The sequence below is a fragment of the Pseudomonas sp. 15C genome (assembly GCF_055484735.1).
This window is the reverse complement of sequence record NZ_JBUDGD010000023.1, coordinates 1-57671: the sequence shown is the minus strand read 5'-3', so window position 1 is coordinate 57671 and position 57671 is coordinate 1. Positions and strand designations below refer to the sequence as shown.

54 protein-coding genes (1 of these 54 running past the window's edge) are annotated in these 57671 nt (G+C 60.7%); 1 reads left to right on the top strand and 53 read right to left on the bottom strand.

The window, feature by feature from the left end; translation table 11 throughout:
* The 9 genes from ACYYKW_RS14090 to flhA all read right to left on the bottom strand — a co-directional run.
* Window positions 1-427, bottom strand: partial view of a flagellar motor protein gene (locus ACYYKW_RS14090; protein WP_090282377.1) — the 5' portion only. It extends 314 nt beyond the left edge of the window; 427 of the gene's 741 nt are visible here — the first part of the coding sequence; it begins with the start codon at window positions 425-427; the stop codon falls past the left edge of the window.
* Window positions 427-1560, bottom strand: coding sequence for a protein-glutamate methylesterase/protein-glutamine glutaminase (locus ACYYKW_RS14085; protein WP_464990385.1), 1134 nt, complete (start codon window positions 1558-1560; stop codon window positions 427-429). The genes ACYYKW_RS14090 and ACYYKW_RS14085 overlap by 1 nt, the downstream gene beginning before the upstream one ends.
* Window positions 1561-1609: 49 nt before the next feature.
* Window positions 1610-3880 (bottom strand): chemotaxis protein CheA, encoded by a 2271-nt coding sequence (locus ACYYKW_RS14080; RefSeq protein WP_464990384.1) that lies wholly within the window; start codon window positions 3878-3880, stop codon window positions 1610-1612.
* Between the two features lie 54 nt (window positions 3881-3934).
* Window positions 3935-4723 (bottom strand): protein phosphatase CheZ, encoded by a 789-nt coding sequence (locus ACYYKW_RS14075; RefSeq protein WP_042607546.1) that lies wholly within the window; start codon window positions 4721-4723, stop codon window positions 3935-3937.
* 17 nt (window positions 4724-4740) lie between these two features.
* Window positions 4741-5112, bottom strand: a complete 372-nt coding sequence (locus ACYYKW_RS14070; RefSeq protein WP_024012118.1) for a chemotaxis response regulator CheY — start codon at window positions 5110-5112, stop codon at window positions 4741-4743.
* Window positions 5113-5279: 167 nt separating this feature from the next.
* Window positions 5280-6020, bottom strand: coding sequence for an RNA polymerase sigma factor FliA (fliA, locus tag ACYYKW_RS14065; RefSeq protein ID WP_090282374.1), 741 nt, complete (start codon window positions 6018-6020; stop codon window positions 5280-5282).
* Window positions 6017-6847 (bottom strand): flagellar synthesis regulator FleN, encoded by an 831-nt coding sequence (gene fleN / locus ACYYKW_RS14060; RefSeq protein WP_016771060.1) that lies wholly within the window; start codon window positions 6845-6847, stop codon window positions 6017-6019. The genes fliA and fleN overlap by 4 nt, the downstream gene beginning before the upstream one ends.
* Window positions 6848-6963: 116 nt before the next feature.
* Window positions 6964-8304, bottom strand: coding sequence for a flagellar biosynthesis protein FlhF (gene flhF, locus ACYYKW_RS14055; protein ID WP_090282373.1), 1341 nt, complete (start codon window positions 8302-8304; stop codon window positions 6964-6966).
* An 11-nt stretch (window positions 8305-8315) separates the two neighbouring features.
* Window positions 8316-10445, bottom strand: coding sequence for a flagellar biosynthesis protein FlhA (flhA, locus tag ACYYKW_RS14050; RefSeq protein ID WP_336355183.1), 2130 nt, complete (start codon window positions 10443-10445; stop codon window positions 8316-8318).
* 653 nt (window positions 10446-11098) lie between these two features.
* Here flhA and ACYYKW_RS14045 point away from each other — a divergent pair.
* The gene (locus ACYYKW_RS14045) at window positions 11099-11458 is read left to right on the top strand and encodes a DUF6124 family protein (protein WP_464990383.1); all 360 of its coding nucleotides are present in this window, start codon (window positions 11099-11101) and stop codon (window positions 11456-11458) included.
* A gap of 175 nt (window positions 11459-11633) precedes the next feature.
* Here ACYYKW_RS14045 and ACYYKW_RS14040 read toward each other — a convergent pair whose 3' ends face one another.
* The 44 genes from ACYYKW_RS14040 to rfbF all read right to left on the bottom strand — a co-directional run bounded on the left by ACYYKW_RS14040 (window position 11634) and on the right by rfbF (window position 57009).
* Window positions 11634-14759 (bottom strand): Ig-like domain-containing protein, encoded by a 3126-nt coding sequence (locus ACYYKW_RS14040; RefSeq protein ID WP_464990382.1) that lies wholly within the window; start codon window positions 14757-14759, stop codon window positions 11634-11636.
* A 216-nt stretch (window positions 14760-14975) separates the two neighbouring features.
* Window positions 14976-16115 carry a flagellar biosynthesis protein FlhB gene (flhB, locus tag ACYYKW_RS14035; RefSeq protein ID WP_464990381.1) on the bottom strand — a complete coding sequence of 380 codons (1140 nt, stop codon included), beginning with the start codon at window positions 16113-16115 and terminating at the stop codon, window positions 14976-14978.
* Between the two features lie 3 nt (window positions 16116-16118).
* Window positions 16119-16904 (bottom strand): flagellar biosynthetic protein FliR, encoded by a 786-nt coding sequence (gene fliR / locus ACYYKW_RS14030; RefSeq protein ID WP_090282367.1) that lies wholly within the window; start codon window positions 16902-16904, stop codon window positions 16119-16121.
* Between the two features lie 3 nt (window positions 16905-16907).
* Entirely contained in the window at window positions 16908-17177 is a 270-nt protein-coding gene (gene fliQ / locus ACYYKW_RS14025; protein WP_016771067.1) for a flagellar biosynthesis protein FliQ, read from the bottom strand.
* Complete coding sequence (fliP, locus tag ACYYKW_RS14020) at window positions 17174-17932, bottom strand: flagellar type III secretion system pore protein FliP (RefSeq protein WP_093103448.1); 759 nt, start codon at window positions 17930-17932, stop codon at window positions 17174-17176. The genes fliQ and fliP overlap by 4 nt, the downstream gene beginning before the upstream one ends.
* A complete protein-coding gene (gene fliO / locus ACYYKW_RS14015) occupies window positions 17932-18384 on the bottom strand; it encodes a flagellar biosynthetic protein FliO (RefSeq protein ID WP_093103451.1) in 453 nt (150 codons plus the stop codon). The genes fliP and fliO overlap by 1 nt, the downstream gene beginning before the upstream one ends.
* On the bottom strand, window positions 18385-18843 hold the full coding sequence (gene fliN / locus ACYYKW_RS14010; RefSeq protein ID WP_016771070.1) for a flagellar motor switch protein FliN: 459 nt from the start codon (window positions 18841-18843) through the stop codon (window positions 18385-18387).
* A 54-nt stretch (window positions 18844-18897) separates the two neighbouring features.
* Window positions 18898-19866 carry a flagellar motor switch protein FliM gene (gene fliM, locus ACYYKW_RS14005; protein ID WP_003222890.1) on the bottom strand — a complete coding sequence of 323 codons (969 nt, stop codon included), beginning with the start codon at window positions 19864-19866 and terminating at the stop codon, window positions 18898-18900.
* A 9-nt stretch (window positions 19867-19875) separates the two neighbouring features.
* Window positions 19876-20379: a flagellar basal body-associated protein FliL gene (gene fliL / locus ACYYKW_RS14000; RefSeq protein WP_093103454.1), complete on the bottom strand. Its 504-nt coding sequence runs from the start codon at window positions 20377-20379 to the stop codon at window positions 19876-19878.
* 306 nt (window positions 20380-20685) lie between these two features.
* Window positions 20686-22056: a flagellar hook-length control protein FliK gene (locus tag ACYYKW_RS13995; RefSeq protein ID WP_464990380.1), complete on the bottom strand. Its 1371-nt coding sequence runs from the start codon at window positions 22054-22056 to the stop codon at window positions 20686-20688.
* Between the two features lie 105 nt (window positions 22057-22161).
* Entirely contained in the window at window positions 22162-22509 is a 348-nt protein-coding gene (locus ACYYKW_RS13990) for an Hpt domain-containing protein (RefSeq protein WP_464990379.1), read from the bottom strand.
* A gap of 30 nt (window positions 22510-22539) precedes the next feature.
* On the bottom strand, window positions 22540-24243 hold the full coding sequence (locus tag ACYYKW_RS13985; RefSeq protein ID WP_464990378.1) for an ATP-binding SpoIIE family protein phosphatase: 1704 nt from the start codon (window positions 24241-24243) through the stop codon (window positions 22540-22542).
* A gap of 5 nt (window positions 24244-24248) precedes the next feature.
* Window positions 24249-24554: an STAS domain-containing protein gene (locus ACYYKW_RS13980; RefSeq protein ID WP_203421220.1), complete on the bottom strand. Its 306-nt coding sequence runs from the start codon at window positions 24552-24554 to the stop codon at window positions 24249-24251.
* 200 nt (window positions 24555-24754) lie between these two features.
* Window positions 24755-25204: a flagellar export protein FliJ gene (fliJ, locus tag ACYYKW_RS13975; RefSeq protein WP_090282358.1), complete on the bottom strand. Its 450-nt coding sequence runs from the start codon at window positions 25202-25204 to the stop codon at window positions 24755-24757.
* A gap of 6 nt (window positions 25205-25210) precedes the next feature.
* Entirely contained in the window at window positions 25211-26569 is a 1359-nt protein-coding gene (fliI, locus tag ACYYKW_RS13970) for a flagellar protein export ATPase FliI (RefSeq protein ID WP_093103468.1), read from the bottom strand.
* Window positions 26559-27365 (bottom strand): flagellar assembly protein FliH, encoded by an 807-nt coding sequence (fliH, locus tag ACYYKW_RS13965; RefSeq protein ID WP_336355173.1) that lies wholly within the window; start codon window positions 27363-27365, stop codon window positions 26559-26561. Before fliH ends, fliI begins: the two co-directional genes overlap by 11 nt.
* Before the next feature lie 4 nt (window positions 27366-27369).
* Entirely contained in the window at window positions 27370-28389 is a 1020-nt protein-coding gene (gene fliG / locus ACYYKW_RS13960) for a flagellar motor switch protein FliG (RefSeq protein ID WP_016984305.1), read from the bottom strand.
* The gene (gene fliF / locus ACYYKW_RS13955; RefSeq protein WP_090282355.1) at window positions 28382-30169 is read right to left on the bottom strand and encodes a flagellar basal-body MS-ring/collar protein FliF; all 1788 of its coding nucleotides are present in this window, start codon (window positions 30167-30169) and stop codon (window positions 28382-28384) included. Before fliF ends, fliG begins: the two co-directional genes overlap by 8 nt.
* A gap of 15 nt (window positions 30170-30184) precedes the next feature.
* Window positions 30185-30514 (bottom strand): flagellar hook-basal body complex protein FliE, encoded by a 330-nt coding sequence (gene fliE, locus ACYYKW_RS13950; protein WP_090282354.1) that lies wholly within the window; start codon window positions 30512-30514, stop codon window positions 30185-30187.
* 128 nt (window positions 30515-30642) lie between these two features.
* Window positions 30643-32025, bottom strand: coding sequence for a sigma-54-dependent transcriptional regulator (locus ACYYKW_RS13945; RefSeq protein WP_093103477.1), 1383 nt, complete (start codon window positions 32023-32025; stop codon window positions 30643-30645).
* Window positions 32026-32030: 5 nt separating this feature from the next.
* On the bottom strand, window positions 32031-33242 hold the full coding sequence (locus ACYYKW_RS13940; RefSeq protein WP_336355172.1) for a sensor histidine kinase: 1212 nt from the start codon (window positions 33240-33242) through the stop codon (window positions 32031-32033).
* Between the two features lie 110 nt (window positions 33243-33352).
* A complete protein-coding gene (locus ACYYKW_RS13935; RefSeq protein WP_090282351.1) occupies window positions 33353-34828 on the bottom strand; it encodes a sigma-54 dependent transcriptional regulator in 1476 nt (491 codons plus the stop codon).
* A 172-nt stretch (window positions 34829-35000) separates the two neighbouring features.
* Entirely contained in the window at window positions 35001-35297 is a 297-nt protein-coding gene (gene fliT / locus ACYYKW_RS13930; protein ID WP_016771085.1) for a flagellar protein FliT, read from the bottom strand.
* 11 nt (window positions 35298-35308) lie between these two features.
* The gene (fliS, locus tag ACYYKW_RS13925; RefSeq protein WP_090282350.1) at window positions 35309-35707 is read right to left on the bottom strand and encodes a flagellar export chaperone FliS; all 399 of its coding nucleotides are present in this window, start codon (window positions 35705-35707) and stop codon (window positions 35309-35311) included.
* Between the two features lie 130 nt (window positions 35708-35837).
* Window positions 35838-37286, bottom strand: coding sequence for a flagellar filament capping protein FliD (gene fliD, locus ACYYKW_RS13920; RefSeq protein ID WP_093103483.1), 1449 nt, complete (start codon window positions 37284-37286; stop codon window positions 35838-35840).
* Window positions 37287-37368: 82 nt separating this feature from the next.
* Window positions 37369-37725, bottom strand: coding sequence for a flagellar protein FlaG (locus ACYYKW_RS13915; RefSeq protein WP_041479011.1), 357 nt, complete (start codon window positions 37723-37725; stop codon window positions 37369-37371).
* Window positions 37726-37797: 72 nt separating this feature from the next.
* On the bottom strand, window positions 37798-38649 hold the full coding sequence (locus ACYYKW_RS13910) for a flagellin domain-containing protein (protein WP_073472782.1): 852 nt from the start codon (window positions 38647-38649) through the stop codon (window positions 37798-37800).
* Window positions 38650-38891: 242 nt separating this feature from the next.
* Window positions 38892-39158 carry a hypothetical protein gene (locus ACYYKW_RS13905; protein ID WP_464990377.1) on the bottom strand — a complete coding sequence of 89 codons (267 nt, stop codon included), beginning with the start codon at window positions 39156-39158 and terminating at the stop codon, window positions 38892-38894.
* Window positions 39155-40444, bottom strand: a complete 1290-nt coding sequence (locus ACYYKW_RS13900; RefSeq protein ID WP_464990376.1) for a motility associated factor glycosyltransferase family protein — start codon at window positions 40442-40444, stop codon at window positions 39155-39157. Before ACYYKW_RS13900 ends, ACYYKW_RS13905 begins: the two co-directional genes overlap by 4 nt.
* Window positions 40445-40530: 86 nt before the next feature.
* Complete coding sequence (locus ACYYKW_RS13895) at window positions 40531-41457, bottom strand: ketoacyl-ACP synthase III (RefSeq protein ID WP_093103492.1); 927 nt, start codon at window positions 41455-41457, stop codon at window positions 40531-40533.
* A gap of 226 nt (window positions 41458-41683) precedes the next feature.
* Window positions 41684-42736 carry a pseudaminic acid synthase gene (gene pseI / locus ACYYKW_RS13890; protein ID WP_464990375.1) on the bottom strand — a complete coding sequence of 351 codons (1053 nt, stop codon included), beginning with the start codon at window positions 42734-42736 and terminating at the stop codon, window positions 41684-41686.
* On the bottom strand, window positions 42729-44234 hold the full coding sequence (gene pseG, locus ACYYKW_RS13885; protein WP_464990374.1) for a UDP-2,4-diacetamido-2,4,6-trideoxy-beta-L-altropyranose hydrolase: 1506 nt from the start codon (window positions 44232-44234) through the stop codon (window positions 42729-42731). The genes pseI and pseG overlap by 8 nt, the downstream gene beginning before the upstream one ends.
* The gene (pseF, locus tag ACYYKW_RS13880) at window positions 44231-44926 is read right to left on the bottom strand and encodes a pseudaminic acid cytidylyltransferase (protein ID WP_464990373.1); all 696 of its coding nucleotides are present in this window, start codon (window positions 44924-44926) and stop codon (window positions 44231-44233) included. The genes pseG and pseF overlap by 4 nt, the downstream gene beginning before the upstream one ends.
* Entirely contained in the window at window positions 44923-45543 is a 621-nt protein-coding gene (locus tag ACYYKW_RS13875) for a pseudaminic acid biosynthesis-associated methylase (RefSeq protein WP_464990372.1), read from the bottom strand. The genes pseF and ACYYKW_RS13875 overlap by 4 nt, the downstream gene beginning before the upstream one ends.
* A gap of 28 nt (window positions 45544-45571) precedes the next feature.
* Window positions 45572-46732 (bottom strand): UDP-4-amino-4,6-dideoxy-N-acetyl-beta-L-altrosamine transaminase, encoded by a 1161-nt coding sequence (gene pseC / locus ACYYKW_RS13870; protein WP_464990371.1) that lies wholly within the window; start codon window positions 46730-46732, stop codon window positions 45572-45574.
* Window positions 46729-47730, bottom strand: coding sequence for a UDP-N-acetylglucosamine 4,6-dehydratase (inverting) (gene pseB / locus ACYYKW_RS13865; RefSeq protein ID WP_206414922.1), 1002 nt, complete (start codon window positions 47728-47730; stop codon window positions 46729-46731). The genes pseC and pseB overlap by 4 nt, the downstream gene beginning before the upstream one ends.
* A 23-nt stretch (window positions 47731-47753) precedes the next feature.
* Complete coding sequence (locus ACYYKW_RS13860; protein WP_464990370.1) at window positions 47754-50666, bottom strand: glycosyltransferase family 2 protein; 2913 nt, start codon at window positions 50664-50666, stop codon at window positions 47754-47756.
* A 55-nt stretch (window positions 50667-50721) separates the two neighbouring features.
* Window positions 50722-51459, bottom strand: a complete 738-nt coding sequence (locus ACYYKW_RS13855; protein ID WP_464990392.1) for a cephalosporin hydroxylase family protein — start codon at window positions 51457-51459, stop codon at window positions 50722-50724.
* A 17-nt stretch (window positions 51460-51476) separates the two neighbouring features.
* Window positions 51477-52547 (bottom strand): class I SAM-dependent methyltransferase, encoded by a 1071-nt coding sequence (locus ACYYKW_RS13850; RefSeq protein ID WP_093103514.1) that lies wholly within the window; start codon window positions 52545-52547, stop codon window positions 51477-51479.
* Entirely contained in the window at window positions 52544-53395 is an 852-nt protein-coding gene (locus ACYYKW_RS13845; RefSeq protein ID WP_464990369.1) for an NAD-dependent epimerase/dehydratase family protein, read from the bottom strand. Before ACYYKW_RS13845 ends, ACYYKW_RS13850 begins: the two co-directional genes overlap by 4 nt.
* Window positions 53392-54618, bottom strand: coding sequence for a methyltransferase domain-containing protein (locus ACYYKW_RS13840; RefSeq protein WP_464990368.1), 1227 nt, complete (start codon window positions 54616-54618; stop codon window positions 53392-53394). The genes ACYYKW_RS13845 and ACYYKW_RS13840 overlap by 4 nt, the downstream gene beginning before the upstream one ends.
* A complete protein-coding gene (locus ACYYKW_RS13835; protein WP_464990367.1) occupies window positions 54615-55175 on the bottom strand; it encodes a dTDP-4-dehydrorhamnose 3,5-epimerase family protein in 561 nt (186 codons plus the stop codon). Before ACYYKW_RS13835 ends, ACYYKW_RS13840 begins: the two co-directional genes overlap by 4 nt.
* Entirely contained in the window at window positions 55172-56254 is a 1083-nt protein-coding gene (rfbG, locus tag ACYYKW_RS13830) for a CDP-glucose 4,6-dehydratase (protein WP_464990366.1), read from the bottom strand. The genes ACYYKW_RS13835 and rfbG overlap by 4 nt, the downstream gene beginning before the upstream one ends.
* Window positions 56236-57009, bottom strand: a complete 774-nt coding sequence (gene rfbF / locus ACYYKW_RS13825) for a glucose-1-phosphate cytidylyltransferase (protein WP_093103530.1) — start codon at window positions 57007-57009, stop codon at window positions 56236-56238. The genes rfbG and rfbF overlap by 19 nt, the downstream gene beginning before the upstream one ends.
* Window positions 57010-57671 lie beyond the last annotated feature (662 nt).

The following is a 57671-nucleotide window of genomic DNA, read 5'->3' as shown; positions in this document are numbered from 1 at the left end:
CCGCTTCGATATCGCGCGATTCCTGGGTGTAGAAATCCACTTCGAGAATGCTGCGAATGGCTTCCGGCTCGGCACCGTCGACCAGCAATTGCAGGCCTTTGCGCGAGTAGGCGTCAGGTTCGGCATCGGCGACGCCTTCAAGCCCGAGCAAGCCTTCCTTGCGGGCGGTGAGGCTCCAGTTGACCACGCGGTCGATGCCGCCGGCCAGGTCGACCCGCGGCGGGAAGAAGATCCACGCCAGAATCTGCATGGCGCGTTTGAACGCGCTCATGGGCGATTGCAGCAGCGCCGCGCCGACGGTGCCGCCGAGTACGATCAGCGCCGCCGGGCCGTTGGCCAGCGCACCGAGGTGACCACCTTCAAGGTAGTTGCCGCCGATGATGGCGACGAACGCCATGATCAGGCCGATAAGGCTGAGAACATCCATCAGAGACACGCCTCGACGATGTGTTTACCCATGTCATCGAGGCTGTACACCGCGTCGGCCAGATCGGCTTTGACGATGGCCATCGGCATACCGTAAATCACGCAACTGGCCTCGTCCTGCGCCCACACCGCGCTGCCGCCCTGCTTGAGCAGACGCGCGCCTTCGCGGCCGTCGGCGCCCATGCCCGTCAGTACCACCGCCAACACTTTGTCGCCGTAGGATTTCGCCGCCGAGCCGAAAGTGATGTCCACGCAAGGTTTGTAGTTCAGACGCTCGTCGCCCGGGAGGATTTTTACCGCACCACGGCCGTCAATCATCATTTGCTTGCCACCCGGCGCCAGCAACGCCAGGCCTGGACGCAGGATGTCGCCGTCCTCGGCTTCCTTGACGCTGATGCGGCAGAGCTTGTCGAGGCGTTCGGCAAAAGCCTTGGTGAACGCCGCTGGCATGTGCTGGATCAGCACGATCGGCGCCGGGAAATTCGCCGGCAACTGCGTGAGCACGCGTTGCAGGGCTACCGGGCCGCCGGTCGATGTACCGATGGCAAGCAGTTTGTAGGCTTTGCGTTTCGGTACTGCTGACGCAGCGCTTGCAGCGGATGCACGAGCAGGCGCAGGTGCCGGACGCGCCGGAACAGGGCTGCTGTGGCTGCTGTAGCTCGACGCAGTCGAAGGCGCAGGCGTCGGTGCTGGCGCAGCGGCAGGCGCCGGGGCGCTGTAGGCACTGAAACGACGGTTGCTGCGCGAGATGCTGTGGACCTTCTCGCACAGCAGTTGCTTGACCTTCTCGGGATTGCGCGAAATGTCTTCGAAATTCTTCGGCAGGAAATCCACCGCGCCGGCGTCCAGCGCATCGAGGGTCACCCGCGCGCCTTCGTGCGTCAGCGAGGAGAACATCAACACCGGGGTCGGGCAGCGCTGCATGATGTGCCGCACCGCCGTGATGCCGTCCATCATCGGCATCTCGTAGTCCATGGTGATCACGTCCGGCTTGAGCGCCAGCGCCTGATCGATCGCCTCTTTACCGTTGGTTGCGGTGCCGACCACCTGGATGCTCGGGTCCGCTGAAAGAATTTCCGAGACGCGGCGGCGGAAAAACCCCGAATCGTCCACCACCAGGACTTTGACTGCCATAAACACTCCATTAGGTGCAGCGGGACGTCAGCGCCCCGCCGCCCCGGATTCAAATACGCCGTGCGGCGTAACGCTTGAGCATGCTTGGAACATCGAGAATCAGTGCAATGCGGCCGTCACCGGTGATGGTGGCGCCGGACATGCCCGGAGTGCCCTGCAGCATTTTGCCCAATGGCTTGATGACCACTTCTTCCTGGCCGACCAGTTGATCGACGACGAAGCCGATCCGCTGGGTGCCCACCGAAAGGATCACCACGTGGCCTTCACGCTGCTCTTCGTGAGCGGCGGAGCTGACCAGCCAGCGCTTGAGGTAGAACAGTGGCAGCGCCTTGTCTCGCACGATTACCACTTCCTGACCGTCGACGACGTTGGTGGTCGACAGGTCGAGGTGGAAGATCTCGTTGACGTTGACCAACGGGAACGCGAACGCCTGGTTGCCGAGCATGACCATCAGCGTCGGCATGATCGCCAGGGTCAATGGCACCTTGATGACGATCTTCGAGCCCTGGCCCTTGGTCGAGTAGATATTGATCGAACCGTTGAGCTGGGAAATCTTGGTCTTCACCACGTCCATGCCGACACCGCGGCCGGACACGTCGGAAATCTCGGTCTTGGTCGAAAAACCTGGAGCGAAAATCAGGTTGTAGCACTCGGTATCGCTCAGGCGATCGGCCGCGTCCTTGTCCATCACGCCGCGTTTTACCGCGATCGCACGCAGCACGTTCGGGTCCATGCCTTTGCCGTCATCGGAAATCGACAGCAGGATATGGTCGCCTTCCTGCTCGGCCGCCAGCACCACACGACCGCCACGGGCCTTGCCCGAGGCTTCGCGTTCTTCCGGCGACTCGATGCCGTGGTCGACAGCGTTGCGCACCAAGTGGACCAGCGGGTCGGCCAGGGCCTCGACAAGGTTTTTGTCGAGGTCGGTTTCTTCACCCACCAGTTCCAGGTTGATCTCTTTCTTGAGCTGACGCGCGAGGTCGCGGACCAGACGCGGGAAGCGCCCGAAGACCTTCTTGATCGGCTGCATCCGCGTTTTCATCACGGCGGTCTGCAGGTCAGCGGTGACCACGTCGAGGTTCGACACGGCCTTGGACATGGCTTCGTCGCCGCTGTTGAGGCCCAGGCGCACCAGACGGTTACGCACCAGCACCAGCTCGCCGACCATGTTCATGATTTCGTCGAGACGCGCAGTGTCGACGCGCACGGTGGTCTCGGCTTCGCTGGCCGGTTTTTCAGGCGGTGGCGAGGCAGGCGCACGGGCCGGAGCCGGTGCAGCAGCGGCCGGTTTTGGCGCTTCGGCTTTGGGTTCAGGCTTCGGCGCAGCTTTTGGCGCAGCAACGGCAGCAGCCGGAGCCTTGGCGGCCGGCGTGGCAACGCTTGATGCGGAGCCAGCCGTCGCGGCGCTGGCGTCAAACTTGCCTTTGCCGTGCAATTCGTCGAGCAGCGATTCGAATTCGTGGTCGCTGATCAGGTCGCTGCCGGCTGCGGCGGCGGCCGGTGCAGCAGGTGCAGCCGGGGCCGAAGCGATCGCCGATTCCAGCGCATCAACGGCGAAGTTGCCCTTGCCGTGCAGCTGATCAAGCAGAGCTTCGAATTCGTCGTCGGTGATGTCGGAGCTGTCGCCTTTGGCCGGTGCGGCAGGAGCCGCGGCGGTCGGTGCGACTGCGTCAGCCGCAAACTGACCTTTGCCGTGCAACTGATCGAGCAACGACTCGAACTCGGCGTCGGTGATTTCATCGCTGGCCGGCACATCGGCGGCCGGCGCAGGGGCCGCAGCGGCCGGGGCTTCGGCTTCGGCCTTGACGGCGTTCAGCGAGTCCAGCAACTGCTCGAATTCGTTATCGGTGATGTCGCCGGATGCGTCGCCTTGGACGACCAGTTCCTCGATCATCTCGGCCACTGGCGAAGCCGGGGCTTCGTCAGCGGTTTGCGGCTCGGCCAGACGCGCCAGCGCGGCCAGCAGTTCCGGCGTGGCGGCGGTGATCGGTGCACGCTCGCGGACTTCGCTGAACATGCTGTTCACCGCGTCCAGTGCTTCGAGCACGACGTCCATCAGTTCTGCATCAACGCGACGCTCACCCTTACGGAGGATGTCGAACACGTTTTCGGCGATGTGACAGCACTCCACCAGCTCATTGAGCTGAAGGAAGCCGGCGCCCCCTTTTACAGTGTGGAAACCGCGAAAAATTGCGTTGAGCAGGTCTGCGTCATCCGGGCGGCTTTCCAGCTCGACCAGTTGTTCGGACAGTTGCTCAAGAATCTCGCCGGCCTCAACCAGGAAATCCTGAAGGATCTCTTCATCGGCGCCGAAGCTCATTAATGGGGTGCTCCTACAGGTCTAAAAACCCAAAAAACCCGAAATTCCGAAAATCTAGAATCCAAGGCTGGATAACAAATCGTCCACATCGTCCTGACCGGACACAACGTCTTCTCGTTTATCGGCATGAATCTGCGGACCTTCACCCTGCGAGAGATGTTTTTGTGGATCTTTTTCGGCAAGCATCGCGGCACGGTCATGTTCGATGCCCGCAAAGCGGTCGACCTGACTGGCCATGAGGACGAGTTTGAGCAGATTGCTTTCGACTTCGGTGACCAGTTGGGTCACGCGCTTGATCACCTGACCGGTGAGGTCCTGGTAATCCTGGGCCAGCAGGATGTCGTTGAGATTGCTCGACACCGCACGGTTGTCCGTGCTGCTGCGTGACAGAAAACCGTCGACCCGGCGCGCCAGCTCGCGGAACTCTTCAGCCCCGACCTCGCGACGCATGAAGCGACCCCAATCGGCGCTCAACGTCTGGGCTTCATCGGCCAGACTGTTGACCACCGGCGTGGCGCTTTCCACCAGATCCATGGTGCGGTTGGCCGCGGCTTCCGTCAGCTTGACTACATAGCCCAGGCGTTCGGTGGCGTCGGTGATTTGCGACACTTCCTCGGCCTGCGGCATGTGCGGATCGATCTGGAAATTGACGATCGCACTGTGCAGTTCACGCGTGAGCTTGCCCACTTCCTGATACAGGCCACGGTCACGGGTCTGATTGAGCTCATGGATCAGTTGCACCGCGTCGCCGAACCTGCCTTTTTCAAGGCTCTCGACCAGTTCGACCGCGTGTTTTTTCAGGGTCGATTCAAAATCGCCCTGTGAAGATTCGTTATGCTCCATAGCTCCCCCGCGCGTTCTCAGCCGATGCGTTCGAAAATCTTCTCGATTTTGTCTTTCAACGCCTGAGCCGTGAAAGGTTTGACCACGTAGCCATTCACACCGGCCTGAGCGGCTTCGATGATCTGCTCACGCTTGGCTTCAGCGGTCACCATCAACACTGGCAGGTGCTTGAGTTTTTCATCGGCGCGCACATGGCGCAGCAGGTCGATACCGGTCATGCCCGGCATGTTCCAGTCCGTTACCAGAAAGTCGATGCTGCCGCTGTTGAGTACCGGGATGGCGGTGGTGCCATCGTCGGCCTCGACGGTGTTGGTGAACCCAAGATCGCGCAGCAGGTTCTTGATGATCCGCCGCATCGTTGAGAAGTCATCAACGATGAGGATTTTCATGTCTTTGTTCAATTCGACCTCCAAGCAGTCTTAAACGCGCCCAGCACCTGGACGCGCCACTTCAATCAATTGGCGCAGCACTTAAAGTTTGTCTGGAGCACAACGGATCGAGACCGGCGCCGCTCATCACCGCACCAGCCTCGTTTCGCAGTGTCCCCACACTGCCTTCAGCGCGCTCGCCACTCCCCCAAACGCCCCCGCAAACGGGCCGCGCACTGGCTGTGTAACTGGCTGACCCGCGATTCACTGACGCCAAGGACTTCACCGATCTCCTTGAGGTTCAGCTCTTCGTCGTAGTACAGCGCCAACACCAGTCGCTCACGCTCCGGCAAATTGGCAATCGCGTCCGCCAGCGCCGTCTGGAAGCGTTCATCTTCCAGATCGCGTGACGGCTCCATATGAGCACTGGCGCCATCCTCGTGCAGCCCTTCGTGTTCGCCGTCCTGCAAGAGGTCGTCGAAACTGAACAGGCGGCTGCCCAAAGTGTCATTCAGAATCCCGTAATAATCGTCGAGACTCAATTGGAGTTCGGCCGCAACCTCGTGATCTTTAGCGTCACGGCCGGTTTTAGCTTCAATCGAGCGAATTGCGTCGCTGACCATCCGGGTATTGCGGTGGACCGAGCGTGGCGCCCAATCCCCTTTGCGCACTTCATCGAGCATCGCGCCGCGGATTCGAATGCCCGCGTACGTTTCGAAACTGGCGCCCTTGCTGGCGTCGTATTTGGTCGACACTTCGAGCAGGCCGATCATACCGGCCTGGATCAGGTCTTCGACCTGCACACTGGCTGGCAAACGTGCCAGCAAGTGATAGGCAATGCGCTTGACCAGTGGCGCGTAACGCTCGATCAACTCGTACTGCGCGTCACGCGCCGACTTCTTGTAAAGATTCATGCCACTGGCGGTCATATCACAGGCCCTGCGGTTTGCTGCACGAGACGCTCGACGAAAAACTCCAGATGGCCGCGCGGGTTGGCCGGCAACGGCCACGTGTCGACCTTCTGCGCGATGGCCTTGAAGGCCAGGGCGCACTTGGAGCGTGGAAAGGCTTCGTAGACGGCGCGTTGTTTCTGCACGGCCTTGCGCACGCTTTCGTCATACGGGACGGCGCCGACGTATTGTAGGGCGACGTCAAGGAAACGGTCCGTGACCTTGGTCAACTTGGCGAACAGGTTGCGCCCTTCCTGCGGGCTCTGCGCCATGTTGGCGAGGACGCGGAAGCGGTTCATGCCGTAATCGCGGTTGAGCAGTTTGATCAGTGCGTAGGCGTCGGTGATCGAGGTCGGCTCGTCACACACCACCAGCAACACTTCCTGCGCGGCGCGGACGAAACTGACTACCGAGTCACCAATGCCCGCAGCGGTGTCGATCACCAGCACGTCGAGATTGTCGCCGATGTCGCTGAACGCCTGAATCAGGCCGGCGTGCTGCGCCGGGCTCAGGTGGACCATGCTCTGCGTGCCGGACGCCGCCGGCACGATGCGAATCCCGCCCGGGCCCTGCAACAGCACGTCGCGCAGTTCACAGCGGCCTTCGATCACGTCGGCCAGCGTGCGTTTGGGGGTCAGCCCCAGCAGAACGTCGACGTTCGCCAGACCGAGGTCGGCGTCCAGCAGCATGACCCGACGGCCAAGCTCTGCCAGCGCCAGCGACAAGTTCACTGACACGTTAGTCTTGCCGACGCCACCTTTGCCGCCGGTCACCGCGATCACCTGTACGGGATGCATGCTGCCCATGTTATTTCTTTACCTTGTCTTGCATAGACGGAGGCCACATTACTGGCTGCGCGTTCCGGATCGGAACAATGCGTGGCAGACCATCGATGTAGGTACAAAAACTGTTCATGATTACCTCAGCCAACCTGCTTGGTCGGGCTGTGATAGATATCAGCGAACATGTCAGCCATGGCTTCTTCGCTGGGTTCTTCCTGCATTTGCACGCTGACGGCGCGGCTGACCAGTTGATGACGGCGCGGCAGATGCAGATCATCCGGAATCCGTGGGCCATCGGTCAGGTACGCGACCGGCAATTCATGACTGATCGCCAGGCTCAACACTTCACCAAGACTGGCTGTTTCATCCAGTTTAGTCAGAATGCAGCCGGCCAGCCCGCAACGCTTGTAACTATGATAAGCGGCGGTTAGAACCTGTTTCTGGCTGGTGGTTGCCAGGACCAGATAATTTTTTGAGCGAATGCCCCGCCCGGCCAGGCTTTCCAGCTGCATGCGCAGCGCCGGATCGCTGGCCTGCAGGCCGGCGGTATCGATCAGCACCACGCGCTTGCGCAGCAGCGGATCGAGCGCCTGTACCAGCGACTGGCCCGGATCGACGTGGGTCACCGGCACATTGAGAATGCGGCCCAGGGTCTTGAGTTGTTCCTGCGCACCGATGCGGAAGCTGTCCATGCTCACCAGCGCCACATTCTGCGCGCCGTACTTGAGCACATAACGCGCCGCCAGCTTGGCCAGCGTGGTGGTCTTGCCCATGCCGGCAGGGCCGACCATCGCAATCACACCGCCCTCTTCCAGCGGCTCGACTTCCGGCACGGCAATCATCCGCGCCAGATGCGCGAGCAACATGCGCCAGGCCTGACGCGGCTCTTCGATATCGGTGATCATCGACAGCAGATCACGCGACAGCGGGCCGGACAGGCCGATGCGCTGCAGACGGCGATACAGATTGGCTTGCGCCGGGCGGCTGCCCTGCAGCTGATTCCAGGCCAGCGTGCCGAGCTGCACTTCCATCAGTTCGCGCAGGCTGTTCAACTCAAAACGCATCGAATCCAGCGCACGCGGATCGACGCCCGCCGAAGCCTGCGCAGGCGCTGCGGCCGGACGCGCCGGTGCAGCGTAGGTCGGCTCGGTCAACGGTTCGGCAGCGGTCAGCGGCAGGCCGGCCGTCAACGGCAGCCCGGCGAACAACTGCTGATTGGTGTTGCCGTCGGCTTCGCCACGCAGGCTCAATTCGGCCTGTGCGGTGACGATGCGCGACTGGGTCTTGCGCAGCTCGTCCTCGAGTTCCATGTTCGGAACCCGTGGCGCCAGCGCCGACAATTTGTAATCCAGTGCTGCCGTCAACTCGACGCCGCCGGCAATGCGGCGGTTACCGATGATGGCGGCATCAGCGCCCAGCTCATCGCGAACCAGCTTCATGGCCTGACGCATATCGGCGGCGAAAAAACGCTTAACTTGCATAAACCACTACCTCAGCCGTTGGGCCCTACTGTCGCAACGATGGTCACTTGCTTGTTGTCCGGTATTTCCTGGTAGGCCAGCACATGCAGTCCGGGGACGGCGAGGCGGCCGAAGCGCGAGAGCATCGCGCGGATCGGGCCGGCAACCAACAGGATCACCGGCTGACCTTGCATTTCCTGACGCTGCGCCGCTTCGATCAACGAACGTTGCAGCTTCTCGGCCATGCTTGGCTCCAGCAGAACGCCCTCTTCCGAGCCTTGTCCTGCCTTCTGCAGACTATTGAGCAATATCTGTTCCAACCTTGGTTCCAATGTGATCACAGGCAGCTCGGACTCAGTGCCTACAATGCTTTGGACGATTGCACGGGATACGCCGACCCGCACGGCAGCCACCAGCGCGGCGGTATCTTGACTCTTGGCGGCGTTGTTGGCGATGGCTTCGGCGATGCTGCGGATATCGCGCACCGGCACGTGTTCGGCAAGCAACGCCTGCAGCACTTTGAGCAACTGCGACAGCGAAACCACACCCGGCACCAACTCTTCAGCCAGTTTCGGCGAGCTCTTGGCCAGCAATTGCATGAGTTGCTGGACTTCTTCGTGGCCGATCAGCTCACTGGAGTGCTTGTACAGAATCTGGTTCAAGTGCGTCGCAACCACGGTGCTGGCGTCGACCACGGTGTAGCCAAGCGATTGCGCCTGGGCGCGCTGGCTGATTTCGATCCACACCGCCTCCAGACCAAAAGCCGGATCTTTGGCGTTGATACCGTTGAGCGTGCCGTAGACCTGGCCCGGGTTGATCGCCAGCTCGCGATCCGGGTAGATCTCGGCCTCCGCCAGGATCACGCCCATCAGCGTCAGGCGATAAGCACTCGGCGCCAGATCGAGGTTGTCACGGATGTGCACGGTCGGCATCAGGAAGCCCAGATCCTGCGAGAGCTTCTTGCGCACGCCCTTGATCCGCGCCAGCAACTGCCCACCCTGATTGCGGTCCACCAGCGGAATCAGGCGGTAGCCGACTTCCAGGCCGATCATGTCGATCGGCGTGACGTCATCCCAGCCCAGTTCCTTGGTTTCCATGGCACGGGCGGGCGACGGCAGCAGTTCCTGCTGACGCTTGACCTCTTCCAGCGCCACGACCTTGGCGACGTTCTGCTTTTTCCAGAACAGGTAGGCGCCGCCAGCGGCCAGCGCGGCCATGCTCAGGAAAGAGAAATGCGGCATGCCCGGCACCAGGCCCATCACCGCCATCAAACCTGCGGCCACGGCCAGCGCTTTCGGCGAGGCGAACATCTGCCGGTTGATCTGCTTGCCCATGTCTTCCGAGCCGGAAGCACGGGTCACCATGATCGCCGCCGCTGTCGATAACAACAGTGATGGCAATTGCGCCACCAAACCGTCACCGATGGTCAGCAAGGCGTAAACCTTGCCCGCATCGCCGAAGCTCATGCCGTGCTGGAAGATACCCACGGCCATGCCGCCGATGAGGTTGATGAACAGAATCAGCAGGCCGGCGATGGCGTCACCGCGGACGAACTTGCTGGCACCGTCCATCGAACCGTAGAACTCCGCCTCCTGGGCGACTTCCTGACGGCGCGACTTGGCTTGATTCTGGTCGATCAGGCCGGCGTTGAGGTCGGCGTCAATCGCCATTTGTTTGCCGGGCATCGCATCGAGGGTGAAGCGCGCGCTCACCTCGGAAATCCGCCCGGCACCCTTGGTCACCACGACGAAGTTGATGATCATCAGGATCGCGAACACCACGATACCGACCACGTAGTTACCGCCGATCACCACCTCACCGAAGGCCTGGATCACTTTACCGGCTGCGGCATGGCCGTCCTGACCGTGGAGCATCACCACCCGCGTCGAGGCCACGTTCAGTGCCAGTCGCAACAGCGTCGCGACCAGCAGAATCGTCGGGAACACGGCGAAATCCAGCGGCCGCAGCGCATACACGCAGACCAGCAGGACCACGATCGACAGCGCGATGTTGAAGGTAAAGAAGACGTCGAGCAGGAACGGCGGCACCGGCAACATCATCATCGCCAGCATCACCAGCAGCAACAACGGCACACCCAGATTGCCTCGACTGAGGTCGGCAACGTTTGTGCGAGCAGTGTTGAATAACTGAGAGCGATCCACCGGTTTTCCCCGTTCCTTTAAAGCAAACTTTTGACGCCCCGAACGGGCGCAGGGCGGCTATTGCAAGAAGCCTTCCAACTTTTGCAAAGGACTGAAAAACACGGCCAGTGCAGGAGTGAGCCTGCTCGCGATAGCGGTGTGTCATCCAATAAATTAGCCAACTGACACTCCGCTATCGCGAGCAGGCTCACTCCTGCATCTGGCGTGCATTTCACTCTCACATTTGCAATGCAGTCCTTTGTGGGAGCGAGCCTGCTCGCGAAGAGGCCCGCATGTCCGGCACAAATTTCTTGATTTAAACGAAGCGGTTTAAAAGACACCTGCAGACACGGTCTCAAGGCTACAAATCCTTGCGCCATTGCCTACAGCCAAGCCAGAATCCGCCGGCTTGTGCGCTTTGGGGTCGGGTTCTATTGTGGTCCGGTCGCTGACGAATCAGCGATCGGGTTTAGCGACCCGGATCAGATTAAAGGTGCATCAGCGTTCCAGGCTTGGTTGCGGATCGGTATGTCTGCAACTTCGTTATGGTGGCTGTATGCGGGAGGCCTTCGGGTCTACCGGGTGCCTTTGACCGGTTCGCTAACCTGCGTACAGCCGCCACCTATCCTGTTTAGCGACTGGATTTGGCGGCTCCACCACAAAGGAGTTCCACCATGACCAAACCAACGCCAAACCCGCCGGAAACCGACCCCACTTCCCCCTACGAATCCCTCGACTCCACCAAGCTCCACGACGCCGCCGACCGCGCCCTCGATCACTACCTCTGCCCGCCCGGCTCGCCGCCACCGCCGCGTAAAAAACGCACGATGTACGCCGTGACCGCGGATTTCAAAAACGAAGAACTGCTGGCCAACGCCTGCGAAACCCTCGCCTCGGCCAGAACCATCGCCAATGACTTCGCCAATCTCATCCCCGCCTCGCAACGCAGAACGCTGCTGGGGATTGCGCAATTGATCATGCTTGGGGAATTGGCGGTGAGTCGGGCGCTGGATAATCTGGAGTTGCCGCAGTAGTACCTCTCCCGACGATGGTTCCCACGCGCCGACAAGAATGCCTCAACGGGGCGTCCGCGTTCGGCTTTGAGCGGGACGCGGAGCATCCTGGGCTGCATACCTTCGCTACGCGTGGGAACGATCAAAAAAAGGCGCACGGAAAAAATCTCCCGGCGCCTGACAAGTCGCCTGTACGTCAGGTCAAGTGATACGCCATCCACCGTTTACGAGTCGTGTTGTCCGCGACTGAGCAGCTTGCGCCCGCCAACACTCCGTTATCCAACAGCTCGTAATAGACGACGTAGGGAGTGGCAAAGGAAAGGTTGATAGCAATAAATCGGCCATAATACGCACCTCTTGCATCGAACAAGGGAGTCAAGTCGACAAAATTCGCATGCAGGTGGACCGCGCCGAACGGCTGATTATTGTTGTAACGGGTGGCTCCGGACTGGCTAAGCCATGAATGCGCCTCGGCCACACTCAGGAAAGCAGTGCCTAATACAAGCCGATAGACATTTGTCACTTGCACCGAATACGAAACCTTTTGCTGATCGGCATCCATCACGGTGATGGTGGTCGATCCGTTACGCATCCCGGCAACCTTGCCATTGGCGTCAACGGTCGCTACACCCGCATTGGCCGATTGATAGGTATAGGGCGTTCGGCCGCCCGTTGGCACGCGCACCTGCACATTATTGACAACTTCCCGCTCTCGTAATCCGTAAGCCGCCCCCCCCACTAGTTTCACACCATTAAGCAACATCGGACCGGTATTGATCGCCAGCGCCTCCGTAACCTTCACCGTGTACTTCACCACCGGAAGCTTCAGCGCAGAGTCCTCGGTGTCCGTGCTGCGCAACGCTATTTTGCAGGTCAACTCACAGGTAGCGAGATCCTTGAGCGCATAGAACCAGCTGCGGTCAGCCTTGACACTGATGCCTTGCGTGATTTCTTCAGCAGTCAACGCAATGCCGGCGCGCAACGATAATGGCGCGACCCCTTCACTGATGACACTGAGCCAGACCCTTTGCCCGGCCACAGCAATCGGCAGCGGTGGCTTGACCACGCACGTGAGATCAGTCTTGATGATTCTCAGATCGATAAACGGCACAGCCCCCGCTTCCACAATCTGCGGATGGGTCAGGGCGGGATCCATGTCGCTGATTGTTGTCACCTTCAATATCAGAGGCATGGACTGTATAGCCTTGCCATTTCTGATCAATTCGGAGCGCAGCTCAACCTGTTCTCCAAGATTGTGCGCAATGAATGACGGCTGCAGAAAAAAGACTGCAACATTGTCTACATTCAACGGTTGCGGTTCAAACGTCGGCGAACCTTCTCCAGGCGCGCCTTTAACCAGTAGCCGAACCTGATCACCCGGGCGTGGACTGGCTATCTGTATGCGTGCTCTGACGCCTTCATGGTTTTCCAACGGGTCAAGCACACCATCCGGAGCGCGGCGAACCGTAGGCGGCTGCAACGACTGCGCCGGGTCTCCGATATAAAATTCGAGCAATGCGGATGACTTAGGCAGTTCGTCTGGCCGCTCGATCCACCAAAGCAGATTGAAGAACTGCTCCCGATTAAGCTCGATGGTATCCCAGTCCAGCCTGAACCGGAGCGGCTCGTCGACCGGCATTTGCTCGATCGGCAACGAGTCCCGGTAGCCCTTCCCGCCCGCATCTCCTCGACCTTCCACATGCACCACATCGCCCAAAAGGGTATAGGCGGCCGCCGCAATCCGGATATCCGTGCCATGCGGCACATGCAACGGATTGAGCACGTCGGCAATGATGCCATCCACTTTTGGCGCAGGCAGGGCAGGAACAAGCTCCCCGATGCGCGCAGTCGTCACTTCAGAAGCCAACGCAGGTTTCAACGTGGCATGACTGACGTGATACGACACACGGACCGACCCTCTGATCAATGGCGCGATATCTTCGGCGGTCACGCTGAAGGGGATGGCGCGGCCAACCAACCGGTCACTGACGTCGCGGTAAGTCTGATACAAGTGCGGGCGCCCGGAGGCACTGGTGCCCATCCAGGTCAGTGTGACTCTGAAGCCCTTCTTGATCCGGGCATCGGGACCGCAAAACACCGTGGTCAGGCTCAGCGCAGGGTCGAGGGTACCGCCAACCAGATCCGCTATTTTCGGAGCGGGCAGTCGCAACGTTTTCCCAAGCAACGCGAAGATGTAGACCTGGGAGCGATCATCTGGGCCAACTGCCTTGATGCGCAGGTAATCCACTTGCACCTGCCCGGGCGCGCTGGCCTTTACAACGCTATTAGGAATATTGAAAGACTGAATGCCGAGACGAGTGATCGTCTGTTCTTCACTGTGCTCGACCACTTCACCGCTTTGTGTCTTGGCCTTCCATCGAAGCAGTAGTTTCTCCTTCAGCGCAAAGCCAGGGCGCGTAATGATCTGAGCCCCCAGATCATAGAATCCAACCTCATCAAGGCTGACCTTATCTTCATTGGCAAGAGGGACGACTACTGGACCAAGCCAGACATTCGCCGGATCGCTGATGACCGTCGCGCGCTCCGAGAAATCGCTGACGTTTTCCACCTGATCTTTAATCTGATAGACCACTACGGCGGGATTGGCGGGCCCCGCATGCTCAATATTTTCTTTCGTAACGAGCACACTGATTGCTTTTCCGACGTCGCTCCCCTTTACCGTGTAGGGGGCGACTTCAATGCCGTGGAACCAGAGGGTCAATACGTCCCCCTCTGTCATGAATAGCCAAGGGGGGATGGTCGCTATAAAGCCGTTTGCAGCGGCATTCTTGTCAATGACCTCTCCCTCTTTGAACGGCAGTTGAGCCGGTTTGAGACGCTGATGGCCGGGCATATCCGGCTCGGGATCGATGCCGCCCGGAGGATCGATCTTGAACCAGACCTCAAGTTGCGCCCCTTCAGGCGGCTGACCGCTTTTGCGCGAAATCGCGTAGCGCAGGGTGTGCACGCCAGGCAGCACTTTGTCCGCGGGAATATGCATCACGACGTCATGATCACCGTGATCAGCCGGCAATACCGCCGTATCGACCAAATTCTGATCAATGTAGAGACGAATCGTGTCGTCTTTGGCCATATACAGATAGGCCTGCACCAGCACCAGCAACCCCTTGGCACTGGTAAAAAGCATGGGGCGGTTGACCCCGACTTGCGCCGGTGGAAAAACGATATAAGTAAACTGCCCGGGAATATTGGGCGGAAAGAGGGAAAAAAGGCCCAGCCCTCCGCTTGGATCGAAAGGAACGACGTCACGTTGCGTATCGTCGATAACGTCCTCAATCGGCATCTCCATCAAACCAGTCATCGCCCTGCTCCTGAAAAATCCGTAGCGGTTTGCCAGGGATCTGCAGAGGACATTGGATACTTGACGCAAACATCCGACCACTGTCAGAACTAACAGGTGCGCGCAGGTTTCAGACGAACGGCGCTGACGAAGCAGGAGGAAACTTTGTCGTTCGCGAGCGCACCTGTAAGAGTTGACAGTGAAGGGAGATCTCAGACCAATGCCTGCGCAGCAACGTCAGGAATCGCGACGCAAATCCGGCGGAATCGGCAAGTCATCCTTCAGCGGGTCAGGCCGCTTGCCCTTGCCGGCTCGGTACTGGCGGATCTGGTAGACGTACGCCAGCACCTGCGCCACCGCCAGATACAGCCCGCCAGGAATCTCCTGATCCAGCTCGGTGGAGTAGTAGATCGAGCGAGCCAGGCCCGGCGATTCGAGGAGCATGACGTTGTTGGCGACGGCGATTTCGCGGATTTTCAGGGCGAGGAAGTCGCTGCCCTTGGCCAGCAGCACCGGTGCGCCGCCCTTCTCCGAGTCGTATTTGAGCGCGACGGCGTAGTGGGTCGGGTTGGTGATGACCACGTCGGCGTCGGGGATCGCCGCCATCATGCGGCGCTGGGACATTTCGCGCTGGGTCTGGCGGATGCGCTGTTTGACTTCCGGGCGGCCTTCCTGATCCTTGTGTTCGTCGCGCACCTCCTGCTTGGTCATCAGCAGTTTCTTGTGCGCTTCCCACAGCTGCACCGGCACGTCGACGGCGGCGATGATGATCAGGCCGCAGGCCAGCCACAGGGTGCTCCAGCCGACCAGCAACACGCTGTGAATGATCGCCTGATCCAGCGGCTCATGGGCGATGCGCAACAAGTCGTCGACGTCGGCCGACAGCACCACCAGCGCCACGCCGAGGGTGATCAGAAACTTGGCCAGCGCCTTGAGCAGTTCGACCACGGCCTTGAAGGAAAACATTCGTTTCAGGCCGGCGGCCGGATTCATCCGGCTGAACTTGGGGGCCAGCGAACCGGCGGCGAACAGCCAGCCGCCGAGGGAGATTGGGCCGACGATGGCGGCGATCAACAAGGTGATCATCACCGGCTGAATCGCCAGCAGCGCCATCAGGCCCGACTGCATCAAGAAGCGGCCCATGGCGCCCTGATCCATCACCACTTCGCGGGACAGGCTGAAGTTCAGGCGCATCAGCTCCATCAATTCTTGCGCGAGCATGCCGCCGAAGATCAGCAATGCCGCGGCACCAGCCATCATCACGGCGAGGGTGTTGAGCTCTTTGGAGCGGGCAATCTCGCCCTTCTCACGGGAGTCCTTTTTGCGTTTCTCCGTGGGGTCTTCTGTTTTGTCCTGACCGCTTTCGCTCTCTGCCATGACTCAGCGCGCCCGTGCCAGTTCGCGTAGCAACTGCAAGGCCTCGCTGGCCAGCGGCTGATACTGGTTGAGAATGTCCGCCAGCCCGACCCAGACAATGAACAGGCCGAGCACCAGGGTCAGCGGAAAACCGATCGAGAAAATGTTCAGTTGCGGCGCGGCGCGGGTCATCACGCCGAAGGCGATGTTGACCACCAGCAGCGCGGTCACCGCCGGCAACACCAGCAACAACGCGGCGCCGAGCACCCAGCCGAGCTTGCCGGCCAGTTCCCAGTAGTGAGCGGTCATCAGACCGCCGCCTACCGGCAGCGTGGTGAAGCTTTCAGTGAGGACTTCGAAGACCACCAGATGGCCGTTCATCGACAGGAACAACAGCGTCACCAGCATGGTGAAGAACTGCCCGATCACCGCCACCGAAACGCCGTTGGTGGGGTCGATCATCGAGGCGAAGCCCATGCCCATCTGGATCGCGACGATCTGCCCGGCCACGGCAAATGCCTGAAAGAACAATTGCAGGGAAAAACCCAGTACCGCGCCGACCAGAATCTGCTCGGCGATCAGCAGCAGGCCGCTCAGATCCAGCGGGCTGACAGCTGGCATCGGTGGCAGCGCCGGGGTAATCACCACCGTGATCGCCACTGCAAAATACAGGCGCACGCGCCGTGGAATCAGGGTGGTGCCGAAGATCGGCATGACCATCAGCATCGAGGCGACGCGAAACAGCGGCAACATGAACGACGCCACCCAGGTGCTGATCTGGGTGTCGGTCAGCTGAAGCAGCGATTGCATGGCTTAGCCGATGACCATCGGAATGTTTTTGTACAGCTGGATGATGTATTCCATGAACGTCTGCACGATCCACGGACCGCCGATGATCAGCGTCACCAGCATCACCAAAAGACGCGGCAGAAAGCTCAAGGTCTGTTCGTTGATCTGCGTCGCGGCCTGAAACATCGACACCAGCAGGCCGACCAAGAGGCTCGGCACCACCAGAATGGCGACCATCATGGTGGTCAGCCACAGGGCTTCACGAAAGATATCGACCGCAACTTCCGGCGTCATGGCGAGACACCTCCAAAACTGCTGGCGAGGGTGCCGATGATCAGCGCCCAGCCATCGACCAGCACGAACAGCATGATCTTGAACGGCAACGAAATGATCAGCGGCGAGAGCATCATCATACCCATGGCCATCAGCACGCTCGCGACGACAAGGTCGATGATCAGAAACGGGATGAAGATCATGAAGCCGATCTGGAACGCGGTCTTAAGCTCGGAAGTGACGAACGCCGGCACCAGAATGGTCAGCGGTGCCTGATCCGGAGTAGCGATGTCGGTGCGCTTGGACAGGCGCATGAACAGCTCCAGATCGCTGGTGCGGGTCTGGGCGAGCATGAAGTCCTTGATCGGCACCTGGGCCTTTTCCACCGCTTGCTGCGCGGTGAGGGTTTCGGCCAGATACGGTTGCAGCGCGTCCTTGTTCACCCGATCGAACACCGGGGCCATGATGAACAGGGTGAGGAACAGCGCCATGCCGGTGAGGATCTGGTTCGATGGCGTCTGCTGCAGGCCGAGGGCCTGACGCAGGATCGAAAAGACAATGATGATCCGCGTGAAACTGGTCATCAGGATCACGGCCGCCGGAATAAAACTCAGGGCGGTCATGATCAGCAGGATCTGCAGGCTGACCGAGTATTCCTGCGCGCCCTCGGCATTGGTGCCCAGGGTGATCGCCGGGATCGACAACGGATCGGCAGCCAATGCCAACGGCGCGGCCAGCATCAGGGCCAGCGTCAAGACGATGCGGAGCGCAGCCATTACTTCGTATCCTTCTGATCCTTGCCGAGAATCTTCAGCAGATGCTGGGCAAATTCCGGTGTGGCTTTTTCGCTGGCGGTGGGCACTTCGACCGGCTCTTTGAGTACATGCAGCGCAGTGATGCTGCCGGGGCTGAGGCCGAGCAGAATCTGCTCGTTGCCAACCTGCACCAGCATCAAGCGGTCACGCGGGCCGAGCGCGCGCGAACCGATCAGCTCGATCACCTGGCCCTTGCCCGCCGGACCTGCCTGCTGCACCCGACGCAACAGCCAGGCGAGGAAGAAGATCAGGCCCAGCACCAGCAGCAGGCCGAACACCAATTGCGTCAATTGCCCGGCCACGCCGCTGTTGACCATCGGCGCGGTGGCGGCAGGCGCAGCAGTGGAAGCGCTCGGCTCGGCGGCCAGCACGCTCAGCGGCAAGGCCAGCAATGCCCAGAGAAAACGTTTCACTCAGCGCAGCTTCTTGATGCGTTCGCTTGGGCTGATCACGTCGGTCAGGCGGATGCCGAACTTCTCGTTGACCACTACCACTTCGCCATGAGCGATCAGGGTGCCGTTGACCAGCACGTCCAGCGGCTCGCCGGCCAGACGATCAAGCTCGATCACCGAACCCTGGTTGAGTTGCAGCAGGTTGCGGATGTTGATGTCGGTGCTGCCGACTTCCATCGAGATCGATACCGGGATGTCGAGAATCACGTCCAGGTTCGGGCCGTCGAGGGTTACCGGGTCGTTGTTTTTCGGCACGCTGCCGAATTCTTCCATCGGCAGGCGATTGGAGCTCGAAGTACCGGCGTCGGCGGCCAGCAGCGCATCAATGTCAGCCTGGCCGGCGTCACCGGTTTCTTCCAGGGCCGCAGCCCACTCATCGGCCAGTGCCTGATCGTCCTGCGCGTTCATATCGTCGTTCATCATGTGTCCTCGGCGGGCAACAATTCGGTTAAATGCGGGGGTGAAAACGTCGCCTCAGCGACGCTCGATCGGCTCGATCACTTGCAACGCGAGGTTGCCTTTGTGCGAGCCCATCTTGACCTTGAAGGCCGGCACGCCGTTGGCGCGCATGATCATGTCTTCCGGCATCTCGACCGGGATCACGTCACCCGGCTGCATGTGCAGGATGTCGCGCAGTTTCAACTGGCGACGGGCCACGGTGGCGCCGATCGGCACGTCGACATCGAGCACGTCCTGGCGCAGGGCATTGACCCAGCGCTCGTCCTGGTCGTCGAGGTCGGACTGGAAGCCGGCGTCGAGCATTTCGCGCACTGGCTCGATCATCGAATACGGCATCGTGACGTGCAGATCACCGCCACCGCCATCGAGCTCGATGTGGAAGGTGGAGACAACGATCGCTTCGCTCGGGCCGACGATGTTGGCCATGGCCGGGTTTACTTCCGAGTTGATGTACTCGAAGTTGACTTCCATGATCGCCTGCCAGGCTTCTTTCAGATCGACGAACGCCTGTTCCAGCACCATACGCACCACGCGCAGTTCGGTCGGGGTGAATTCACGCCCTTCGATCTTCGCGTGACGGCCGTCGCCGCCGAAGAAGTTGTCCACCAGCTTGAACACCAGTTTGGCGTCGAGGATGAACAGCGCGGTGCCGCGCAACGGTTTGATCTTGACCAGGTTGAGGCTGGTCGGCACGTACAGCGAGTGTACGTATTCGCCGAATTTCATCACCTGCACGCCGCCGACGGCAACGTCCGCCGAGCGGCGCAGCATGTTGAACATGCTGATGCGGGTGTAGCGGGCGAAACGCTCGTTGATCATTTCCAGGGTCGGCATGCGTCCACGGACGATGCGATCCTGGCTGGTCAGGTCGTAGCTTTTGACACTGCCGGGTTCGGCAGCGTTATCGGTCTGTACCAGACCATCGTCGACGCCATGCAACAGCGCGTCGATTTCATCCTGGGACAGCAGATCCTGCACGGCCATGTCGTGTTCCTACTGCAATACGAAATTAGTGAAAAGCAACTGTTCGATGACCACCTTGCCCAGCTCTTTCTGCGCCACTTCCTGGACGCTGGCGGTGGCCTTCTGGCGCAACATCTCTTGCCCGACCGGGGTCGCCAGCGTGGCGAAATCCTGACCGGAGAAGAGCATCACCAGGTTGTTGCGGATCACCGGCATGTGCACTTTGAGCGCATCCAGATCGGCCTGGTTACGCGCCAGCATGGTGATGCTCACCTGCATGTAGCGCTGACGGCCGTTCTGGTTGTAGTTGGCTACGAAGGCCGGCGCCATCGGCTCGAAGATCGCCGGCTGCTTGCCGACCGGCGCAGCTTCGGCGGCCTCGGCAGGTTTGCTCTGGGCGCTGTGCATGAAGAACCAGGTCGCCCCTACGGACGCACCGATGGCCAACAGCAAGGCCAGCACGATCACAATGATCAGCTTGAGTTTGCCTTTGGTTGCCGGGTCTTTTACCGCTGCTGCTTCGCTCTTCGCCATGCCAATAATCCGTCACTAATCGGGGGTTTTACAGTTGCACGGCTAGGCAAGAGCAAGTGTTATGCCAGAAGTGTCGGAGGGTGCGCAGACAGCGCCAAAGTCAAAAAGCCACCCTCACCCCAGCCCTCTCCCGGAGGGAGAGGGCGCAGACCGGGTCGGGTTTTGGTTATGCGTCGACCCGAAAAACCGAGTCGATTACGGATTCAGTGAAGGCGATGCAGGTCGGCGTAGATCTTCAATATCCCCCAATCAGTCCCCTCTCCCTCTGGGAGAGGGCTAGGGTGAGGGGCTTTTGATCTGAAGCGATCAGGCGTAATAATCAACCGCGCTGCTGCCAATCACGCTGGTGGTCTGAGCGGCCACTTCAGCGACGCTGGCCGGTGGCAGTTCTTCGTCCACCGCATCAAGGCGACCGCCGGCAGCACTGGTGCGGCCGCTCTGGCCCTGCTGCGCCTGTTCTTGGCCTTGCTGGCCCTGCCAGCCACGGTTCTGGTCGGCGACATTGACGTCGACCTGGCCCATGCCCTGCTGGTTGAACATGTCGCGCAGGCGATGCATCTGGCTGTCCAGCGCCTCACGTACGCTTGGGTGCGCACTCATGAACGTCACCTGCGTCTGCTGGTCCGGGACCATGTTCACGCGGATGTCCAGACGCCCGAGTTCGGCCGGTTGCAGCTGAATGTCCGCCGCTTTGAGGTTGGCACTCGACAGATACATGACGCGGTTGACCACTTCTTCAGTCCAACCGCTCTGGTGCATGGCGATCGGTTGATTCACCGGCAATGCATTGGCGGTCTTCGGCGTGGCGGCCTGGGTCAGTGCCGCCAAGCGGTTGGCGAAGTCATCGACGCGGGTATCGCTGGTCGCTGATGTCAGGTCCTTGAGGCCGTCGTCGATCAAGCCGCTGAACGCTTTCTCGCCGCCCTGGCTGGTGCTGTCCTTGTCGGATTGCACGTCGAGCATGCTGGCCATGCCGGCCGCGAAGTTTTGTGCCGCAGTCAATTCACCGTCGGCCTGAGCCTGAGCCGGTGAGGCTTTCGGTTGCGCCTGGCTGGCGGCGGAAATATGCCCGCCCTGCTCCATCGCCATGCGCACGGCCGGCAGCGAATCGAGCGGGTCGGCGGACGGATCGAAATCGCTGGCGGAGGTAACCGCCGGATCTTTGACCATGCCCGGCAGAGCGGCCAATGCAGGCGTCTCGGTTTCCGGCTGCGCAGTGGCGACGACGGCCGGCGCCTGCATGACAGGCGCGGCGATCAGCGGTTGCGCAGCGGCAACCAATGCCGGATCCAGCGCAGGATCAACCGGCGGAGCTTCTACGACTGGAGTCTGCGGAGCGTCGGAGTTGGCATCGCTATCGGCGGAAGTATCATCGCTGGCTGCGGCTTTATCGGCAGGCAAGTCGTTGCCGCTATCGGCAACCGCCGGCTGCGCAGCGGCAGACGGATCCTTGCCGAGGTCTTTCTTGCCGCTGCTATCGGCGACCTTGTCGCGCGCCGGTTTGGGCGAATTGTCAGCGTTGGCGACGGGCTTGTTCGAGCCCTGATCGGCAAATACTTTGGCGAAGCTGGAGGCTTTATCCCCGGTGTCTGCGGCCATTGCCGGCGTTTTGGCCGAGGCGGCTTGCGCCTTGGCCTGAGCGGCGTTCTGAATGAGGATGTTGGGGGTCGCAGGCATGAAACGGTCTCCGCTGCACTGGGATCGTAGGTACAGTTGAGCATGTTGACTGCAAGTGCCGGGCCAGTTTGGCCAGGCACTTGCGAAAAGCGCCGGACGGCAGCTTTAGTGGCTGTGGGTGTGGTGCTTTTCGTTTTCGTACACCGGGCGTACGTCGGCGAATTCAGAATGGATATCGGCAACCAGTTGAGCGAGCGCTTCCGGGCTTTTCTCCCTGGCGTTCGACTCCAGGTCCTGGCACAACGCAGCCAGCCGGATGGCGCCCATGTTGCTGGCGCTGCCCTTGAAGCTGTGGGCGACATCAGACAAAGCTTTGGCGCTGGTGCTGTCGTGCAACTCGTGCAGGCGGCTTTGCGAATCTGCCAGAAAAGTCTCCAGCAACTCCGGATAGCCGTCCTCCATCACCTCACGCAAGGTGTCGAGAACGTCGCGATCTACATGTGGGTCAGTCACTTGCTCACTCCTTGATCAAGAATGCGCGGATTATGCCTCAATCCCCCAGAAAAACTCCACGCAGGCACTACGACCTTGGTCCGTCCAACAGGCGTTATGCCCCAATTGCCGGACCAGACCGACACCGCGACCCGACAGACGGAGCCCTTCCAGCGGCCGCTCCATGACCCTGGCTACATCGAAACCCTTGCCGCTGTCCTCGACCCGAATCACCAGAGCACCACCCGCGCCGCGCGGATGCACCTGCAGATGCACCCGGACAAATCCATCCTGCAGCGCTTCGAGGCGGTCATTGCGTTGCTGATAATAAAGCGCAAAACCCGCCGCATCGCGCTTGAGGCTGGAGTCCAGGCCGAGCACGCCATGCTCCAGCGCGTTGGAATACAACTCGGCCAGCACGCTGTAGAGCGCGCCACTTTGCGTGCGCAGCCCGTGCACCTCCTGCAACAGTTGCAACAGATACGGCAAAGGATTGAAGCGCTTGAGCGTGGCACCACGGAATTCGAAACTCACCGACCAGTCCAGCGGGCTCGATTGCCCGCTGTCGGAATAGACCGGCGCCAGATTTTGCCCCGGCGCAGATTCGAGCAGGCTGACCTCGACCATGCTGACGTCGTCACGCGCCTCGCCACCGAAATCGCGCAGCGCTTGCTCGATGTCCTCGAACAAGCGATCTGCCTGTCGATTGGCGGCGAACACCTGCTGCAAGCGCTCGACGCCGAACAACTGGTCATTGCCATCGCCGGTATCGATGACCCCGTCCGACAACAGGAACACCCGATCATCGATGGCCATCGGATACACGTCGGTGCGGTCGTCGAAGGTCTCGGCGCTGAGAATGCCCAGCGGTAAATGTCCGGATGGCAACGGCACCCGCTCGCCGGTGGCCATGCGGTGCAGATAACCGTCCGGCATGCCGCCATTCCACACCTCCACCGAACGGCTCTGGAAACTCAAACAGAGCAGTGTGGCGCAGCAGAACATGTCCACCGGCAGAATGCGCTTGAGCTTGGCGTTCATCTCACGCAGGGTTTCAGCCAGGCCGTAGCCTTTGGCGGTCATCCCGTAAAACACTTCGGCCAGCGGCATCGCCCCGACCGCCGCCGGCAAGCCGTGGCCAGTGAAGTCACCGAGCATGACGTGCATGTCACCGGCCGGTGTGTAGGCCGCCAGCAGCAGGTCTCCGTTGAACAGCGCGTAGGGCGATTGCAGATACCGAATGTTCGGCGCGCTCAGGCAACCGGAATGCGCGACCTTGTCGAACACCGCTTTGGCGACGCGCTGTTCGTTGAGCAGATAATCGTGGTGTCGGGCAATCTGGTCGCGTTGCTGCAGGACCGTTGCCTGCAAACGACGCAAGCGATCCATTGCCTTGATTTTGGCGGCGAGGATCACCTGGTTGTACGGCTTCGCCAGAAAGTCGTCACCGCCCGCCTCCAGGCAGCGGACCAACGCTTCGCTTTCGGTCAGCGAGGTGAGGAAAATGATGGGTACCAGCGTCTCGCCTGCCAGTGCCTTGATCAGGCGCGCGGCTTCGAAGCCGTCCATCACCGGCATCAGCGCGTCCATCAGGACCAGATCAGGATGTTGCCGCTTGAAGGTGTCGACCGCCTCGGCACCGTTCGCTGCTGTCAGCACGTGATGGCCCTGACGACGGACGATGGTCGACAGCAGCAACCGATCGGCGGCGCTGTCTTCGGCGATCAGCACGGTCAGCGGCTCTTGCGCCTGCATGGGCGTCAACTGATGTCGAACAGTTTGTCGAAGTTGGAGATCGCGAGGATTTTCTTCACGTCGGAGCTGCTATTGACCACACGGATATCCGCCTCGTCGCCGCCGGCGTGATCGCGCAGCAGGAGCAGCATGCCCAGCGCCGAGCTGTCGAGGTAGGTCGCTTCTTTCAGGTCGACAACGATGGACTCCGGTTTGGTATTGAGCCTTTCATACGACTCGCGAAATTCCTGATGGCGACCGAAATCGAACCGCCCCTTGATCGCGATCGTGAGTTTCTGACCATCGGGTGATACTTCTGTAACGACTGACATTGACTGGCTTCCTTGTCATTGACGAACCTGTACAAGGTTTAGCACCTGGATGGTGATGGGGCAAGGCGCAACGGTTGATCCTATGTGGGAACAAGTATGGGAGCGAGCCTGCTCGCGAAAGCATCCTGTCAGTTGACTACAGGGTTGACTGACACTGCGCTTTCGCGAGCAGGCTCGCTCCTAGGGGTTCAGCGGTGATCCTAGAAGGCATCACGCCGCGGCAGGCGCTGGGACAATTCATCCAGTAACTTCTGCTCGCGCTTGTCTTCCAGACGCTGCGCCTCGTCGCGATAACGCTGGACCAGTTTGCGCAAACCCTCGACGCGAGCGAACGCCTGTTGCCACTCATTGCGTGCCTTGTCGAGGTTGTTCTGGTGCCAGACCAGACTCTGGCGCTGCTGGTCGACGGCGGTGTCGAGCTGCGCCAGAAAGCCCTGAAACCCGAGCAGCCATTGACCGGACACGCCGGTGCTGCCGCGCACGATCCATTGCTGCGAGTAATCCAGACGAAAGGCATTGAGGTCGGCGAGCTTGCTCTCGGCGACTGTCACCTGCCCCTGAAAATAAGCCATGCGTTGCACGGCGGTTTTCTCGGCCTTCTCGGCCATTTCCACCACCGGTGCCAGGCGCGCGGCGCGGCTGACGGCCATAACCGCTTACCCGCCCGCCGCCGGAGCGAACAAGGTCTCGAGGTAGGCCTGGCTTTCGCCCATGGTGATCTTGTCGTTGAGGCCCTGGCGCTGATAGCGGACCAGTTGCGGTTGCAGGGAAATCGCCAGATCGGTCTCGCGATCGCCGCCGGCGACGTAGGCGCCAACGCTGATCAGGTCGCGGCTCTGCTGATAGCGCGACCACAATTGTTTGAAATACTGCGCACGCTGCATGTGTTCCGGCGAGACCACCGCCGGCATCACCCGGCTGATCGACGCTTCGATATCGATGGCCGGGTAGTGCCCTTCCTCGGCCAGGCGCCGGGACAGCACGATGTGGCCGTCGAGCACGCCTCGCGCCGAGTCGGCAATCGGGTCCTGCTGGTCGTCACCCTCGGAAAGCACGGTGTAGAACGCGGTGATCGAGCCGCCGCCCTTCTCTGCGTTACCGGCCCGCTCGACCAGTTTCGGCAGCTTGGCAAATACCGATGGCGGATAACCCTTGGTCGCTGGCGGCTCGCCGATGGCCAGGGCGATCTCCCGTTGAGCCTGGGCGAAACGGGTCAGCGAGTCCATCAGCAACAGGACATTCTTGCCCTTGTCGCGAAAATACTCGGCGATGCGCGTGCAGTACATCGCCGCGCGCAGACGCATCAGCGGCGCATCGTCCGCCGGTGAGGCCACCACCACGGAACGCTTGAGGCCTTCTTCCCCCAGGCTGTGCTCAATGAATTCCTTGACTTCGCGACCCCGCTCGCCGATCAGGCCGACGACAATAATGTCGGCTTCGGTGAAGCGCGTCATCATGCCCAGCAGTACCGACTTACCGACGCCGGTACCTGCGAACAGGCCCAGACGCTGGCCTCGACCGACCGTCAACAAACCGTTGATGCAACGGATACCGACGTCCAGCGGCACGCTGATCGGGTCACGGTTGAGCGGGTTGATCGTCGGGCCATCCATCGGCACCCAGTCTTCGGCTTTCATGCCGCCCTTGCCGTCCAGCGCGCGACCGGCGCCATCGAGCACGCGACCGAGCATGCTCATGCCCATCGGCAAGCGACCGGTCTCGGCCAGCGGCACCACGCGGGCGCCCGGGGCAATCCCGGCGACGCTGCCGACCGGCATCAGAAAGACTTTGCTGCCGGAAAAGCCCATGACTTCCGCTTCGACCTGCGAGGGGTGATAGCTGTCGTCATTGATCACCAGGCAGCGCGTGCCCATGGCAGCGCGCAAGCCTTCGGCTTCGAGCGTGAGGCCGACCATGCGCAGCAGACGCCCTTCGAGAATCGGCGCGCCGGCCATTTCGGTGGCCTCGGCGTAGGTGCTCAGGCGCTTGGCGAAGCTGGTGCGTTCAAGGCGCATCGGGGTGGTCCGCGAGCGGCTCTTCAGCAGCAGCCGTCGGCTTGATGTCGTCGGGGATGTCCAGACTCAGGTCGGCCTCGGCCGGGTGCAAAGCCTGCTCGTGCAACTGGTCGAACAGCTTGTCCATGACCTGCGCGACGCGGGTTTCGATGCTCGCATCGATGCGGCTGTGCGCGGTTTCAACCCGGCAGCCACCCGGCATCAGCGCTTCGTCTTCGACGATGCGCCAGGTTTCTTCGTGGCGCTCGCGCAGGCTTTTCGCCTGTTCGAAATCCTGCGGATTGACGTACAGGCGCACGTTGTCGACGCCCAGCGGCAACAGCTTGAGAGCGTCGCGCATGACGTGTTCGATCTGGCTTGAATCGATCGCCAGTTCGCGCTTGATCACCTGTTTGGTGATGTGTTGCACGAGGTCGACCAGCGACTTTTCGATCTGCGTGTCTTGCTCGGCGATCGGCTCGAACAGGTGCGCCATCAGTTGCTCGAGGCTGGCGAGTTTCGCCGCCAGCGCCACTTCGGCTTCCTGACGCACCTTCAGCGTGGCGCTGTGAAAACCTTCCTTTTCGCCAATGGCGAAGCCCTCGTTGTAAGCCTCCTGGCGGATGCTTTCGAGTTCTTCCAGGGTCAGTGGCTGGACTTCTTCCAGCGGCACTTCTTCCATTTCCGGCGGCTCGGGCTCCGGCTCGGGCTCGGGTTCCGGTTTTGGCGGGTCGAAGCTGGGCAGCGCCCAGGATTCGAAACCACGAACATCGCGGGCGCGGATCAGATCCGTCACAGACTCGTCAGGCTTGTCCATGGGCTTAGATCATTTCCTCGCCGCCCTTGCCACCGAGCACGATCTCGCCGGCTTCGGCCATGCGGCGGGCGATGGTGAGGATTTCCTTCTGCGCGGTTTCGACGTCGCTGACGCGCACCGGGCCCTTGGCTTCGAGATCGTCGCGCAACAGTTCGGCGGCACGCTTGGACATGTTCTTGAAGATCTTTTCCTTGACGCCTTCGTCCGAACCCTTGAGGGCCAGCACCAACACGTCGGACGACACTTCGCGCAGCAGCGCCTGAATTCCGCGGTCGTCGACGTCCGCCAGGTTGTTGAACACGAACATGAGGTCTTCGATCTGACCGGACAGGTCTTCGTCGACTTCGCGGATCGAGTCCATGAGCTGACCTTCGATCGAGCTGTCGAGGAAGTTCATGATGTCGGCCGCACGCTTGATGCCACCCAGGGTGGTGCGCGAGGCATTCGAGTTGCCGGAGAACTGCTTCTCGAGAATCTGGTTGAGCTCTTTCAATGCCGCGGGCTGCACGGTGTTCAACGACGAGACGCGCAGGATGATGTCCAGACGCACCTTGTGGTCGAAGTTGCCGAGCACTTCACCGGCCTGATCCGGGTCGAGGTACGCGACCACGATCGCCTGGATCTGCGGGTGTTCGTAACGGATGACGTCGGCGACCGCGCGCGGCTCCATCCATTTCAGGCTGTCCAGGCCACTGGTGTTGCCACCGAGCAGGATGCGGTCGATGAGGCCGTTGGCCTTGTCTTCGCCCAGCGCCTGGGTGAGCATTTTGCGCACGTAGTCGTCGGAGCCGACGCCGAGGCTGGTCTGATCGCCGACGATGTCGACGAACTCGCTCATGACCTGTTCGACCTGCTCGCGGTGGACATTGCCCATCTGTGCCATGGCCACGCCGACCCGCTGCACTTCTTTCGGGCCCATGTGACGCAGCACTTGCGCAGCATCGGTCGAACCGAGGGACAGCAGCAGAATCGCGGCTTTGTCGACCTTGGTCAGTTTGAGGGTGGCGGCTCGGTTATCACTCATCTGCGTTAATCCACTCTTTCACGACCTGAGCCACGCGACCCGGGTCTTCAGCTACCAGACTCTTGATTGCATTCAGTTGCGCGTCATAACCCTCGCTCGGGCTCGGCAACAGAATGCTCTGCGGACCACCGAGGCTTACGCGGTCGTTGGCCAGTTCGCCGTCCAGGCCGCCCATGCCACCGAGTTCCACGTCGCTGCCCAGACCGGCCAGCTCCTTGCCTTTGCCACCGCCGGTGATGTTGTTGAGCACCGGACGCAGCACACCAAACACCAGCACCAGGATGAACAACACACCCAGCACTTGTTTGACGATGTCCCAGAACCATGGCTGGGAGTAGAACGGAATATCGGCAATCACTTCGCCGCGCTCGGCGGAGAACGGCATGTTGATCACGCTGACGCTGTCGCCACGGCTGGCGTCGAAACCAACGGCGTCCTGCACCAGACGGGTGAAGCGCGCCAATTCGTCGGCGGTCCACGGCGCACGGCTGGTTTCGCCGTTGGCCGCATTGACCTTGACCTGATCGTCGACCACCACCGACACCGACAGGCGATTGAGACGGCCCTGTTGCTGTTTGGTGTGGCTGATCGAACGGTCGAGCTCGAAGTTCTTGGTGGATTGTTGACGCTTGTCCGCCGGGTACGGCGCGAGCATCGGCTGGCCGGTGGCCGGGTCCATGATCTGCTGACCGTTGGCATCGACCAATGGCTGACCTGGCTGGATCATCCCCGCCGGAGCAGCAGCGCCGCCGGTGGTTTGCGGTGCCGAGGCTGGCGACGGTGGCTGGTTGCTCAGGGCACCCGGCACACCTTGCGGGCCATTGCTGGCGGTGCGTTGTTCGTTGACCGACTGCTCGCTGCGCAACGCAGGCTGATCCGGGTTGAACTGCTCGGCGGTCGATTCGACGGCACTGAAATCGATGTCGGCGGAGACTTCAGCCTTGTAGCGATCGTTGCCCAGTACCGGTTGCAGAATATTGTGCACGCGCTGGGTGAGCATGCTTTCCATGCGGCGGCTGTAATCGAACTGCTTGCCGGCCATGGTCATTTCGGAATTTTCCGCCTGATCGGAGAGCAGGTTGCCCTTCTGATCGACGACAGTGATCTGCGATTTGCTCAACTCGGGAACGGACGTCGCCACCAGATTGATGATCGCTACCACCTGGCCAGGCTCCAGCGAACGACCGCTGTACAGCTCGACCAGTACCGAAGCGCTCGGCTTGCGCTCGTCACGCACGAACACCGAACTTTTCGGAATCGCCAGGTGCACGCGGGCACCCTTGACGTTGTTCAGGCTGGAAATGGTCCGCGCCAGTTCACCTTCGAGGCCGCGACGATAACGGGTCGCTTCCATGAACTGGCTGGTGCCCAGACCTTGTTCCTTGTCGAGGATTTCGAAACCGATGTTGCCGTCGCTGGGAGTGACACCAGCGGCTGCGAGTTTCATCCGCGCACGGGACAGATCGTCGGCCTTGACCAGCAAGGCGCCGGAATTGGGTTCTACGTTGTAAGGGATGTCAGCGGCGGCCAGGGTTTCCATGACCTGCTTGGCGTCCAGGCCGGCGAGGCTGCCGTACAAAGGACGGTAATCCGGCTGCTGCGACCACAGCACCACGGCAAAGCCAATCGCCACGCTCGCCGCCAGACCGACCAACAGGCCGACCTGACGCAGCACGGTCATCTGGGAAAGGTTTTCCAGAAAGGACAGGCCGAACAGCGGCGGTTTACCGTCGATCGGGGTGGCCTTGGCCGGAACGTTATCAGCGACTGCTTCTGCCATGACTCAATCTCGCCCTTATACCGGCATCTGCATGATGTCTTGATACGCCTGAACCAGTTTGTTGCGCACCTGGGTCAGAGCCTGGAACGACACGCTGGCTTTCTGCGACGCGACCATCACGTCGGTCAGATCGACGCCGCTCTTGCCGACCTCGAATGCGTTGGCCAGTTGAGTCGACGCCTGCTGGGTATCGCTGACTTTGTTGATCGCTTGACCGAGCATGTCGGAAAAGCTGCTGCCCGCCAGTTCAGGAACAGCGGCGGTCGATTTGCGCGCAGACATGGCATCCACTTTCATGGCCTGCATGTCCATCATCAACCGATTAAATTCAATACCTTGGCTCATGGTCTACTCTCTTGGGCGGCCCGCAATTTTTTGACACTTCACTCGGCGGGTACACAGGTATTAGCAACAAGGGTGCCAGCTAATGGGCACCCCTTTGAGAAAAGCATTCTGATTGTTAGCGCGTTGATTCAGGTGGCGAACAGATAGCCTTCAACGTCCATTCCGGCATCGCGCATCTGCGCCAGTTTGTAGCGCAGGGTACGCGGGCTGATGCCGAGTTTTTCCGCTGCTTCCTTGCGTCGGCCGCGCTCGGCCCGCAGGGTGTCGATGATCATCTGAAACTCCCGGCGGCGCAGGTCATCGCCCAGCGCACCGGACGAATCCGCTTCGACTTCAAGCTCTCGAATCGCCGGCGCAGTGACCGGCAAAGCTGCAACCGGCAGCGCACCAGCGAGGCAGAAATCCTGCGGCTGAATCAACCCGCCCTGCTGCAGGATCAGCGCCCGTTGAATGGCGTTATCCAGTTCACGCACATTGCCTGGCCATGGGTAGGCCGTGAGACATGCTTGCGCTTCAGGCGAAAGTCTTGCTGCGGCGTGCTTCATTTTATTGACGTGTTTGGCCAACAATCTTTCTGCCAGCGGCAGGATATCGGCAGTGCGCTCGCGAAGTGGACGCCAGGCCAGGGGGAAAACCGACAGGCGGTAAAACAGATCCTCACGGAAGCGCCCCGCCGCCACTTCGCCCGCCAGATCACGGTTGGTCGTGGCGACCACGCGGATATCCAGGGTGATCGGCTTGCGTGCGCCGACGCGCTCGACTTCACGCTCCTGCAACACTCGCAGCAACTTGGCTTGCAGGCCAAGGGGCATTTCCGAAATCTCATCGAGCAAAATGGTGCCGCCGTCGGCCTGTTCGAACTTGCCGGGCTGGGCGGCGATGGCGCCGGTAAACGATCCCTTCTCATGACCGAACAGCGTCGCTTCAAGCATGTTGTCGGGGATCGCCGCGCAGTTGATCGCAATGAACGGTTGATTGGCGCGGTGCGATTGCTGATGAATGTAGCGCGCCAACACTTCTTTACCGGTACCGGATTCGCCGGAGATCAATACCGTGGAATCGCTGCGCGCCACCCGCGCGGCGAGATCAAGCAACTGCGCGCTGGCCGGCTCGACGGCTATCGGCCCTTCAGCTTCAACGCCACCGATGCTGCCGAGCGCATGCCGCGCCACCAGATCGAGCAGCGCCTTGGGTTCGAACGGCTTGACCAGATAATCCGCCGCGCCCTGACGCATCGCGTCGACGGCGCGCTCGACCGCACCGTGGGCGGTCATCAGCAGCACCGGCAATTGCGGCTGACGCGCGCGCAGCAGTGCGAGCAATTGATGGCCATCCATTCCCGGCATATTGACGTCACTGACCACCAGGCTGAACGCTTCGTGCGCCACGGCCGTCAATGCATCTTCGGCGCACCCGACCGCACGGTAATCGTGCCCGGCCAGCAACAGCGTATCGGCCAGCGCTTCGCGCAACGAACGGTCATCTTCGACCAGCAACACCTTGATGCCCATGGCAGTCACTCAACTCCTTGTGCGGCAGTAAACAATGGCAGGATCACCTGCGCGCAGGTGCCGCGGCCGACCCGCGAACGCAGCCGCAATTCTCCCTGATGCGCCCGCGCCACTGCCTTGACCACGGTCAGGCCGAGGCCGGTGCCGGTGACTTTAGTGGTGAAAAACGGTTCGCCAAGCCGCGCCAGCACGACCGGTTCGATACCGCTGCCACTGTCGCTGATGCTCAGGCGCAGCGTGTTGTCGCGGGTGTAGCAGTGGACTTTCAGACGGACTGCGCCGGCACTGGCCTGAATCGCGTTTTCGATCAGGTTCAACAGCGCCCCGACCAGCGTGTCGCGATTGCACAGCAGCTCGCCGGCATGGCTGTCGCATTGCCAGCGGATCGGCAAGTCCTGCACATGGGTCAGCGCCGCGGCTTGCAGCGCCTGCATCAACGCGTTGGGGGTGAGGCGATCGGTCAACGGTAACTCGCCGCGCGCGAACACCAGCATGTCACGCACCTGGTGCTCCAGCTCATGCAGGCGCTCTTTCAGGCGTCCGGCGAAACGCTGCTGCGTGGCGACCGGCAGCTCCTGCTCAGTCAAATGACTGGCATACAGCAGCGCGGCGGACAGCGGCGTGCGAATCTGATGGGCCAGCGAAGCGACCATGCGCCCGAGCGACGACAGACGCTCGTGGCGCGCCAGTTGATCCTGTAAATGACGGGTTTGCGTCAGGTCGTTGAGCAGCACCAACTGCCCCGGCTCGGCATCCAGCGAGCGGGTGGCAATCGACAGGCGTCGACCGTTTTTCAGTGAGATTTCGTGGCCGTCGTCTTCACGCGGTGCGAAGCAGCGGGCGATCACCTGGCGCCACAACTCGCCTTCCAGCGGCAGGCCGAGCAATTCGATAGCGGCCGGATTGGCTTCGCAGACAATGCCGTGGCCGTCGATGACGATGACGCCACCGGGCAACAGATCGAGAAGATTTTGCAGGCGGTTGGCCAAGCGTTCCTTTTCCGCCAGCTCCTGCATGCGCTGGGCGCTGACCACGGCCAGCTCACCCTTGAGCTCGGTCACCCGCGCTTCAAGCATGCTGTAGGAGTCGGTCAACTGGCTGGACATCTGGTTGAACAGCTCGAACGCCTGCTCAAGTCCCTGACGGCTTGCCTGCTCTACGGACGAGGGTTGCCCCACGATATTGGAGGCAGAAGATATCTGGGCGGCTTGGGGCATTGTGCTCTCTCGCTTGGCTGACCGTCAGTGAAACGGAACGTTGCGAGGGCTGTAGCAATACCCGTGCCTAAAAAAAAGCGCTTATAAATGAAGCGCTTGCAAAACAGGCGTCAATCATCCGCCTGTTCGTCTCCTCCGGCCCGGCTCATGCCGTACTTGCGCATCTTCTCAACCAGCGTGGTACGACGGATACGCAGGCGTTCCGCCGCCCGCGCCACGATGCCGTTGGCATCGTCCAGCGCCTGCTGGATCAGACCCTGCTCCAGACCACCGAGGTAGTCCTTGAGGTCCAGACCTTCTGGCGGCAGCAATGCGTTGGCGCTGAAATCCGGCGTGTGGCCGTTGATGGCCACGCGCTCTTCCAGATCGCTGCGCAGGCTGTCGACCATCTGCTCGTCTTCGTCGTCGACGTAGCGGAATTTCTTCGGCAACTCGACCACGCCGATCACCCCGTACGGGTGCATGATCGCCATGCGCTCAACGAGGTTGGCCAGTTCGCGGACGTTGCCCGGCCAGCCGTGACGGCACAGCGACATGATCGCTGCCGAATTGAAACGGATCGAACCGCGCTTTTCATGCTCCATGCGCGAGATCAGTTCGTTCATCAGCAACGGGATGTCTTCGACGCGCTCACGCAGCGGCGCCATCTCGATCGGGAACACGTTCAGGCGGTAGTAGAGATCTTCGCGGAAGCTGCCGATCTCGATCATGGTTTCGAGATTCTTGTGCGTCGCCGCAATGATCCGGACGTCGACGCTCTGGGTCTTGTTGCTGCCGACGCGCTCGAAGGTGCGCTCCTGCAGCACGCGCAGCAGTTTGACCTGCATCGGCAGCGGCATGTCGCCGATTTCATCGAGGAACAGCGTACCGCCGTTGGCCAGCTCGAAGCGCCCGGCACGGCTGGTGATCGCCCCGGTGAAAGCGCCCTTCTCGTGGCCGAACAGTTCGCTTTCCAGCAGCTCTGCCGGGATCGCCCCGCAGTTGACCGGCACGAACGGCGCGTCACGGCGTTTGGAATGGTAATGCAGGTTGCGCGCGACCACTTCCTTGCCGGTGCCGGACTCGCCGAGAATCAGCACGCTGGCGTCGGTGTCGGCGACCTGCTGCATCATCTGACGCACATGCTGAATCGCCCGGCTGGTGCCGACGAGGCTGCGGAACAGATTGGGTTCGCGATGACGACCGCGCTCTCGGGCCTGGTCATACATCTCGCGATAGACCTGGGCACGGTGCAGCGAATCGAGCAATTTGCTGTAGCTGGGCGGCATCTCGAGGGTGGAAAGCACCCGCCGACGCTGGTCTTCAGGCAAGTCAACGGAAGAATTATCGCCCATCAACAAAACCGGAAGGAACTCATCCCAGGTTGAGAGTGTCTTTAACAAGCCCAAAAGCGCACCAGGAGCATTGACGGTCCCGATCAGTACGCAAATGACCTCACGACTAGACGACAAAGAGCCGACTGCCTGCTGCCAGTCATGGCTGCCGCAGGGTAAATTTTCTTCGCCAAGAAAATTCAGAATCACCGCCAGGTCGCGGCGGCGGACGCTATCGTCATCGATCAGCAGAATTTTGGTTTCACGCCACATGCAATAGCAACTTCCCTAGTCAACTCAATGCCCGAAAAATGGGGCAAGCGAGACGCTTGCAGGACACCATGTGCCTGTAGACGCCCTAAATCTGATAATAGCCACTAGTTAAGTCAAAAAACCGTGCACAGTCAAATTTATGGCGCATATGCCTGGATTAACTGACGGTTAATCAACCAAACAGATGGTAAACCTTGGCCGCTTTTTGCGCTTGGGTGATCTGCGACATCTCGTTGGCTATCGCCTGCCGCTCGCCCATGGCCACTTCGAGAAGCTCCTTGTAAACGAACAGCAGCTCTTCGAGGTTGTCTCGCAAGGCGACTTCGTCCAGCGAGGCTTCCGCCATGACGTCTTCCATGCAGGACCGGCACGCCAGATCCAACTCGCCGATGGCTTCCCAATTGCGTTCGGCCAGAGCACCGACCAGCGCTTCACGGGTATCGGCAATTCGCTGCAATACAAGACTCATGACGCTCTCCTTCAGAACTGCGGAGCAGGCACAGGCGCGATGGCGTCCCAGCCTTCCTTGACCGTGCTCAGCAAGCCGGCAACCTCGTCGAGAATGCGCGGGTCACTGCTGATGTTCGCCTCGGCGAGACGCTTCATCATGTAAATGTACAGGCCATCCAGGTCGGCCAGCGCTTCGGCGTTGTTTTCCAGGTCGAGACCTTCGCGCAGACCGCTGACAATGCCGATCGCCTTGCTGATCGAAGTGCACTTGCCAGGAATGTCCTTGCGCTCGATGGCGCCTTTGGCCTGAGCGATACGGGCCAGGCCACCTTCCATCAACATTTGCACCAGACGGTGCGGGCTCGCTTCGGATGTCTGCGCATGGGCACCGACTTTCTGATACTGCCGAAGGGCTAACATCGGGTTCATGTTCTACCTCATTTGCCACAATGACTCGTATAACCAGTGTATCGCCAACGAGCCTGAAAACTTTAGATCAAAAGACAAAAACCCGGCACACGCTGAGCTAGCGTAGCCGGGTTTTTGTCGTTACCAACCGTTACTTCGCGGACTGCTGAGCATTCAGCGAGCTGAAGAACGAGGTGATGTTGCTCGCCGTCGCTTTCATCTGGCCGACCAGCAAATCCATGGCGTTGTACTTGGCGGTCAACGTCGTGGTCAGGTTGGCGACGCGCAAGTCGAGCGCCACCTGCTGCTTCTGCAAGCTGCTCGTCAGATTGGTCAGATTGGAACTGCGCTGATCGAGCAGCCCGCCCGTCTTGACGTAGGGATCGACCGCCGCGCTCATGCGTGCCAACAGACCGTTTTTCGCGTCGGTACCGCTGAACAATTGCTGGACCTGGCCAGCCATGCCCGGGGTTTCCATACGCTTGTTGAACACGGCAGTGTCGAGCGTGAGCAAACCAGTCTTGCTGTCAGTCAACACACCCATCTGCGACAGTACGGACAATTGCCCTGCTCCGCCCGCCCCTGGATCGGTCAACTGAGCGCGCACGTCCGCCATCAGCGAACGCGGCAGAGCGTCACCCGTGAACGCTGCCGAAACGGTCAGATTGCCATCCGCGTCCGGCGTTGCCTTGGACAAGGTGTCGATGGTTTTCTTCAAGGTGTTATAGGAGTCGATGAACGACTGCAGCGACGTCTGAATCCCGGCGGTATTGGTAGCGACCGACACGGTAGACGGTGTTGCCACGCCACCGACGACTGGACTTGCGGTGACCAGATTCAGGGTCATGCCGCTGATTGCACCGGTCACGGTATTGGTCTTGCTGGTAACGGCCAGGCCGTCGATGGTCAGACTGGCATCCATCGCCAGCTTACCGACAGCACCGGACGCACCGGCCGCCGGGCTGCTGCCCATTTCCTGGGTGCCATCGATCTCCAGACCAGCGATCCCGCTGACCTTCAGGTCCATGCCGGCACCCGTCTTGTTCGAGCTGAGCACCAGTCGCGACGAACCGGTGCTGTCGGTCACGATGTTGGCCGAAATACCGTTGCTGGCCTGCGCGGTGTTGATCGCATCGCGCGTGGACTGCAAGGTGGCATTGGCCGGAATCGCGACATTGTAATCAATGCCATTCTGACTGATTTTCAGAGTACCACTCGGAATGGCACTGGCGGCCCCGCCGGCGAAGGCGGCACTGGCGACTTTCGAGCCGGTGGCCAGATTTTTCACAACGACGCTATACGTACCCGGTACGGCGGTTTTATCCGATGTGGCACCGACAACAGTCGGCGTGTCCGAAGTCGCAGTAAAACCGGCAAACGCCGGGCTCGTTGCCTTGTTCAGATCACCCATTGCTTTCTGGTATGCCGCCAATGCACTTTTCAGCGAACCGACGCCGGAAATCTTCAGGCTGTTGGTTTTGGTCGCGGTATCGATCTGTGTCTGCTTGGCAGACTTGTCGGCGTTGACCAGCGCAGTCACGATCGCGCCGATGTCCAGGCCAGAACCCAGTCCGGAACCCGGTAGAATTGGACTTGCCATGTGCATCTCCCTTCAGATTGTTGCCATTCTTTTGACCGTTAAAGGCGTCTTGGGAACGAACAAACACTATTCATGCCATTTATCAGACTTTGGCGTCGAACAACACGTGACTTGCGTTGGCGAGGCTGTCCGCCAGCTTGAGGGCTTCGGCGGAAGGAATCTGTCGAACGACTTCACCTGTCTCGCTTGCGATCACCTTGACGATGACTTTGCCGGAATGCTCGTCAATCGAGAACTCCAGATTACGCTTGATCGACTGGACGAACTTTTCGATCTCTTGCACCGCCAGTTTCAACTTGGCGCCGTCCGAATCCTGATCCTTGGCAGCGACCGGTGCTTCAGTCTTTTGGACTTTAGGCAGCTCTGACGGTTTGTCAGCAACCGGTGTCACTGGCTTGGGAGCCGGATAAGACACGTTAAGCTTTACGCTCATGTCCATGCCCATCACCTCTTAACGTAAAAAAGCGAGAGAGCACGACAAGCGCACTCCCCCGCTTAAACTCGATCCGAATTACTGAAGCAGCTTCAGTACAGCGGAAGGCAGTTGGTTGGCTTGGGCCAGTACGGAGGTCGAAGCTTGCTGCAGAGTCTGCTGCTTGGTCAGGTTAGCAGTTTCAGCGGCGAAGTCGGTGTCCTGTACACGACCCTGAGCAGCGGTGGTGTTTTCAGTGATGTTCTGCAGGTTCTGGATGGTGCTGGTCAGACGGTTTTGCGAAGCACCCAGGCTGGCACGGGTTGCACCGATGTTAGCGATAGCTGCGTCGATTGCAGTGATCGCGCTGTCGATGGCAACGGCAGCGTCAGAAGGGCTGGCGCCGGTCAGTACCACAGTGCCGCTGCCAACAGACAGGCTGACGGCGTCGAACTTGGAGCTCAGTACCAGGTCGATGTGGTTAGCCGAACCGGTGTTTGCACCCACTTGCAGGGTCACAGTACCAGCCGAACCGTCCAGCAGGTTTTTGCCGTTCAGGTTGGTCGAAGCCGAGATACGGGTGATCTCGTCGGACATCTGAGCGAATTCAGCGTTGGTAGCGGTCTGGTCAGCAGTGCCGTTGGTACCGTTACGGGCTTTAACAGCCAGTTCACGCATACGCTGCAGGATGTCGGTAGTCGCTTGCAGAGCGCCTTCAGCGGTCTGGGCAACGGAGATACCGTCGTTGGCGTTCTGGATGGCCTGGGTGTTACCGCGGATCTGCGAGGACATACGGTTGGAGATCTGCAGGCCGGCAGCGTCGTCTTTAGCGCTGTTGATTTTCAGGCCGGAAGACAGGCGTTGCATCGAAGTCGACAGAGCGTCGGAAGCGCGGTTCAGGTTTTTCTGAACGTTCAACGATGTGGTGTTGGTGTTTACTGTTAAAGCCATGACGAATTCCTCGTTGGTTGGGTACTGCGGCTTCCGGCCCTGGCAACCGCCGGGTATGGCCTAGAGAACCTTCGTAATAGTTATCGTCGGGTTTGCAGGTTGCTTGAGGGCTTTTTGAAAAAATTTTGCCATCACCACGCCACCCCCTAGAAAACAAAGACTTAGACGCCCTCCAACCGCGAAAAACTGACGTCATAAAACCGCCTGCCGCGCAAAGCGGCGGGCCAGCGCCATCGGCCTGTTCAGGCCGCAGCACTTTCCAGCAGTTCGACCAGTTCGTACTCCATATAATCGGCCAGGGCCAGCCAGTCCTGACGCTCCTGACATTCGAACATCTGCGTCAACACCTGCGCCCACTGTTGCTGAGCCTCTACAGAGGCAGACGCCAGGCACTGCTGGGCATATTCGAAGACATCGACCATGCCCAGCGCCGCTTCGACATCACGGCCCAGGCGAAACAGCGCTGCAGTGTCGCGGCACTGTTTCATGCAGTGGCTCAGGGCATTCATTGCACGAACTCCGGGTTGAACGCGGTTCCGGCGATCAATGCCCCGGATCGACTGCTGTTGAGAAACTCGACCTGTGGATGCGCAGCGATGTAGCGCTCCAGCACACACAGATATCCGCGAAAGTTCAGCTGCGTACTGACCCGCTGCCCGTGGCCGTCGCGCACCCAGTGCCGCGCCTGACTCACCGGTGGCCCGAGATCGCCGTCATCCCAGCCGGCGTGAGTCTTGTTCATCGGGAAAGCGAAGTCAGCGCCAAACAGGGTGATCGTCGCAGCGCCCATCTTCACCGCCAGATCCACCGCCGGATGAATCACGCTGCCGCCGACGTGCAACTGGCCGCGCGGGTAGCGCTCACGTAAGTCCGCATAGATCGGGCTCGCGGAATAGCCGCCATAACGTTTGCCCTTCCACGCCTGCAGTACGGTCGGATCGCTCATCGGCAGATACACCAGCGGGATGCCATCGGACTGCTCAAAAGGCAGATGCCGGAAGCCGATGCGCTGATCGATGCTCACCACAAGGTCAGGCGCGATCCCGTGCTCGCGCAGCGGGCGATAAGCGGTGTCTACACAAATGAACAGAGGCCGCTCGGCACGTTCGCGGATCGCCGCCAGACTTGCGAAGTGCTGCTCCAGACTCGGCCCGGTGGCAATCACATAGATTTCCCGCCCGGCGCAGCTACCGAACAGTTGCGCCACATCGGCATCGCCGAGCAACACCGGCAGGCATTCCTGCAAGCGCTGCTGGATCTGCGCTGACTGCGGATCGAACTCACGGTTGTTGAACGTCAGGTGAATTTCATTGACCAGCCGATCACGGATCTTCGCATTAGCGTCATCGGCCAGCAGCAACTCGGCAGGCAAGGCGAAAAACGGCGTGAAGAAGTCAGCATGCTCATCGGCGTAAAACAACTCGACGCGCGGATCGTCCAGCCAATGGCGCTGATCGAGCAGTTGCAGCACCAGTGCGAACAGTGCGCCATTGAGGATATGCACGTACAAGCGCTCAAGACCGGCACGCGCGAGCAGCACACCGGGCAAATCGCCCAACCCGGTGCCATAGACATGCAGTTGCGGTTTTTCCGGAAGGCTCGCCGCCTGTATCCGCGCCTCATGCAGGCGGTCATGGCGGCTGGTCAGTTGCACGCCATTGATGCTCAGCGTCGAGCCGAGCCCGTGCACCAGTACTGCGGCAACGCCTGCGCCGTCCTCGGCCTGCAAGCGCGCGAACAGCGCCGGCCAGCGCCGCTGCAACACTTGGGCATTGGCTTGGAAAAACTCGCTCATGGCGCCTCGCGCTCCGTATCAGGCAAAAAAATAGCGTTCAAGGTTAACCTTGAACGCTATTTTTGTATCCGCTGTTTTTGTGTCGATCAGGGACGATAGATGATCGCCGAACCCCACGACAGACCGACACCGAAGCCGCTCAGCGCGACCCGCTGCCATTGCGAATCGAGCGCGTGTTTTTCCAGCAGCAACGGAATGCTCGACGACACGGTGTTACCGGTCTCGACCATGTCCTTGATGAACTTCTCCGGCTCACCTTCGAAACGTCGCGCCACGGCATCGACGATCGCCGCGCTGCCCTGGTGAATGCAGAACGCATCGATGTCATCGGACTTGAGGCCGGAGTCATCGAGCAGTTCGTGCAAGTGAGCGGGGACTTTGAGCAGGGCAAAGTTGAACACCTGGCGCCCGTTCATGAAGAACACGCCGTCGGTGACTTTCAAGTGCGGTGCGCCGGAACCGTCCGTGCCGAACTTGGCCTTGCCCAGCGCCCAGGTCGGGTCTTCGCCCATCCAGGTTGCAGTGGCGGCGTCGCCAAACAGCATGGTGGTGTTGCGGTCTTCCGGGTCGACGATTTTCGAATACGGGTCAGCGGTGATCAGCAGGCCGTTTTTCAGGCCGGCGGCTTCCATGAAGCCCTTGATCGCGTAGATGCCATAGACATAACCGGAGCAGCCCAGGGAAATGTCGAACGCCGCTACGTTTGTTGGCAGACCCAGCTTGTCCTGCACGATCGCTGCGGTGTGCGGCAGGCCTTCTTCGTCGCCATTCTGGGTGACGACGATCAGCGCGTCGATCGATTCACGTTTGAGTTCCGGGTTGCTGGCAAACAGCGCATTGGCCGCTTCCACGCACAGGTCGGAGGTTTCCTGTTCAGCATCTTTGCGCGGCAGGAACGCCGAGCCGATCTTGCCAAGGATGAACTCTTCATCCTTCTCGAATTTTGCACCTTGTGCGTAATTGTCCACGCCGGCTACAGGAACGTAGCTCGCAATGCTTTTTATGCCAATCATTACGGCTTCCCAATAAAAAACAGCCCAAGACCACCGCTCGCAAGGATTTCGAGGGGCGCCGACAAACAGCAAATGGCCGCCACAACGGGCAGCCACGGGGAGCGCAAAGGGCTATCACTGGAACCGCAAACGGGCCAGGCGCCATCTCCCCGATCAATACAATACAGTGAAGATGCGCGTTATGACTCGCAGGTCACGCTATTTAGCCGAATCGGTGCAGATCGGCTTATTCGAGCAGCGACCAATCCAGCGGCGTGCCACGCTTGATCGGCGCGCGGGCGCGGCGGCCGAGGACGGCGTCGGTGTGCTTGGGCGGCAGACCGAGACCCGGGCGAATCGCGCGCAGATTGTCGCGACTGAAGGTGTCACCGGCGGCCATGTCGGCGGTGACATACAGCGAGCGCCGATACACCAGCGACTTGCGCTCGGCCTCGGTGACGCCGTAATGCACCTCGCCCATGGCTTGCCAGGCACGCTCGGTTTCCACCACCAGGCTGGCCATCTCTGAAGGTTCCAGGGAGAAACTGGCGTCAACGCCACCGGCTGAACGGTCGAGGGTGAAATGTTTTTCGACCACCGTCGCACCCAGCGCCACCGCTGCCACCGAAACACCGACGCCCATCGAGTGGTCGGACAGCCCGACCTCACAACCGAACAGTTCCCGCAGATGCGGGATCGTGCGCACGTTGCTGTTGAGCGGGGTCGCCGGATAGGTGCTGGTGCACTTGAGCAGCACCAGATCCTTGCAGCCGGCTTCGCGAGCGGCCCGCACGCTTTCATCCAGTTCGGCGATGCTGGCCATGCCGGTGGAAATGATCAACGGCTTGCCGGTCGCCGCCACACGACGAATCAGCGGCAGGTCGGTGTTTTCGAAACTGGCGATCTTGTAGGCCGGCACATCGAGGCTTTCGAGAAAATCCACCGCGCTGTCATCGAACGGTGTCGAGAACGCGAGCATTCCCAACTCTTTGGCGCGGGCGAAGATCGGCGCGTGCCATTCCCACGGCGTGTGGGCTTTTTCGTACAGCTCATACAGCGAGGTGCCAGCCCACAGGCTGCCCGGATCCTTGATGAAAAATTCACCTTCGGACAGGTCCAGGGTCATGGTCTCGGCGGTATAGGTTTGCAGCTTCAAGGCATGCGCCCCGGCCTTGGCAGCGGCCTCGACGATCTGCAGGGCGACCTCAAGCGACTGGTTATGGTTGCCGCTCATCTCGGCAATGATGAACGGCGGCGCATCGGCACCGATCGAGCGATTGCCAATCTTGAAGCTAGTCATGCGATTGATCCTTCAGAACACGGTTGAACACGCAGGCCTCCTGGCTGAAGCCGGCGTCACGAAACAGATTCAACGAGGGCGCATTGCCCGGCAAAACCCGAGCGGTGATGGCTTGCAGTTGCGGCCAGTGCATCGTGACGAACGCCTCGCCCCGAGCCAGCAGCGCCCTGCCCCAGCCCAGGCCGATGCGCCCCTCAAGCAGATACAGCGACACTTCAGCGTCAGACCCGCGCAGGTCATAACGCACGACACCGACGGCACCGTGGTCGGCCTCGGCAATCAACAACAGCCGCTGCGGATTGCGCAGACTCGCCGTCAGCCAGTCCAGATGCTGCGGCCAGTCGATCACGCTGGAATCCAGCGACCCGCGCCGCACCGCTTCGGCATTGCGCCCGTCGAACAGCAACTGCGCATCGTCCAGCGTTGCCGGGCGCAGCTTCAGCACCGCCCCGGCCAATGCTGCTGCAACGCGCTCGGCTCCGCGGCCATCGACCAGTTGTCGCGAGCGTTCGGCCAGGCCCTGGCGCAGATAAAAATTATTGGCAACGAAGCCGACCGCATCGCGCAATTGCTCAACGCTGGCTTGCTCACGGGCGCCGAGAAACACATGCGCGCCCGCAGCGGCCATGGCCTCACCGTTGGCCTGCTGATTGTTCGACACCGCGATGCAGATCGTTGGCAACCCGAGCGCCGCACGCTCCCAACTGGTACCGCCGCCCGCGCCGATGAACAGATCGGCTTCGGTCATGCGCTGATAAAAACCGCTGACAAAACTGTGCAGGCGCCAGTTCGGCCGCGTCTCGGCCAGCGCCTGCATTTGTGCCCACGCCGGGTTGTCGGCGCCGGCAACGAAGTCCACTTGCAGTTCGTTGAAATCGGCCAGGGCGAGCATCGCATGGTGGGTCTGCATCGCCGCATCGAAGCCGCCGAAGTTGACCAATACCCGGCGCGCCGTCGGTTTGATATCGATTGCCGCGCAGTCGAATTCCTCGCGCAACATCGCATAGCGTGGGCCGAGCAAGGTTCGGCATCCCGCCGGCAGCAGCGGCGCGTAGTTTTCGCTCAGACCCGAGAGATTCTGATTGAGCAGCAGATCGACGCTGTAGCGCCGCGTGGCCAGATCGTCCACCGCCGCGATGCGATGCGCCCAGCGCCGCGCCGCGGTTTGCCAGTGATGGTCGAGGCCGTAATGGTCGACGATGATCCAGTCGAACTCCGCCTGACCGTCCAGACGCTGGCCTAGCGCATCGATGTCGAATTGCCACGGCAGCATCGATTCGATGGCCTGCAGCGGGTCTTCATCGCGATAGCGCTCGGGCAGCGTGAAGGTCTCGAAGCCCTCGGCACTCAAGGCATCCAGTCGATGCCCGGGCAACCGCCGGCAGGCAAACACAACATGGCTGCCCTGCTGGCGCAGCACCCGCGCCAGGGTCAGGCAACGGGCGATGTGGCCGCTGCCAATGGTCGGCGAAGCGTCGGCGCGGATCAGCACTCTCATGTCAGTTCTCCGCCGGCCTTGAGCGCCGCGTACAGGTATTCGGCGCGTTTCCAGTCTTCGGGCGTGTCGATGTCCTGAACCAAGTAGCGCGGCAGGATCACCGGCAGGCTGGCTGGCGAATACAGCACGTCACCGCGCAACCACGCCGCGCTGCGCCCCCAGTAAAACTGCCCGGCATCCTGATACGCCTCGGGCAGGTCCTGCGAGCGGGTATTGCGAAACTCGGGATATAACGCCGTCAAGGCGCCCTCCCCGTCTACGGTCAGCGCACGCTGCACCGGAAACGCGAAATCGCAAACCGAGAACGCGAATGATCGATCAGGATGCTGCTCCAGCAGCTCGAAACCCTGACGCAGATAGCGCACCTGCAACAGCGGCGCAGTGGCGTAAATGCAGCAGGCAAAATCGAAGGTCGGCAACTGCTCCAGCGCATGCGCGATGACCGTCGCCGTGCCGGTGAAATCATCGGCCAGATCGGCCGGGCGCATGAACGGTACCTGCGCACCGTGCGCCCTCGCGACCTCGGCAATCTCGACATCGTCGGTGCTGACCACGACCTGCTCGAACAATCCTGAATCCAGCGCCGTGCGGATCGAGCGGGCAATCATCGGCACGCCATCGAACGGCAAGAGATTCTTGCGCGGGATGCGCTTGCTCCCGCCTCGGGCGGGGATGATTGCGACGTTGCTCAAGGGCGTTTTTCCAACAGAAACCAAGTGATGTCGTCGGCCGAAAACTGCCGATCACGGTGATAGACGAAGCCATAATCGACCAACTGCAAGTCAGCATGGCGGTCGAGCATTTCCCCGGCGAAATCACGTTTGAACAGCTTGCCGCTGTTGCCACGGTAGGCGATTTCCACCGGCGCCGGATTGTAATACTCGGCGATCAGGATGTAGCGCTGACTCAGCTCGTAAAGCTGCGCATAGGCGCGCGGCAACAGCTCGGGAGCCAGATGGATCAGCACGCCTTTGCTCAGGGTCAGATCGTAGCGACGCTCGCCGGCAAAATCGAACAACGAGCCGTGCCAGATCTGCGCAATGTCCAGCGCCTGCGCCTGCGCGCACGCGGTTTCGTTGATCTCGACCCCGAACAGTTCGCAACGCGGCAATAGCTGACGCAGTGCCTGCAAATTGTTGCCGGCGTTGGTGCCCAGCTCCAGCAGGCTGTCGACACGCCCCGCGCGGCTCAGCGCTTTGGCGAAGAACCCTAGATTGCCCGCCACCAACGCCTGGCCTACGTTGCGCTCAACGTACTGGTTGCCGAACTCACCCTGCCAGAACCTTTCCTGCTCGCTCAGATCGCGCATTGCACAGTCTCGTCCACCGCCGCAGCGGTCATTCTTCGGTCAGTCGCCGCAGTTGCTCGACTACATGATCCTGCTGCTCATCAGTCAGCAAGGGATACAGCGGCAAGCTGATGGCTTGAGCGTAATAGCGTTCAGCCTCGGGGAAATCACTCTCGGCAAAACCCAGGTCGCGATAGTAAGGCTGCAAGTGCACGGGAATGTAGTGCAGATTCACGCCGATACCGGCGGCGCGCAACCCTTCGAAGACCTGACGATGACTGAGGCTGATGCGCTCGGTCTGCAAGCGCACCACATACAGGTGCCAGGCAGACTCCGCCTCTTCCTGCGGGCTCGGCAACGTCACCGGCAAATACGCCAGCAAGCGATCATAGCGCGCCGCCAGTTCGCGGCGCCGGGCGATGAATCCGTCCAGTTTATCCAACTGTGACAGGCCCAGCGCCGCTTGCAGATCAGTGATCCGATAATTGAAGCCCAGCTCGATCTGCTGGTAGTACCAAGGCCCGTGACTGGGCTCGGTCATCTGCTGCGCATCGCGGGTCATGCCATGGCTGCGCAGGCGTTGCAGACGCTCGGCCAGGTGCGGGCGATTGGTCAGGACCATGCCGCCCTCGGCGCTGGTGATGATCTTCACCGGATGGAAACTGAACACCGTCATCGCGGCAAATTCGCCGCACCCGACCGGGCGCCCGCCATAGCTGGCGCCGACGGCGTGCGAGGCATCCTCGATCACGGTGAAGTTATAGCGCTCAGCCAGTTCGGCGATGCGCCGCATGTCACAGCTCTGCCCGGAGAACGCCACCGCGACCAGCACTTTGGGCAACGTGCCGTCGCGCTCGGCCTGTTCCAGCTTCGCCGCCAGCACCACCGCGTCGAGGTTCCAGGTCAGCGGATCGATGTCGACGAAATCGACCTCAGCGCCGCAATAGCGCCCGCAGTTGGCCGAGGCGAGAAAGGTGTTCGGCGTGGTCCACAAACGATCGCCCGGCCCCAGCCCCGCCGCCAGACAGGCGATATGCAGCGCGGCGGTGGCGTTGCACACCGCCACGGCGAAATCGGCTTGGCAACGTGCGGCCATTGCCTGTTCGAAGCGTTCGATGGTCGGCCCTTGGGTCAGCCAGTCCGATTGCAGCACCGCGACCACTGCATCGATGTCCGCCTGATCGAGGCTTTGCCGACCGTAGGGGATCATGCCGAGAGTTTCGCGTGCAGGTCGGCGATCTGCCCGACCGAGAGAAACTGCGGGTTGGTGTCGGAGCGGTACTCAAAATCTTCGCTCACCGTGCGCCCACGCTCGCCGAGTTTGTCGACGGCAAAATCGACATCGACGCTGGTGAAGCGAATCGATGGCTGAATCGTGTAGTGATCTTCAAATTCCAGAGTCATGCGCGCATCGTCCAGCGGCACCATCAGCTCATGCAGCTTTTCGCCGGGACGAATGCCGACGTTCTTGTGCGGCAGATGCTCAGCCATGCCACGCGCCAGATCGACAATGCGGATCGACGGAATCTTCGGCACGAACACTTCGCCGCCGTGCATCCGCGCGAAGCTGTCGAGGACGAATTGCACGCCGTGGTCGAGGGTGATCCAGAAACGCGTCATGCGCTCGTCGGTGATCGGCAGCTCCTGCGCGCCATCGGCGATCAGCTTACTGAAAAACGGCACCACGGAGCCGCGCGAACCGGCGACATTGCCGTAACGCACCACGGCAAAGCGGGTCTGCTGCTCGCCGGCAATGTTATTGGCGGCGACGAACAGTTTGTCCGAGAGCAACTTTGTCGCGCCGTACAGATTGATCGGGCTGGCTGCTTTGTCGGTGGACAACGCCACGACTTTTTTCACCCCGTTGTCGATGGCCGCGGCGATGATGTTTTCCGCGCCATTGACGTTGGTGCGAATGCATTCGGTCGGGTTGTATTCCGCAGCCGGCACTTGCTTGAGCGCGGCGGCATGCACCACGTAGTCAATGCCGCGCATGGCCTGCCGCAAGCGATCAGCGTCACGCACGTCGCCGATGAAATAGCGCATGCACGGCGCGTTGAACGTCTGCTGCATCTCGTACTGTTTCAGCTCGTCGCGGGAGAACACCACCACGCGCTTGGGCTGGTATTGCTCCAGCAAGCGACGGATGAAGTTGCGCCCGAACGAGCCGGTGCCGCCGGAGATGAAGATCGATTTACCGTTGAACATGTTCTGATTCCTGTCCGGCGAGCTTAAGCGAGCAACTGTGCCCAGTTGATCGGGGCACTTTCGCCCAGGGTAAAACCTTTGCCGGTCAGGGCCAGGTTGGCGTTGTAGGCCGGGTCGTGCGCGAAGGCGTCGGGCCATTTTTCACGCAGCGTCGCCAGTGCCGCTGGCTGCTGTGCCAGCTCGCCGTTGTGCAGCACTTGCACCAGAGGCGTCCACACGGTGAGGTAACCGGACTGACCGGCCTTGAGGCACAGGTCGACATCGGCGAAACCTTCAGCAAAAGTCGCTTCATCCAGCCCGCCCAAGGCGCTATAGAGCTCTTTGCGCACCATCATGCAGACCCTGGAGACAGCCGAATAATTTTGCTCGGCCACCAGACGCTGCATGTAACCCTCGGCCTTGTGTTTCTCGCCGACGAAGGGTGAGCCCACGCCATCGTTCAGACCCAGAATCAAACCGGCGTGCGAGACCTTGCCGTCGCGGTCGACTAGCTTGGCACCGACGATCCCGACTTCCGGACGCTGAGCGTGATTGAGTAGCGAGTCGATCCAGTTCGGATTGACCACTTCACTGTCAGCGGCCAGCAACACCAGATAATCGCCCTGGGCCTGCTCGCTGGCGGCGTTGTACAACGCGACCTCGCTCAACGGCTGATCGGCACGCAACACGTTGACCTTGGCATGGCGCAGCGTGCCCAGCCAGTCATTGACGGCTGCCGACTGATTGGCGTTGGCTGCCAGCAGCACTTCATAGCGGCTGTAACGGGTCCGCAAAAGCACGCCTTCCAGGCAGCGACGCAGCGCCGGCAAATCATCGATGACCGGCACGATGATCGAAACCAGTGGCTGCTCGGTGTGGCGATAATCGATCTGCCAGGTGCCCGGCGTCTGCGAAGTAACCTTGGCCTTGTAGCCGCGATTGCCGAGATGGCGCAGCAATGCCAGGCGTTCGTGGGTGTTTTCCTCCAGCGGCGCCCGCTCGGTGATCAACAGCGGCTCGTCGAGATGCGCGAGGCCGTCGAGGCCTCCCTGCTCGATGATGCGCAACAACAGATCGAATTCCAGCGCCTTGCTGAAATCGGCCTGATACCCGCCAACCTCGAGCAGCACCTGGCGCCGGATCAACCAATGGCGCGCCATCAGTGACGGCACGCTTTGCAGCAGATCCAGATTGAAACCGGGGCGGAACACGTCGACCAGCGCACCGTTTTCCTTGCGCTGTATTTCATCGGTGGCGACAGCACGCACACCTTGGGCAGCCATCAGTTCAAGGCTGGCGCGCAACAGGCCGCTGGCGGTGAACTCATCACCGGCCTGAGCCAACATCAGCCAGTCGCTCGGCGACTGCTGAGCGCTCTGGTTGAGTTTGTCGACGAGATTGCCGGGCGTGACACGGACAAAGTGCAAGGTGTTCTGCGCAGTGGTCGCTGCCGGCGCTTCACCGGTGGTGAACACGACAATCCTGAATGCTTTGCAGTGCCCCTCGACCAGGCTGTCGAGCGACACCTGCAACTTGTCGATGTCGTTGTCCAGATCAAGCAGGAAGATACCGAACTGCGGGCCACCCCCTTCAGCAGCCACGTGCTGGCTGATCGACTCGAGCTGCTCGATGGCCGGTGCGCGTGCAGCCAGCCAATTCAACAAACGTCCCGATTGCATCTTGTCGAACGTGAGCTGATGATCGTCGACCGTCAGTGCCTCGAGGCGGGCGATCCATTCATGCATTTGCGCCGCCGTCTCGTCACCGAGCACTTGCATTTGCGCGGCCAGACGCTTGGCAACGACCTGATTGAACGCATTCAGATCATGCGCCTGCCACAACCGGTCGATCACACTCTCCGGCGTATCGTTATTGCGCGCCTGGAGCAGATGCGCCTGACGCGTCCATACGCCTTCCAGCCCTTCCAGCTGAAGGCGGCCCGCCGGCAGGGTGTGCATCATGAATTCAAACTGTTCCAGAAGATCGAAAAACGCCTGGTTGTAGAACGGCATCTCGACGTACTGCAGTGGGCCGAAACGCCGATCAGGCCGGCGCAATTGCTGATTCCAGGTCGACTCGAAAATCAGCTCGGCAGTCAACGCCCGACGGACCGCCAGACTCTCGGCCATCGCCGCAAAGCTCTCCAGAACAAATGCCTTGGCCTGCCCTGCATCGAGGTTTTGAATACCGGTAGGCAGCGAGACGAGGAAATCGGCGAACGCCTCTCGTTCGGCGACTGACTTCGCATCAAGATAGGTCAGCGAGTGATACACATCGGTATTGTGATCGGAAACGCCGTAGTTGATCTCACGCACCACATAAGGAATTGGCAGGATCCGTGCCTTGGCGCTGGCCAGCAGGAAATACACGTGACCGATTTCCTGCCATTGAAAACTGGTCCCCGGCGGCAATGTCGAGTGCCAGGTTTTCATCAGGTCGGTACGGGTCACCGCGTAAAATGGCGGAATGTACTGACTCATGTAGTCAATGACGCGGTCCTGCGCGCGCTCGGAGCAATAGTCTTCCTGAACCTTCTTGTCGCGGCGGTAGTAGTTCACGCCATCGGCCTTCGCCAGGTACATCAGGCAATAGCCATGACACATGCCGTAGTCACGATTGACCTGAAGAAAGCCGACAGACTCGCAGAGCGAATCGAACACGATGAAATCGTCATCCGCCGCCAGCACCATATAGGGCGTGGTCAGTTGCTCGACGCCATAGGCCAGTTTGGCCTGCATACCCCAGTAGGCGAATTGCGGCACGTGATGATAATCGACGGCGGAAAAATCGCCTTCCGGACGTTCCGGCGTGGAGTCGAGCACCATGATCCGGCAGGGCAAGCTGCTGTAGTACTTCACCGCACGGCGCAGGAACGCCGGTCGATTGTGAGTAATCAGCACCACCGTCAACAACTCGTTGAGCGGTAGCGTCAGTGCAGAACTGTACTTGCCTTGCATAACTTCTCTCCACAACCGGCGACTCGCCGAGATAACGCTTTGGGGATGTTGCGAATTAACGAACGCGGCGCAGATAGCCATCCGGCGCCACGGTGATCAGCAGCTTGTTCTGCAACTGCCGGTCGATCTCGAAATCCTGGTTTTCTTCCAGGTATTTCCAGACGGCGGTTTTCGGGTTGTCACCCGGGCCCCACGGACGATCCGGGAAGAAATCGGCCGGCATGTCTTCGACCACGGTGTCCATCACCACGCAATAGCTGTCGACCGACACCAGCGGCGCGTAGAGACGCAGCTCTTCGAGGACGTGATCGTGGGTGTGGTTGGAGTCGAGCACCAGAATGACTTTCTTGCCCTTGGCCGCCGCTTGCACCTGGGCGGCGATGCCTGCATCGATGCTCGAGCCTTCGATCATCTTGATGCGCTTGGCCATCGGATGGCTTTCGATCGCTTCGCGGTTGTGCGCACGGATATCGAGATCGATGCCCAGCACTTCGCCGTGGCCTTGCAGCTCCAGCAACGAGGCGTAGTAAATGATCGAACCGCCATGGGCGATGCCGCATTCGATGACCAGGTCCGGTTTGACCTGCCAGATGATCTCCTGCATGGCCATCATGTCTTGCGGCAGCTGGATGATCGGGCGGCCCATCCAGGAGAAGTGGTAGCTGTATTTGTGCCGGGCCGATTCGTTGAAGAAATCGCGGGCCAGGCCGGTCAGTTTCGGGTCATCACCCTGTTGGGCGATCTGCTCGCGGCACTCGGCTTCGAAGGCTTGGTTGATGCTGTAGTCGGTCATGTTGGTCATCTCAAGGGTCACTGGAACGAAGCGCTGTCGACGGCGTGATAGACGTAGCGTCCACCGGTCATCCGCTTGATCTCTTCGAGGTAATTGGAATTCATCACAAACAGGTTGGCGCCTTCGGGCAGCGCATCCATCGCCTCTTGCGGCGACGACACCCGCGCACCGCTCAACGGCAGATAGCGCCCCTGCTTGGCCGGGTTGATATCGACGACGCGGTCCACCGCGACACCGGCACGTTGCAGGAACAGCGAATAGATCACGCCTTTGGACGAAGCGCCCCAGATCGCCGAGCCCTGCTCGGGGGCGGACTGAATGATCTGCACCGCGCGGTCGAGGCTGGCGGTGAAGCCATCCGGCAACGTCAGGCGCGGCACCGGTTGCTGCGGAGTCAGGCGCAAGGTTGCCAGGTCAGCGACGATGTACAGGTATTGGCCACCGAACAGATGACCAGCCTCGTGCACGCTGCCGAACAGACGGCGCAGGTCATCGAGGCGGAAGTAATTGACGTGCTCATAGAACAGGTCGAACCAGGCCTTGTGTTCGAGAATCCAGTCGAAGCACGGCACCTCGATGTAGATCTGCCCGCCCTGATTGGCCTCGGCGATCACGGCGAGGAAGCTCACCGGGTCCTGGATATGCTCCAGCACATGGCGCAGAACGATGGCATCGGCGGCCAGCCCCAGGCCACGGGTGAACGGTGCCTTGATCACGTCGGCGTTCTCGCCTTCGTAAGCCGGGTCAATGCCGGTGATCGAGTAGCCCAGGCCCTTGAGCAGTTCGAGGAAATAGCCCTTGCCGCAACCGACCTCGATCAATTCCCGGCCCTTGAAGTGCCTGGCGATAATGCCTTCGACGTCGTTCAAGTGCTTCTGGAACTGGCCGGAATGCGCCTGCTCGTTCTGGTAATCGGCGTCGTAGTTGAGCTTGTCGGCATCGAACGCAGCATTGAAGATCAGACCGCTGTGCTCGTCCTGCACCAACAGCATGTCGGCACTTGCCGACGCCTGCGCCGAATCCGCGTCGGCAAAGGTGCGATTCTGCAACACCGGCAGGTCGGTGACCCGATACAACTCGTGCCTCATTGCGGCTCTCCCAGTAACTGTTGCAAGCGCTCGGTCACCGCCCAGAACGCCAGCGGTTCGTGGCTCGGATAAGGGTAATGACCAAGGTTCAATTCGATCGTCGCGTCGCGTTCGCGTAGACGCTGCTCAACCAGCGAACGCACCGAAACCGCTAGGCCGCTGGCGCAATTGATCACACCGTTGAAATGCGGTTTTTGCACGATTGCGGCGAGGTAACCGGCTGCCTTTTCGATCGGCAGAAAATCGCGCAACTGCTCACCGGCCGACATGTTGAATGACGGCTCAGCGGCATCGATCGCCCGGTCCAGTGCCGCGAGCAGGCTGTTGGGGTTCTGTCCTGCGCCGTGCAGATAGAACAACCGCGCCCATTGCAGGGTGAACGGCCGTTCCTGCTGCAGATTCTGCAGAAACAGGTGCAGCGTGTGTTTCGCCAGACCGTACGGATTACTCGGGCGTGGCTCGGTTGTTTCACTGAGCGGGCCGCTTTGCATGCCATATTCGAAGCAGGTACCGGTGACCAGAACCTGCTTTACGCCGGCCTCGACCGCGCTTTTGATAAAGCGATAATCGGCCATCAGGTTGTGCTCGAAATGGAACAGCGCCCGATAGTTCGGCAAACCCGGCCAGGCCAGATGCGCCAGGGCATCGATGCCAGCGGTCAACGCGTCGACATCAAGATCGGCAGCATGAATATCTGCGGCAATGAACTCGACGTCGTTGATCCACGGCATGCCTTGCGCGGTTCGTGCATTACGCGCCACCGCGCGCACTTCGCAGCCGCGTGCCAGCAACGCGGCAACCAGATGCCGACCGACAAATCCCGTGGCGCCCGTGACCAGCACCTTCACAGCACTTTCAACTCAGGCACGGCGATCACGAAGCGCCCGTCCCACTGACGCACTTGCGCCAGCTGCTGACTGACTTCGTGCAGCAGGTTCCACGGCAGCACCAGCACGTAATCCGGCTTGTCGATATCGATCTGCACCGGCGCCACGATCGGGATGCGGCTGCCCGGCAAAAATTTGCCCTGCTTGTGCGGGTTGGCATCCGCGACCCAGGCAAGCAGGTCTGGCTTGACCCCGGCGTAGTTGAGCAAGGTATTGCCCTTGGCCGCCGCGCCGTAACCGACCACCCGTTTGCCCTCGGCCTTGGCCTGCAACAGAAAGCGCAGCAGTGCATGTTTGATGCGTTCAGCGGCGGGCGTGAGAGTTGCGTAGTACTCAGCGGTTTTCACCCCGGCATTGAGTTCGGCTTGCAATTGTTGCTGAACGGCCGGTTGTACCGCTCGGCGCTCGCCGTCCTTGCGCTGCACGAACACCCTCAGCGAGCCGCCGTGGGTGCTCAACTGGCTGACGTCAAAGACTTCCAGGCCATTGCGCTCGCACAAAGTCTGCACGGCGGTCAGCGACAGGTAGGAATAATGTTCATGATACAGCGTGTCGAACTGCGCGCCGGCCATCAGCGTCAGCAGTTGCGGAAATTCGAACGTGGCGACGCCGCTCGGCTTGAGCAGCGTGGCGAAACCACCGAGGAAGTCGTTGATGTCCGGTACATGGGCGAGCACATTGTTGGCCGCCATCAGGTCGGCACCCCAGCCTTCGCTTTGCAGCTGCGCGGCGGTGTCACGACCGAAGAACAGTTCACGAATCTCCAGGCCCTTCTCGCGTGCCGCCTGCGCGGTGCTGCGGGTTGGCTCGACGCCCAGGCAAGCGATGCCGCGTGCATCGACGTATTGCAGCAGGTAACCGTCGTTGGCGGCGACCTCGACTACGCGGCTGTCGGCGTTGAGACCGAAGCGCTCGACCATCTCGGCGACATAACGCTCAGCGTGGGCCAGCCAGGTGCTGGAGAACGAACTGAAATAGGCGTACTCGGCGTCGAACAGGCTGTCGGCGCGGGTGTAATCCTCGGTCTGTACCAGCCAGCATTGCTGACACACGGCGACTTTGAGCGGCACCCACTGCTCGGCTTGCTCCAGTCGATCGGCATGCACATAGGCATTGGACGGTGGCGAGGTGCCGAGGTCGATCAGCGGCAGGCTCAGCGGTGCAGCGCACCCACGGCAGTTCATAGACGCACTCCAGCAAAGTGTTGATCGAGCGCGGGATGGCTGGAATCCCGCGCTGACAAATTATTGACAGGCAGCGGCCAGGCTATCGCCAGGCGCGGATCGTTCACCGACAGCCCGCCTTCATGCTCCGGCGCGTAATCGGCGCTGTGCAGGTAAAGCAGTTCGGCGTCTTCAGTCAGTGTCTGAAAGCCATGGGCAAAACCGGCCGGAATCAACAGACTGCGGCCATCGCCAGCCTTCAGATGCTCGGCGTGCCAGTGCAGAAATGTCTCTGAATCCGGGCGCAAATCCACCGCGACATCCCAGACTTCACCGCGCAGGCAGGTGATCAGTTTGGCTTCCGGGGCGTTGGCATTCTGGTAATGCAGCCCACGCACACTGCCCTTCTCGCGCGTGCAGGAATGGTTGATCTGGCGAATGTGGAACGCGCTGCCGAACGCACTCAGACTGCCTTCGCAGAACAGCCGGGCGAAGTGCCCACGCTGATCTTCGAAACGCTTGTGCCGGACGCTGAACAGCCCGGCCAGTGGCAACGCCTTCAAGGAGAACTCGCTCACAGCGCGCCTCGGTACAGTTTCAGTTGGCCGAGGGTGACGTTGCGCATGTCATCGCCGTTCTGCCACGCCAGATGCCAGTCGAGGGTCTGGGCCAGGCATTGCTGCAAGGTCCAGCGCGGTTGCCAGCCGAGCAACTGGCGGGCGCGGCTGCTGTCCAGACGCAGTAGACCGGCTTCATGCAGTTCGCTTTTTTCGATGCGCAGACCACGCGCCTGCGGCCAGCGGCTGGCGAGCAATTCGACGACCTCGCCGACGCTGCACATGTCCGCCTCACCCGGGCCGAAATTCCACGCACCGGCATATTCCGGGCCTTGTTCATACAGGCCAGCGGCCAACTGCAGGTAACCCGCCAGCGGTTCCAGCGCGTGCTGCCATGGGCGCACCGCTTGCGGGTAACGCAGGGTCACCGGTTCGTCTGCACTCCAGGCTTTGAGCACGTCGGGAATCAGTCGCTCCGGGGCAAAATCACCGCCGCCCAGCACGTTGCCGGCACGCGCGGTGGCCAGGGCCAGGCCATGCTCGGCGTGCTTGTCCGCCGGGAAAAACGACGCGGCATAGGACTGCGCCAACAGCTCGCAACAGGCCTTGCTGCTGCTGTACGGGTCGTGGCCACCGAGGGCTTCGTCTTCGCGGTACGGCCACAGCCATTCTTTGTTGGCGTAGACCTTGTCGGTGGTCACCAGCACGCAGGCGCGAACGCCACCGACCTGACGAATCGCTTCGAGCAGGTTCAGCGTGCCCATGACATTGCTGGAATACGTGCCGAGTGGATCGCGATAGCCCTCGCGCACCAACGGCTGAGCGGCCAGGTGCAGAACAATCTCCGGCTCGGTGTCGGCAATGATTTCCAGCAAGGCGCCGAGATCGCGCAAGTCACCGCGCTGATCGTTGATGCCCTCGCTGACTCGCGCCAGTTGGAACAGGCTCGGCTCGGTCGACGGGTCCAGCGAAAAGCCGCTGACTTGCGCGCCGAGGCTTTGCAGCCACAGGGTCAGCCAGCTGCCTTTGAAACCGGTGTGTCCGGTGACGAGAACGCGTTTGCCGCGCCAGAAATTTGCACTCAGGCCCATTGCTTCCATGGGGCCTCCCCGCTCTGCCACAGCGCTTCGAGATGATTCTTGTCGCGCAGGGTGTCCATTGGATGCCAGAAACCTTCGTGTTCGAAGGCTTTCAACTGTTCGTCTGCAGCCAGACGCGCCAACGGCTCGGCTTCCCAGGTGGAGGCATCATCGGCGATGTACGGCAACACCTTTGGCGAGAGCACGAAGAAGCCGCCATTGATCCAGCCCCCATCGCCGCGGGGTTTTTCGGTGAAGCCCAGCACTTGATCGCCTTGACGCTCAAGGGCGCCGTAACGGCCCGGCGGCTGCACCGCGGTGACGGTCGCCAGACGCCCGTGGGCTTTGTGGTAGTCGACCAGTTGAGCAATGTTGATATCGGAAACGCCATCGCCATAGGTGAAGCAGAACGCTTCTTCATCCTGCAAATAACGGCCGGCGCGCAACAGACGACCGCCGGTCATGGTTTCTTCACCGGTGTCGATCAGGGTGACGCTCCAGGGCTCGCTGTAGTTCTGGTGCACGTCCATGCGATTTTCGCGCATGTTGAAAGTGACGTCGGAGGTGTGCAGGAAGTAATTGGCGAAGAAGTCCTTGATCGCATAGCCCTTGTAGCCCAGGCAAATGACGAAGTCGTGAATTCCATGGGCGGAATACTGCTTCATGATGTGCCAGAGAATTGGCTTGCCGCCAATCTCGATCATCGGCTTGGGCTTGAGGTGCGACTCTTCACTGATGCGCGTGCCGAGGCCACCCGCCAAAATTACTGCCTTCATCGTCTCCCCTCTTGTTCTGCAGCGGGCTGCGCATGGCTTTGTTGAGCGTTGCGGGCCTTGCGGCGACACCTTTTGCCGTTCCGGGCTCAGGTGAAATAACCGCGAGCGCTCGTTTTATGGCGATTTGAGGGGGACTTGCAGGAAACGCGCCAGCTCCAAAATCACTGGCAACGATGAACACCAAGCCGGAGCAAAATCAAAAGCCCCTCACCCTAACCCTCTCCCAAAGGGAGAGGGGACTGGTGGATGCGAGGACTACGCCGACTCGAAATACCGAGTCGAACTCAAGTTTTGAACGGCTCACAAATCGGCTCCCTCTCCCTCGGGAGAGGGCTGGGGTGAGGGGCGAGTCCACCGAAAATCTCAAGCCATGCGGCGCTTCTAACCACTCAACAATGAGCGCCAGCTCGAGTGCTCTTGATCTTGCGTCACCGGCGACGTCGGAAGGCTGAGTGGAGGGACCGATCCGGGCGTAGGAGCGCAGCGACCGTACGACGAAGTCGTACACAGCGGACGTAGGTGCAGCGAAGCAAACCGTAGCCGCTGCGCCCGGATCGATCCCACAGCGAAGGGACCCGAGCCTGCGAGGGCCGAACGCAGGAGCAAGCGTTTTGGGTTACCTTTTTGGCGTTTGAAAAAGGTGACTCGCCGTAAGGGCGAAA

Bases quoted from the DNA above. Each gene is read 5' to 3' on its own strand.
- ACYYKW_RS14040 (WP_464990382.1), bottom strand. From the start codon at position 14,759: ATGACTGGTTTGATGGAGATGCCGATTGAGGACGTTATCGACGATACG.
- fliQ (WP_016771067.1), bottom strand. From the start codon at position 17,177: ATGACGCCGGAAGTTGCGGTCGATATCTTTCGTGAAGCCCTGTGGCTG.
- pseG (WP_464990374.1), bottom strand. From the start codon at position 44,234: ATGAGAGTGCTGATCCGCGCCGACGCTTCGCCGACCATTGGCAGCGGC.
- fliL (WP_093103454.1), bottom strand. From the start codon at position 20,379: ATGGCGAAGAGCGAAGCAGCAGCGGTAAAAGACCCGGCAACCAAAGGC.
- fliN (WP_016771070.1), bottom strand. From the start codon at position 18,843: ATGAACGACGATATGAACGCGCAGGACGATCAGGCACTGGCCGATGAG.
- fliS (WP_090282350.1), bottom strand. From the start codon at position 35,707: ATGAACCCGATGTTAGCCCTTCGGCAGTATCAGAAAGTCGGTGCCCAT.
- ACYYKW_RS13940 (WP_336355172.1), bottom strand. From the start codon at position 33,242: ATGCCCCAAGCCGCCCAGATATCTTCTGCCTCCAATATCGTGGGGCAA.
- fliG (WP_016984305.1), bottom strand. From the start codon at position 28,389: ATGAGTGATAACCGAGCCGCCACCCTCAAACTGACCAAGGTCGACAAA.
- ACYYKW_RS13895 (WP_093103492.1), bottom strand. From the start codon at position 41,457: ATGATTGGCATAAAAAGCATTGCGAGCTACGTTCCTGTAGCCGGCGTG.
- rfbG (WP_464990366.1), bottom strand. From the start codon at position 56,254: ATGGAAGCAATGGGCCTGAGTGCAAATTTCTGGCGCGGCAAACGCGTT.
- ACYYKW_RS14045 (WP_464990383.1), top strand. From the start codon at position 11,099: ATGACCAAACCAACGCCAAACCCGCCGGAAACCGACCCCACTTCCCCC.
- rfbF (WP_093103530.1), bottom strand. From the start codon at position 57,009: ATGAAGGCAGTAATTTTGGCGGGTGGCCTCGGCACGCGCATCAGTGAA.
- pseB (WP_206414922.1), bottom strand. From the start codon at position 47,730: ATGTTCAACGGTAAATCGATCTTCATCTCCGGCGGCACCGGCTCGTTC.
- ACYYKW_RS13995 (WP_464990380.1), bottom strand. From the start codon at position 22,056: ATGCCTGCGACCCCCAACATCCTCATTCAGAACGCCGCTCAGGCCAAG.
- ACYYKW_RS13875 (WP_464990372.1), bottom strand. From the start codon at position 45,543: ATGCGCGATCTGAGCGAGCAGGAAAGGTTCTGGCAGGGTGAGTTCGGC.
- ACYYKW_RS13910 (WP_073472782.1), bottom strand. From the start codon at position 38,649: ATGGCTTTAACAGTAAACACCAACACCACATCGTTGAACGTTCAGAAA.
- ACYYKW_RS13900 (WP_464990376.1), bottom strand. From the start codon at position 40,444: ATGAGCGAGTTTTTCCAAGCCAATGCCCAAGTGTTGCAGCGGCGCTGG.
- ACYYKW_RS13840 (WP_464990368.1), bottom strand. From the start codon at position 54,618: ATGAACTGCCGTGGGTGCGCTGCACCGCTGAGCCTGCCGCTGATCGAC.
- fliT (WP_016771085.1), bottom strand. From the start codon at position 35,297: ATGAGTCTTGTATTGCAGCGAATTGCCGATACCCGTGAAGCGCTGGTC.
- ACYYKW_RS13850 (WP_093103514.1), bottom strand. From the start codon at position 52,547: ATGAGGCACGAGTTGTATCGGGTCACCGACCTGCCGGTGTTGCAGAAT.
- ACYYKW_RS14085 (WP_464990385.1), bottom strand. From the start codon at position 1,560: ATGGCAGTCAAAGTCCTGGTGGTGGACGATTCGGGGTTTTTCCGCCGC.
- flhF (WP_090282373.1), bottom strand. From the start codon at position 8,304: ATGCAAGTTAAGCGTTTTTTCGCCGCCGATATGCGTCAGGCCATGAAG.
- fliE (WP_090282354.1), bottom strand. From the start codon at position 30,514: ATGAGCCAAGGTATTGAATTTAATCGGTTGATGATGGACATGCAGGCC.
- ACYYKW_RS13980 (WP_203421220.1), bottom strand. From the start codon at position 24,554: ATGTCAGTCGTTACAGAAGTATCACCCGATGGTCAGAAACTCACGATC.
- fliH (WP_336355173.1), bottom strand. From the start codon at position 27,365: ATGGACAAGCCTGACGAGTCTGTGACGGATCTGATCCGCGCCCGCGAT.
- ACYYKW_RS13945 (WP_093103477.1), bottom strand. From the start codon at position 32,025: ATGGGCATCAAGGTGTTGCTGGTCGAAGATGACCGTTCGTTGCGCGAA.
- ACYYKW_RS13860 (WP_464990370.1), bottom strand. From the start codon at position 50,666: ATGCAAGGCAAGTACAGTTCTGCACTGACGCTACCGCTCAACGAGTTG.
- ACYYKW_RS14075 (WP_042607546.1), bottom strand. From the start codon at position 4,723: ATGGAGCATAACGAATCTTCACAGGGCGATTTTGAATCGACCCTGAAA.
- ACYYKW_RS14070 (WP_024012118.1), bottom strand. From the start codon at position 5,112: ATGAAAATCCTCATCGTTGATGACTTCTCAACGATGCGGCGGATCATC.
- fliP (WP_093103448.1), bottom strand. From the start codon at position 17,932: ATGGCTGCGCTCCGCATCGTCTTGACGCTGGCCCTGATGCTGGCCGCG.
- fliR (WP_090282367.1), bottom strand. From the start codon at position 16,904: ATGCAATCGCTGCTTCAGCTGACCGACACCCAGATCAGCACCTGGGTG.
- fliD (WP_093103483.1), bottom strand. From the start codon at position 37,286: ATGGCAAGTCCAATTCTACCGGGTTCCGGACTGGGTTCTGGCCTGGAC.
- fliJ (WP_090282358.1), bottom strand. From the start codon at position 25,204: ATGGCCGTCAGCCGCGCCGCGCGCCTGGCACCGGTGGTGGAAATGGCC.
- ACYYKW_RS13855 (WP_464990392.1), bottom strand. From the start codon at position 51,459: ATGACCGACTACAGCATCAACCAAGCCTTCGAAGCCGAGTGCCGCGAG.
- ACYYKW_RS13905 (WP_464990377.1), bottom strand. From the start codon at position 39,158: ATGAATGCCCTGAGCCACTGCATGAAACAGTGCCGCGACACTGCAGCG.
- ACYYKW_RS14080 (WP_464990384.1), bottom strand. From the start codon at position 3,880: ATGAGCTTCGGCGCCGATGAAGAGATCCTTCAGGATTTCCTGGTTGAG.
- flhB (WP_464990381.1), bottom strand. From the start codon at position 16,115: ATGGCAGAGAGCGAAAGCGGTCAGGACAAAACAGAAGACCCCACGGAG.
- fliM (WP_003222890.1), bottom strand. From the start codon at position 19,866: ATGGCCGTGCAGGATCTGCTGTCCCAGGATGAAATCGACGCGCTGTTG.
- pseC (WP_464990371.1), bottom strand. From the start codon at position 46,732: ATGATCCCCTACGGTCGGCAAAGCCTCGATCAGGCGGACATCGATGCA.
- fliF (WP_090282355.1), bottom strand. From the start codon at position 30,169: ATGGCAGAAGCAGTCGCTGATAACGTTCCGGCCAAGGCCACCCCGATC.
- ACYYKW_RS13935 (WP_090282351.1), bottom strand. From the start codon at position 34,828: ATGTGGCGTGAAACCAAAATTCTGCTGATCGATGACGATAGCGTCCGC.
- fliA (WP_090282374.1), bottom strand. From the start codon at position 6,020: ATGACCGCCAGTGGCATGAATCTTTACAAGAAGTCGGCGCGTGACGCG.
- pseI (WP_464990375.1), bottom strand. From the start codon at position 42,736: ATGACTAGCTTCAAGATTGGCAATCGCTCGATCGGTGCCGATGCGCCG.
- fliI (WP_093103468.1), bottom strand. From the start codon at position 26,569: ATGCGCCTTGAACGCACCAGCTTCGCCAAGCGCCTGAGCACCTACGCC.
- ACYYKW_RS13915 (WP_041479011.1), bottom strand. From the start codon at position 37,725: ATGGACATGAGCGTAAAGCTTAACGTGTCTTATCCGGCTCCCAAGCCA.
- fleN (WP_016771060.1), bottom strand. From the start codon at position 6,847: ATGGGCAGCATGCATCCCGTACAGGTGATCGCGGTGACCGGCGGCAAA.
- ACYYKW_RS13985 (WP_464990378.1), bottom strand. From the start codon at position 24,243: ATGCAGGCGCAAGAGCCGCTGACCGTGCTGATCGCCGAAGACAGCGCC.